The organism is Ideonella alba (genome assembly GCF_018069875.1).
Lineage (GTDB): Bacteria > Pseudomonadota > Gammaproteobacteria > Burkholderiales > Burkholderiaceae_C > Ideonella > Ideonella alba.
Genome location: NZ_JAGQDF010000006.1, coordinates 224,848 through 281,233, shown reverse-complemented (window position 1 = coordinate 281,233; position 56,386 = coordinate 224,848). Strand labels below are relative to the sequence as shown.

Here is a 56,386-nt window from a genome sequence, read left to right as displayed (position 1 = left end):
TCTGGCGTGGCCACGACGGCCGCCTGACCGGCTGGCTCAAGGCCCGCGTCGAGCGCCTGATGGCCCACGGCATCAACCTGTTCGCCTACCACCTGCCGCTGGATGCCCACCCCGAGTGGGGCAACAACGCCCAGCTGGGTCGTCAACTGGGGCTGCAGGGTGAGGCCCGCTTCGGCGACCAGGACCTGGGCTGGCTGGGCGCGGCGCCGGTGGCCACGCTGGACGCGCTGGCCGAGTGCGCCCACCAGGCGCTGGGCCGGGCACCGCTGGTGCTGCCGGGCGACGGCCGACCGCTGCAGCGCGTGGCCTGGTGCACTGGCGGCGCCCAGGGCTTCTTCGAGGCGGCGATCGCCGCCGGCGCCGATGCCTTCATCACCGGCGAGGTGTCCGAGCCCCAGGCTCACCTGGCGCGTGAGACCGGCGTGGCCTTCCTGGCCTGCGGCCACCACGCCACCGAGCGCTATGGCGCCCCGGCGCTGGGGGCCCACCTGGCCGCGCAGTTCGGACTGACGCACCGTTTCATTGACATCGACAACCCCGCCTGATGAGCCTGCCGCTGTTGCTGACCATGGGCGATCCCGTCGGGATCGGCCCCGAGATCATCGTGCGGGCCCATGCGGCCGGCGCCTTGGATGAGGTGCTTGTCGTCGGCGATCCGGCCGTGCTGGCGCGTGCCCAGGCGGTCTGCGGACTGCCGCCGGCGGCGGTGCCGGTGTGGCTGCCGCCGGGCGGGCTGGAGCCGTCGCTGGCCACGCTGCCCTGGGGCCGGGTGGACGCGCGCGCCGGCGCCGCCGCGGCGGCTTGCATCACGGCCGCCACCCGCGAGGTGCTGGCTGGCCGCGCCCGGGCGCTGGTGACCGCGCCGATCCACAAGGAAGCCCTGGCCGCTGCCGGCCTGGGTGTGCCTGGGCACACCGAGCTGCTGCAGTCACTGGCCAGCGCGCACGTGGGACGCGCGCTGCCGGTGCGCATGATGCTGGCCAATGACGAGCTGCGCGTGGTGCTGGTGACCATCCACATGGCGCTGCGGCGGGCGATCGAGACGCTGGACACCCCCGGCATCCTGGAGACGATCGTCATCACCCACGAGGCGCTGCAGCGCTTCGGCATCGCCGCGCCGCGCATCGCGGTGGCGGGGTTGAACCCGCATGCGGGCGAGGGCGGTCTGTTCGGCGACGAGGAGATCCGGCTGATCACGCCGGCGATAGAAGCGGCGTGTGCCCGCGGGATCGATGCCCGCGGTCCGTTCGCGCCCGACACGGTGTTCATGCGCGCCCGCGACAGCGCCGCCCGGCCCGGCGAATTCGATGCCGTGGTGGCGATGACACATGACCACGGGTTGATCCCGGTCAAATACCTGGGGGTCGAGCAGGGCGTCAACCTGACGCTGGGCCTGCCGCTGGTGCGCACCAGCCCCGACCATGGCACCGCCTTCGACATCGCCGGCCGCGGGCTGGCCGATCCGGCCAGCCTGCTGGCCGCCTTGCGCATGGCCCGGCGCCTGGCGCCGGGCTGATGCGCGGGGAATCAGCGCTTCAGCGAGTCGCGGATTTCGCGCAGCAGCTGGATGTCTTCCGGCGTGGGCGGCGGCTCGGCCGGGGCCGCCGCGGCCGGGGCCTCGGCCTTCTTCAGGCGGTTGATCTGCTTGATCATGATGAAGATGATGAAGGCCAGGATCATGAAGTTCAGCGCCACGGTGATGAAGCTGCCGTAGGCGAACACCGCGCCGGCCTTCTTGGCGTCGGCCAGGTTGGTGGCCGCGGCGCCCGAGAGCTGGATGAAGTAGTTGCTGAAGTCCAGACCGCCGAACAGCCAGCCGACGATGGGCATGATCAGGTCGCCGACCACCGAGTCGACGATCTTGCCGAAGGCGCCGCCGATGATGACGCCGACCGCCAGGTCGACGACATTGCCCTTCATGGCAAATTCCTTGAATTCCGAGACGAAGCTCATGGCTCTCACTCCTGTGCTGTTGTGTGCTGCGACGCCGTCCCGGAGCGGATTCCCCGTCGGCGCGGATGCAGTGTCTCCGCACGGGGCATGAAGTCAACAACTTGCGCCAGCCTGACGTGCGCAGTTGCGCGATGACAGTCGATGCTGTTGCAGGTCCGCTAAAATGCCTGGTTGACTGAAAACACTAATCTGCGGGATTCCCCCATCCCGCCCCCAGCAGCTTCCCACATTCCAAAGGACCTCCATGAGTGACAACGCTGTGGACCAAGGCAAGCGCACCTGGCTGATCGCCACCGGTGCCGCGGGTGCCGTGGGTGGCGTGGCAACCGCCGTGCCCTTCGTCAGTACCTTCACCCCGTCCGAGCGCGCCAAGGCCGCCGGTGCCGCCGTGGAGGCCGACATCAGCGCCCTCAAGCCGGGCGAGAAGATGACCGTGGAATGGCGCGGCAAGCCGGTCTGGATCGTGCGCCGCACGCCCGAGCAGCTCGAGGGCCTGAAGAAGCTGAACGACCAGCTCGCCGACCCCGACAACCAGCGCAAGGCCTACCCGATCCCCGAGTACGCCAAGAACGAGGCGCGCTCGATCAAGCCGGAGTACCTGGTGGTGGTGGGCATCTGCTCGCACCTGGGCTGCTCGCCCTCCGACAAGTTCCAGGCGGGTGCCCAGCCCTCGCTGCCCGCCGACTGGCCGGGCGGCTTCCTGTGCCCCTGCCACGGCTCGACCTTCGACATGGCCGGCCGCGTGTTCAAGAACAAGCCCGCCCCTGACAACCTCGAAGTCCCGCCGCACATGTATCTCAGCGATTCCAAGCTGCTGATCGGCGAAGACAAGAAGGCCTGATCCGGCGTCCCCCGAACACAAGAAAGGCAACCATGGCTGCTGAATTCAAAGTCGCGCCGGCGGACGCGTCCGTCGGCGAGAAGCTGATGACCTGGGTGGACAACCGGTTCCCGGCGTCCAAGATGTACAAGGAGCACATGTCGGAGTACTACGCTCCGAAGAACTTCAACTGGTGGTACATCTTCGGCTCGCTCGCCCTGATGGTGCTGGTGATCCAGATCGTCTCCGGCATCTTCCTGGTGATGCACTACAAGCCGGATGCGGCCGTGGCCTTCGCCTCGGTCGAGTACATCATGCGCGATGTGCCCTGGGGCTGGCTGATCCGCTACATCCACTCCACCGGGGCATCGGCGTTCTTCGTCGTCGTCTACCTGCACATGTTCCGTGGCCTGCTGTACGGCTCGTACCGCAAGCCGCGCGAGCTGGTCTGGATCTTCGGCTGCGCGATCTTCCTGGCGCTGATGGCCGAGGCCTTCATGGGCTACCTGCTGCCCTGGGGCCAGATGTCCTACTGGGGCGCTCAGGTCATCGTGAACCTGTTCGCCGCCGTGCCCTTCGTCGGTCCGGACCTGGCGCTGCTGATCCGCGGCGACTACGTGGTGAGCGACGCCACGCTGAACCGCTTCTTCAGCTTCCACGTCATCGCGGTGCCGCTGGTGCTGCTGGGCCTGGTGGTGGCGCACATCATCGCGCTGCACGAGGTGGGTTCGAACAACCCGGACGGCGTCGAGATCAAGGGCCCGAACGCCCCGAAGGACGCCAACGGCCACCCGCTGGACGGCATCCCCTTCCACCCGTACTACTCGGTGCACGACATCCTGGGCGTCTGCCTGTTCCTGATCGTCTTCACCGCGATCATCTTCTTCGCGCCTGAGCTGGGTGGCTACTTCCTGGAGTACAACAACTTCATCCCGGCCGACCCGCTGAAGACCCCGCCGCACATCGCGCCGGTCTGGTACTTCACGCCCTTCTATTCGATGCTGCGCGCCACGACCGACGTGATGGTCAACGTGCTGTGCGTGATCATCGGCCTGGGCGCGCTGGGTGCGGTGCTGAAGGGCAAGTTCGCCGGCACGGCCAAGATCGCCGTGATCGTCGGCGCGCTGGTGGCCATCGGCCTGCTCAAGACCTTCGACGCCAAGTTCTGGGGCGTGGTGGTGATGGGCGGCGCGGTCATCATCCTGTTCTTCCTGCCCTGGCTGGACCACAGCCCGGCCAAGTCGATCCGCTACCGTCCGACCTGGCACCGCCACCTGTACATCGTGTTCGTGATCTTCTTCGTCGTGCTGGCCTACCTGGGCATCCAGCCGCCGTCGGACATCGGCACGCTGATCGCCCAGGTCGGCACGCTCTTCTATTTCGGCTTCTTCCTGCTGATGCCCTGGTGGAGCCAGCTCGGCACCTTCAAGAAGGTCCCCGACCGCGTGACCTTCACGCCGCACTGAACCAGGCAGGAGCACACCACATCATGATCAAGAAACTCATCGCCGGCCTGGCTGCCGCGCTGTGCCTGGTCAGCGGCGCCACCGCCAACACCGGTGGCCCCGCCTGGGACAAGTTCCCCACCGAGAAGCTGCAGAGCACCGCCTCGCTGCAGAACGGTGCCAAGCTGTTCGTCAACTACTGCCTGAACTGCCACGCGGCAGCCTTCATGCGCTACAACCGGCTGACCGACATCGGTCTGACCGAGGAGCAGATCCGCACCAACCTGCTGTTCGCGGGCGACAAGGTCGGCGACCTGATGAAGGTCTCGATGGACCCGCGCCAGGCCAAGGACTGGTTCGGTGCCACGCCGCCCGACCTGACCCTGGTGGCGCGTTCGCGCGCCGGCTCGCAAGGCACCGGTGCCGACTACCTGTACACCTACCTGCGCGGCTTCTACCGTGACGAGACCCGCCCGACCGGCTGGAACAACACCGTCTTCGCCAACGTCGGCATGCCCCACGTGCTGTGGGAACTGCAGGGCGAGCAGGTGCTGGGCGCCGACCATGCGCTGACCCTGGCCAAGCCGGGCACCATGGACGCCAAGGCCTATGACAGCGCCATCGGCGACCTGGTGGCCTACCTGCAGTGGATGGGTGAGCCCGTGCAGTTCCAGCGCACCAAGCTGGGCATGGCGGTGCTGGCCTTCCTGCTGGTGCTGACTTTCTTCGCTTATCGCCTCAACGCCGCGTTCTGGAAGGACGTCAAGTAAAGTAGGCCCTGCCGGACCGGCCGCGCGCCGGTCCCCGCGCGCAGTGGGACCCTGATGCGGGCCCACTGCGTTTTTCCGTTTTCGGCCCTGCCGAACCGCTTTTCCGTTCCGATCAAGGAGCCCGCCACCATGATGGTGCTTTACTCCGGTACCACCTGCCCCTACTCGCACCGCTGCCGCTTCGTGCTGTTCGAGAAAGGCATGGACTTCGAGATCCGCGATGTCGACCTCTTCGCCAAGCCCGAGGACATCGCGCTGATGAACCCGTACAACGAGGTGCCCATCCTCGTCGAGCGCGACCTGATCCTGTACGAGTCGCACATCATCAACGAGTACATCGACGAGCGCTTCCCGCACCCGCAGCTGATGCCGGGCGACCCGGTGGCGCGTGCCCGCGTGCGCCTGTTCCTCTTCAACTTCGAGAAGGAACTGTTCGCCAACGTCAACATCCTGGAAGGCCGGGGCATCAAGGCCACCGACAAGCAGCTCGAGAAGGCCCGCGGCCAGATCCGCGACCGCCTCACCCAGCTCGCGCCGATCTTCCTGAAGAACAAGTACATGCTGGGCGACGACTTCAGCATGCTCGACGTGGCGATCGCCCCGCTGCTGTGGCGCCTGGACTACTACGGCATCGACCTGTCGAAGAACGCCGCGCCGCTGCTGAAGTACGCCGAGCGCATCTTCTCGCGCCCGGCCTACATCGAGGCGCTGACGCCCTCCGAGAAGGTGATGCGCAAGTAATCGCCCGGCCAGAGCCACGATGACCACGACGCCGCCGCCTGCCAGCCCGGACAACCAGGGCACCTCGACCCGGCCCTACCTGATCCGGGCCTTGCACGACTGGTGCACCGACAACGGCTTCACGCCCTACGTGGCGGTGTTTGTCGATGCCTCGGTGCAGGTGCCCGCCGAGTACGTGAAGAACAACGAGATCGTGCTCAACGTCGGCTTCGAGGCCACCAGCGGCCTGAAGCTGGGCAACGACTTCATCGAGTTCAAGGCCCGCTTCGGCGGCGTCGCGCGCGAGATCGTCGTGCCGGTGGACCACGTGGTGGCCATCTATGCCCGCGAGAATGGCCAGGGCATGGCCTTCCCGATGCCCACCGCCGAGGCGGCCGCCACCGAGCCCCAGACCCTGGTGACGCCACCCGCGGCGACGGCCCGGCCGGCCACCGGTCTGCGCCTGGCCAGTGTCGAGCCCAGCGCCGACGCCGACACACCGCCCGACCCCGAGCCCTCCGGCCCGGCCACGCCGGGCGCCGGACGGCCCGCGCTCAAACGCGTGAAGTAGGCGCCCGCGCGCAGTCGGGCGCCTCCTAGAATGCCCACCCGATCCGCCGGCTTAGCTCAGTTGGTAGAGCAACGGTCTTGTAAACCGTAGGTCATCCGTTCGATTCGGATAGCCGGCACCATCCTGGCGGGGCGTGGAATAATGCGTGCCCCGCGGCCGAAACGGCTCCGGGGCTCCCCGGCTCAGGGGCGCCCGGAGCGCACCTTGATCCGCAGGGGCAGCGGCGGGCGGCCGGCCTCGGCCAGCACCGCTTCCAGGTGGGGCAGGGCGTGGCGCATCTTGGCCGCCACGGCGGCATTGGGCACCAGCAGCGTCCAGCCCTCGTCATCGAGCGGCCCGGGCTGGACCCAGGGCCGCAAGGCCGGTGCCAGGGCGGGCAGGATCAGCGCATGCCGGCGCTGAGACTCGCGCAGCCGCTCCAGCAGTCGGCCCAGGGCCTGGTTGGCATCCAGCGCCTCGGCGATCGGCCGGGTGTGGGGCTGGTGCTTGCCGGGAAGGTTCATCGGCAAGGAGTGTAGTTCGATGCAGATCCTGATCACCGGCGAGGGCGCCTCCCGCACCCGCGCCTTCCAGCTCAGCCGGCTGCAGATCAGCTCGGCCGTGCTGGCCCTGCTGATGGCGCTGCTGCTGCTGTCGGGCACGATCTACCACTTCATCTTCCTGGCGGCGGCGCGCGAGGGCTGGCCGGTGGTCAGCCAGATCGTCAAGCTCGTGGTGCGCGACGAATTTGCGCAGCGCGACCGCTTCATGCGCGAGAACCTGGACGCCATGGCCTCCAAGGTGGGCGACATGCAGGCGCGCATGATCCGCCTCGAAGCCATGGGGGACCGCCTGACCAATCTGGCCGGCGTCAAGCCCGATGAGCTCAGGCTGCTGCAGCCGACCGCGCCGGCCGCCTCGGCCGCACTGATGCCGGCACCGACGCCGGCACCGCGCGGCGCCGGCGGCCCCTACCTGCCGCTGGATCACCCCAGCCTGGAGGTGCTGAACGAAGCCATGTCGCAGCTGGAGCAGCGCGTCGAGCTGCATGCCGATGTCTTCACGCTGACCGAGTCGCGCCTGTTCGAGAAGCGCCTGGCCTCGCTGATGCTGCCCAGCAGCCGCCCGATCGACGCGCCGATCGGCTCGGCCTTCGGTTTCCGCGCCGACCCCTTCACCGGCCGGCCGGCGCTGCACACCGGCCAGGACTTCCAGGCCGCCCCGGGCACGCCGATCTTTTCGGCCGCCGGCGGCGTGGTCACCTCCACCGCCTGGCATCCGCAGTACGGCCAGCTGCTGGAGATCGACCATGGCAACGGCCTGTCCACGCGTTACGCCCACACCTCGAAGATCCTGGTCAACACCGGTGACATCGTCAAGCGCGGCCAGCAGGTGGCGCTGGTGGGCAATTCCGGCCGCTCCACCGGCCCGCACCTGCATTTCGAGGTGCTGATCGACGGCGTGCCGCAGAACCCGTCGCGTTTCCTGGCCGCCGCCGGCCCCTGAACGCGGGGGCAGCCCGGCCATGCCCGGGTGATAACATGGAACGTTTGCGACGCGCCCCTTGAACCGTGGGTGCCGCGGCCCCATCTGCGGGCGTCGCCCCGACGATTCCTCAGGCCCCTCGCCGCATGTTGCCCAAGCTTCTCACCCAGATTTTCGGCAGTCGCAACGACCGCCTGCTCAAGCAGTACCGCCGCGTTGTCGAGAAGATCAACGCCCTGGAGGGCCAGTTCTCGGCGCTGGACGACGCGGCCCTGCAGGCCATGACGCCCCAGCTGCGCGAGCGCCTGGCCCAGGGCGCCACGCTGGACGACCTGCTGCCCGAGGCCTTCGCCACGGTGCGCGAGGCCGGCAAGCGCACGCTGAAGATGCGCCACTTCGATGTGCAGCTGCTGGGCGGCATGACGCTGCACAACGGCAAGATCGCCGAGATGCGCACCGGCGAGGGCAAGACGCTGATGGCCACGCTGCCGGTCTACCTCAATGCACTGGCCGGCAAGGGCGTGCACGTGGTGACGGTCAACGACTACCTGGCCAGCCGCGATGCCGAGTGGATGGGCCGGCTCTACAACTTCCTGGGCCTGACCGTGGGCGTCAACGTGCCCGGCATGGACCGTGCCCAGAAGCAGGCCGCCTATGGCGCCGACATCACCTACGGCACCAACAACGAGTTCGGCTTCGACTACCTGCGCGACAACATGGTCCACGAGACCGGCGACCGGGTGCAGCGCGGGCTGAACTTCGCGATCGTCGACGAGGTGGACTCCATCCTGATCGATGAGGCCCGCACGCCGCTGATCATCTCCGGCCAGGCCGAGGACCACACCGAGCTGTACGTGCGCATCAATGGCGTGGTGCCGCAGCTCAAGAAGCAGATCGGCGAGGCCGATCCGCGCACCGGCGAGGGCGTGATCGAGCCGGGCGACTTCACGGTCGACGAGAAGACCCACCAGGTCTTCCTGACCGAGGCCGGCCACGAGAACGCCGAGCGCATCCTGGCCCAGGCCGGGCTGCTGGCCGAGGGTGCCAGCCTCTACGACCCGGCCAACATCACGCTGATGCACCATGTGTACGCGGCGCTGCGGGCCCAGCACCTGTACCACCGTGACCAGCACTACGTGGTGCAGAACGGCGAGGTGGTGATCGTCGACGAATTCACCGGTCGCCTGATGACCGGCCGTCGCTGGTCCGACGGCCTGCACCAGGCGGTGGAGGCCAAGGAAGGCGTGGCCATCCAGAGCGAGAACCAGACGCTGGCCTCGATCACCTTCCAGAACTACTTCCGCATGTACGCCAAGCTCGGCGGCATGACCGGCACGGCCGACACCGAGGCCTACGAGTTCCAGGAGATCTACGGCCTGGAAACCGTGGTGATCCCGCCGAACCGGCCGACGATCCGCAAGGACGAGAACGACCTGGTCTACAAGACCGCGCGCGAGAAGTACAACGCCGTCATCGAGGACATCCGCGACTGCCACACCCGCGGCCAGCCGGTGCTGGTGGGCACCACCTCGATCGAGAATTCCGAGCTGATCTCGGGACTGCTCAACCAGGCCAAGCTGCCGCACCAGGTGCTCAACGCCAAGCAGCACGCCAAGGAGGCCGAGATCGTGGCCCAGGCGGGTCGCCCGGGCGTGATCACCATCGCCACCAACATGGCCGGTCGCGGCACCGACATCGTGCTGGGCGGCAACGTCGAGAAGCAGATCCAGTTCCTGGAGGCCGACGAGGCCGTGCCGGCGGACGAGAAGACCCGCCGCATCCAGCAGCTCAAGGACGAGTGGGCCGGCCTGCACGAGAAGGTCAAGGCCGAAGGCGGCCTGCGCATCATCGCCACCGAACGCCACGAGAGCCGCCGCATCGACAACCAGCTGCGCGGCCGCTCGGGCCGCCAGGGCGACCCGGGTGCCTCGCGCTTCTACCTGAGCCTGGACGATCCGCTGATGCGCATCTTCGCGGGCGACCGCGTGCGCTCGATCATGGACCGCCTGAAGATGCCCGAAGGCGAGGCCATCGAGGCTGGCATCGTCAGCCGCTCGATCGAGAGCGCGCAGCGCAAGGTCGAGGCGCGCAACTTCGACATCCGCAAGCAGCTGCTCGAGTACGACGACGTCTCCAACGACCAGCGCAAGGTCATCTACCAGCAGCGCAACGACATCCTCGAAGCGCCGTCGCTGGTGGCCCAGATCGCCAACCTGCGCTCGTCCACGATGACCGAGGTGGTGCGCACCTACGTGCCGCAGGAATCGGTCGAGGAACAGTGGGACCTGGCCGGCCTGGAGCAGGTGCTGAAGGACGAGTGGCAGCTCGAGGTGCCGCTGCGCCAATGGGTGGAGGGCAGCGACGCCGTCACCGACGAGGAGATCGTCGAGAAGGTGGTCGGCGCGGCCGACGCCGCCTTCCAGGCCAAGCTCGACCTGGTCGGTGACGAGCAGTTCACACCCTTCATGCGCATGGTGCTGCTGCAGTCGATCGACACCCATTGGCGCGAGCACCTGGCTGCGCTGGACTACTTGCGCCAGGGCATCCACCTGCGCGGCTATGCGCAGAAGAACCCGAAGCAGGAGTACAAGCGCGAGGCCTTCGAGCTGTTCTCGCAGCTGCTCGACGTGGTCAAGATGGAAGTCACGCGCGTGCTGATGACGGTGCGCGTGCAGACCCAGGAGCAGGTGGCCCAGGCCGCCGAGGCCATGGAAGAGCGCGCCGAGACCGTGCGCAACGTCACCTACACCCATCCCAACGAGGACGGCAGCGTCAGCGCCGAGGCCGATCCGGCCACGCTGGCCGCCGAGGTGCCGCGCGTCGGCCGCAACGACCCCTGCCCCTGCGGCAGCGGCAAGAAGTACAAGGCCTGCCACGGCCGCCTGGCCTGAGGCCGTGGCGCGCCGCATGAGGCGCGCCGCTCACTCAGTGCAGGGTCGCGGCTGAGCGGCCGCTGCCGGCCTCGTCGTCCGGCCGCGGGTGGTCGGGTCGCTGGGCCGGCTGCGATGAGGCATCCGGCAACTCGTAGCGGGTGGCCGGCCCCTTGCCGATCTGCACCAGCAGGCCGCGTCCCGCCAGCGCCACCAGGTGCTTGCTGGCGGTCGCCAGGCCCAGACCGCTGATCGCTGCGTAATGGCGCTTCTGCAGCGCGCCGTGCTGCGCCAGATGCGCCAGCACCTTGGCGCAGCGCGCTCGGTCCAGCAGGTCCGCGGCCTGGGCCTCCCAGTGCGCGCGCCGCAGCTCCTCCTGGCTCAGCGCCCGCTCGAACACATCGCGCAGACTGTCCAGCGCCTCATCCATGTCCTCGGGGCGGCCGTGGGTGTGTGCCAGCGCCAGCGCTGACTCGCGCTCGCGCACGGCGATCGCCAGGTAGGCGCGGGCGATCTGCAGCCGCGCGCGCACCTGCTCGACCGGTGGCAGGTCCGGCATGGCCAGCCGGCGCCGCTGCTGTCGCACCGCGTTCATCTCCTGGTAGTGGTCGGCAAACTCGTCGGGCAGCAGCCGGTCGGGCAGGTTGTCGGATCCCAGGGCATTGGACTTCAGCGCACCGACGGTCTCGGCCCAGCCCTGACGCTGGTCGAGCTGGCCCAGCCGCAGTGCGATGCCGGCATGGTGGTCGCCCAGGCGCTCGTCCTCGGGGTTCTGGTCGCGCGCGTAGCGGTGGAAGTAGGCCTCGGCCAGGTTGAAGTGGCAGACGCTCAGGCGGCCGCTGATGCCGCCGCGCTCGTAGACCTGCATCGCGGCGTCGTAGTGCTGGATCGCCAGGTCGTACTGGGCCTTGTAGAAGTGCGCGATGCCCACGTGCAGTTGCGCGCCGGCCAGCACCTCGGGCTCCAGTGTCGTGTCGCGGGCGGCGTCCAGCACGCGCTGGCCGTAGTGGATCGCCCGGCCGATGTCCCGGGCCTCGGCGTAGATCAGGCTCAGGTTGTTGCAGGTGGACAGCGCCGAGCGCTGGTCGCCCAGGCGCTCGTAGATGTTCAGCGCGCGCTGCTTGTGCGCCAGCGCCTTCTGCAATTGGCCGGCGCAGCGCCAGTACTCGCCCCAGACCTGCTCCACCTCGGCGCGGATCTCGTCGGGCAGCGGGTGGTCGCGGTCGAGCTCGTCCACCTGCTCCAGCAGGGGCAGCGACTTCGGGTCGCTGCAGCGCAGGTGGATCCAGGCCAGGTGCACCAGCGAGCGCACCAGCTCTTCGCGCGCGCGTTCGGTGTCGGGGTCGTCGGTGGGGCCACCGGCGGCCACCCGCAGATGGCGCAACGCGTCGTCGTAGCAGGCCAGGGTGCGGTCGTGGTCGCGGGCCATGTGGAAACGGCCCAGCGCCGCGAAGGCCCGACCGCACAGCAGCGCCAGCCCGGTGGCATCGGCGATGCGCAGGGCCTGCTGCAGGCAGTCGTTCTCGCGCAGCAGGTCGTGCCGGTGGCGCCACAGCGTCGCCATGTCCAGCGCCACCTCGAAGGCCACCCGCCGGTCGCGGCGGGGCAGCTCCCAGCTGTCGACCATCGCATCGGCCTCCTCGGTGGCGGCCAGGGCCAGCGAATGGCGGCGGAAGACCTGCAGCACCAGCGCCGGGTCGTCGGCGGACAGGCTGTGCCACAGCGCGTCGGTGGCGCGCGCCTCGGCCATCGCCTGCTCAGCCTGCGCCAGGTGCCAGGGCCGGCCGGGCGTTGGCGTGGCCACGGGCTGCTCGGACAGTGCGCGCCAGGCGGCCTGGCGCAGGCTCAGCAGCCACTCGCCGGGCGGCTCGCGCTGCAGCAGCGCGGCGCCCAGCTGCTGGCGGCCCTTGTCCATGTAGCGGTAGAGCGTGCTGGGCACCACCGACCACAGGCCGCACAGGTTGTCGACGGCGGTCTCGTTCTCACGGCGCCGGTAGTGCGACGGGAAGGCCGGTACCGCCAGAAAGCCGTGGTGGCTGGCCAGCGCCAGCAGCGGTCGCCAGCTGGTGCTCTGCAGCCAGGCCTGCGCCGGGATGTCGGCCAGGCCCGGCTGACGGTCGGGTCGCAGCTGCGACAGTGCCCAGACCAGCACGCAGCGCAGCGCGAACAGCCGTCGCTGCGTGGGCGGCACGGCATCGCCCAGTGTGCCCAGCACCGGCTGCAGCCAGCGCCGCTGCAGCCAGGCTGCCAGGCGGGGATGACGCGGCCCCAGACCTTCATGCAACTGGCCATTGCGGTGCGCCTGGAGGCCGGCATTCAGCAGCACGTCGAAGGCCCGGGACGAGAGCGTGCGCGTGGCGGGGGTCATGGCGATGGCGACGGGGCGAAGAGGAATCGTCCATCAATCGTACACGCTCGGCCGGGATCGGTGCTGCCGCCTGCGTGGCCTTGCAGGGCGGTCTCGCCTATGGTGCTGCAGGCAACGTGGCCGAGGTGCGTCCAGCATCCGCGGACATCGATTCAGGAGTACCCATGCCGTCTGACAACACCCCCCTCCCGGTGCAGGCCCAGGACCTGTGTCTGCTGGTCTACGCGCCTTTTGGCGACGACTACGCGCTCAGCCGCTATCCCGGCGACAACACCCGCTGGCGCGACCATCCGCTGTTGGCGTCGCTGTCGGAGGTCGCCGCCAGCGGCGTGCCGGTGCTGGCGATGCTGGACCTGCCCGGCGAGCCGACCCGGCTGCTGCAGATCGACCCCGCGGCACCGGCCGCGCTGCGCGAAGAGATCTGCTGGAAGCTGGACATGGCGGCGGCGCCGTCGCTGTCCGGCCTGCTACAGACCGCGCTGGCCCGCTACCCTGGCAAGCGCCTGGCGCTGTGCCTGGAAGGCCACGGCAGCGGCTACCTGCCCGCCATCGACAAGGCAGGCCTGATGCACCTGCACGAACTCGGGCGACTGGGTGACTGGCAGCGCGCCGGCCAGGAACAGGCCCCTTTCGACGCTTCCGGTCGGTCGGTGTACGAGCGCGGTGTGCCCACACTGCCGGGCGGCGGCCCGACCCTGCCGGGGGGCGGCCCGACCCTGCCGGGCGGTGGCCCCACCCTGCCAGGCGGTGGCCCCACCCTGCCGGGCGGTGGCCCCACCCTGCCGGGCGGTGGCCCCACCCTGCCGGGCGGTGGCCCCACCTTGCCGGGCGGTGGCCCCACCCTGCCGGGCGGCGGCCCGACCTTGCCGGGCGGCGGCCCGACCTTGCCGGGCGGTGGTCCGACCCTGCCGGGCGGTGGTCCGACCCTGCCGGGCGGTGGCCCCACCCTGCCGGGCGGCGGCCCGACCCTGCCGGGCGGTGGCCCCACCTTGCCGGTCAGCCATGCGTCCATGCCCACCTGGGTGCTGGGCCAGGCCCTGGCGGCCGGCTTGCAGGGCAGCGGGTCCCGGTTGGCCGTGCTGCACCTGGCCAACTGCTTCAACATGTCGGTCGAGGTGCTGCACACGGTGGCGCCCTACGCCGACGCGGCCAGCGGCTACTGCAGCACCAACTACTTCTCCGGTGCCGCCTCGTACCCGGCGGTGTTTCGCCGCCTGGCCCAGGCTGGTTCCACCGCTGCAGTGACCCTGGCCGGCTGGTTCGTCGAGGAAAACCATCGCCTGCTGTCCCAGCGGGGTCGCCATCCGCTGGTCGGCGGCGCGCTGGAGTTGCGCCGCATGGCCGACGTCACGCGGGGCGTCGAGCAGCTGTCCGACGCCCTGCTGCAGGAGCTGCGCACCACCCGCCACCCGCGGCGGTCCCGCCGCCGCATCGAGGCGGCCGTGGTCAAAGCCCAGCAGTACGACACCAGTGGCGACCTGCTGCTGGAAGGGCCGGACCAACTGACCGACCTGCACAGCCTGGCCCACTGCATGGCCCGCGACCTGGAAGACTGGCCCGAGGTCCACACCGCGGCGCTGGCGCTGTGCCGTGCACTGGAGGGCATCAAGCGGGTCGGCGACATCGACTCGCCGTGGATGGACGATCGCGGCGAGATCGTCTGGGATTTCACCGATCCGCACCTGGCGATGAACATCTTCCTGCCCGACCCCACCCGCAGCGGCCAGTGGGACTGGCGCACACCCTTCTACGTCGACATCAATCCCGGGCAGGGTCCGGCGCGTCTGCAGGTCGGGGTGGTGCCGTTCCTGCAGGAGACGAACTGGGTCGAGTTCGTCCGCGAATACCACGCGGACACGGTGTTCCGCGCGATCAGCGTGCCGGGCCTGTTCACCGTGCCCACGGCCCGCCATGGCGTGCGGCCGGTCCCGGCCGACCGGCTGGTGCCCGGGCAGCGGGCAGCCCGGCAGGCGCCGGTGCCCGGCCCGATCGCCCGCCGCGTGGCGACCATGCTGGAGAAGGACGACCCGGTGGACGACTGAGCAGCGCATCTGGGGGGTGGGCTCGATCGTCTATCGATCGTCCACGCCCCCGGGTCGGCAGGCCGTGGTCTGTGCGTCGTGATGTCACGCGAAGACCGGTGAAATGCCAACCATGCCGCGACGCCCACCGATGGGCAACGCGTCCAACCTGGAGAGCAACCATGGCCACCCTTCCCGACATGCTTCACGCCGAGATCCAACGCTGCCGCCGGGTTGCCGGCGATTGCGCCTCGCTGGGATCGACCGGTGCCTTTGCCAACGCCCTGCTGGAGCAGGCGCTGCGCGACGCCGAAGCGGCGCTGCGCCAGCGCGACTCCGCCGGCATCCAGCAGGCGCTGGAACGCCTGCGCCGCTACCGCGAGGTGCTGCCCGAGGCGCCCGCCCGCACGATCAGCGCTTCGACGCCGGTGCGTCGCGCCATGCCCCAGCGCACCCCGCTGACCCCGTACTGGGCAGCGCCGCGCGAGCAGTTCTTCACCTGGAAACGCGCCGCGTGATCGCCATGGCCCGCCAATCCACACTCACGATGACCGCGGTGCTCAGCCAGCGCGGTCTGGCCGACGTCCCGCCCCTGGGCCCGCTGCTGGGCGAGATGGCCGTCTGGGATCCCAGCGACGACCTGATGCGCGACCCCGCGCAGGCCTTCGAGGAGGCCGACCGCCAGGTCGTGCGCATCCTCAGCGGCATCAGCCTGCTCGGGCTGGTGCTGGTGGCGGTGGTGGCGATCGGGCAACTGGTGGCCTGACGGGCCGGCGTGGCGGATCGGAGGACGCCCAGGCGCCTCCCTACAATGCGCCTTCCCCGAAGCCACCCGCCCTGCGCCACCGCCATGCCCGTCCTGCTGACCGCTCCCCACCCCGCTGACCTCCACCCGGTGCCCGGCCTGCGCCTGGGCGTGGCCGAAGCCGGCGTGCGCAAGGCGAACCGCAAGGACCTGGTGGTGCTGGAGCTGGCCGAAGGCTCGGCCGTGGCCGGCGTCTTCACCCGGAACCGCTACTGCGCAGCGCCGGTGCAGGTCTGCCGTGAGCACCTGGCCAGCGGCTCGGCCATCCGCGCCGTGCTGATCAACACCGGCAATGCCAATGCCGGCACCGGCGCCGACGGCCTGGCGCGTGCCCGCCGCAGCTGCGACGCACTGGCCGCCCGCATGGGCCTGACGCCGCAGCAGGTGCTGCCGTTCTCCACCGGCGTGATCATGGAAACCCTGCCGGTCGAGCGCATCGAGGCCGGCCTGCCGGCCGCGCTGGCCGACCTGTCGGCGTCGAACTGGTCGCGTGCCGCCGAAGGCATCATGACCACCGACACCCTGCCCAAGGCCGCGTCGCGCCAGGTCCAGATCGGTGGCCGCACGGTCACCGTCACCGGCATCTCCAAGGGCGCGGGCATGATCCGCCCGAACATGGCGACGATGCTGGGCTTCATCGCCACCGATGCGGTGCTGGCCCCGTCGCTGCTGCAGCCCTTGGTCAAGCAGGCGGCGGATGCCTCGTTCAACCGCATCACGATCGACGGCGACACCTCCACCAACGACAGCTTCGTGCTGATCGCCACCCGCCAGGCGGGCCACGCCGAGATCACCGCGCTCGACAGCGCCGACGGCAAGATCCTGCGCGACGCGGTGTTCGCGGTGGCGCGCCAGCTGGCCCAGGCCATCGTGCGCGACGGCGAAGGCGCCACCAAGTTCATCACGGTGCAGATCGACGGCGGCCGCACCGAGGCCGAATGCCGCCTGGCGGCCTACGCGATCGCCCACTCGCCGCTGGTCAAGACCGCGTTCTTCGCCAGCGACCCCAACCTGGGCCGCATCCTGGCCGCGGTGGGCTACGCCGGCATTGACGACCTTGACCAGCAGCTCATCGAGATGCACCTGGACGACGTGCATGTCGTCACGCAGGGCGGCCGGCACCCAGCCTACCGCGAGGAAGACGGGCAGCGGGTGATGAAGCAGGCCGAGATCACGGTGCGCGTGCACCTGGGCCGTGGCGCAGCCAGCAGCACCGTCTGGACCTGCGACCTGTCGCACGACTACGTCAGCATCAACGCCGACTACCGCTCTTGAGCGCAGGCGTGCGGGCCGTGGCGGCGTGACGCCGCCCGGCTGGTGCCTCAGTTCGAGCCGAAGGGCCGCTGCTCCAGCTGGTGGCCTTCGATCTCACCGCGGTACTCCACCTTGCCGCGCAGACGGGCGCGCGGGTGGATGTCGAGCAGCGCGTCGTACAGGGCGTCGCCCAGCAGCGTGGCGGTGCCGGTGATCTCGAGCGACTTGCGCGCGATCACGGTGCCGCGCACCTTGCCCTCGATCAGCACATGATCGGCCTCGATCGTGGTGGACTCGATCACGCCGGTGGCACCCACATGCACCGTGCCACCACTCTGGAAGCTGATGTCGCCCTGCAGCAGGCCGTCCACCTTCAGACCCAGGTCCTGGCGCGAGCTGAACGAGCCTTCGAAGACGGCCCCTTCAGCGATCAGGCTGGAAATCGCATTGAGCTGCTCGACGGGCACAAGGCGCGCCGGAGCGCGGGTGGCATCTGGGCTGTTCACATCTACTCCTGAGCGTCGGCCGCGGAGGCCGCTTCTGCTGATCGCGATGGTAACCGACGGTGACGAGACTGCGGCTGGGCGGCCAGGGACTCGTCATCCAGGCGCAACTGCAGCGGTGCGCTGGCGGCCGGCGGCGCGACGGGCACGGCTGGCGCAGCGACCGATGCCGCCGGCATGGGCCTGACCGCAGGCGTGACCGCCGTCCGGGCGGGCGGGGCCGCGCCGTCCGCACCGGCCGCGCGCAGCCACCACCAGGCGGCCAGCGAGGCCAGCAGCAGCGGCGGCCCCAGGTAGACCAGCGCCTTGCCCAGCAGGAACACGCTCCAGCGCCAGGCCAGGCGGCGCCGGGCCACCCAGGTGTTGCGCCGCTGCGAACGTTGGAGCGCGGAGCGCAGCAGCTCCTGGCTGGTGGCGACCGTGGTCGCCTCAGCCCTGCTTCGGGACATCGGTGCGCACGCGCTCCAGCTGCGCGTTCAGGTCGGCGCCGTTGACCTGCAGGTGGGTGTAGCGGATGCGGCCGGAGACGCTGGCCGATTCGTGCAGCGTGACCCGGCCGCCCGAGGCATCGAGCAGGCCCACGGCCTGACCCATCACCGCGATGTTGGGTGCGCAGATGTCGCCGACCACGGTGCCGGTTTCGGTGATCGTCACATGGCCGTCGGGCGACTGTTCGAGCCGCAGGTCGCCCTGTACCTCGCCGGCCACGGTGATCGAACCGACGATGCGCGCCGCGCCGGTGAAGGACAGGCCCGAGGCCAGCGTGGAGTGGCGGGCCGACAGATCGGCACCAGGCAGTGCCTGCACCGCGGGCTGCAGCGTGGGCACACGGTCGACGTCGGGCATGGTCTGGCCCAGCGCGATCGCGGGGACCTCGGCAGCCGGCTGGCCGTTGTCGTCGGGGGAGGGCAGGGCAGTGGTGTCGTCCATGGCTCAGGCGGTGTCGTCGAGCACCGGCAGCGCGGACTCGCCGCGCAGGGTGCGAAAGGGCCCCTGCAGCGTCGCGCCATCATACATACGCAGGCGCGTGGCCAGCAGCGTGCCGGTGGACACGCCGCTGCTGGCCACGTAGACGGTGCCCTGGCACTCGATCACGGTGTCGGGGTCGGCATCCGGCACGTCGGCGCCGGCACGGCCCAGCAGGTACAGGTCGCCCAGCACGCGGAAGCGGCCGCGGATCACACCGCCCGGCCACACCACCAGACGCCCGACGATCTCGCCCTGGCCGCCCAGTTCGCCCTGCAGCATCAGGCCGCCGGCATAGCGCACCCGGCCATCGAGCACGCTGCCCTCGGCCAGGCGGTTCACGATGCCCAGGCGCACCGGGTCGATCACCAGCGTGTCGTGGTTGGCCGCGGGCAGATCGTCCTTCACTGTGGATTCCTTGATTGCGTCACGCTCAGACCCGCCACCACCAGGCGCAGGCGGCCACCAGGCCGGCACTCCAGACCAGCCAGGCCACCAGCAGCAGCCCGATGCGCCAGCGCGCCAGGCGCGGCAGCGACACGGGCCGCCCCACCAGCACCTCTCCCGGCTCGGCGGCCCAGGCGCTGCGCGCCGCCAGCAGCGTCAGCTCCAGCCCGGCGCGACTGCCTTCGACCAGCACACCGCGCGAGGGCTGGCGCACCAGCCCGGCACTGGAGCCCAGCGTCACCTGGCGCGTCGGGCCGACGATCTGCTCGGTGAAGTACTGGTCGATCGACTGCTCGTCGTGCATGGCCGTGGATTATCGCCTGCTAGCATCGCCCGGCCCCTGACGCCCGCACTTCCGGAGACCGCCCCCGTTGTACCGCCTGCGCCCCGACGACCTGTTGCGTGACCCCGCCTACCGGCGCCTGTGGGTGTCGGTGCTGTGCGGCTCGCTGGGCGGTCAGATCACGCTGCTGGCGCTGCCGCTGTCGGCCGCGGTGCTGCTGCACGCCAGCCCGACGCAGATGGGCTGGCTGACGGCGCTGGAGCTGCTGCCCTTCGTGCTGTTCTCGCTGCCCTCGGGCGTGTGGCTGGACCGCGTGCGCAAGCTGCCGGTGTATGTCGCGGGTGAGCTGTCGCTGGCCTTGGCGGTGGGCTCGGTGCCGCTGGCCTGGGCGATGGGCTGGCTGTCGATGAACTGGCTGTATGGCGTGGCCTTCGTCGTCGGCATGGTCAACGTCAGTGCCGGCACCGCCGCACAGATCGTGCTGACCCAGGTGGTGCCGCGCCAGCGCCTGGTCGAGGCCCACGCCAAGAACGCGCTGGCCAGCTCGGGCGCCGAGGTGGTCGGCCCCGGCCTGGCAGGCCTGCTGATCCGCGCGGTGGGCGCGCCGCTGGCGCTGCTGGCCGATGCCGTGCTGCTGACGTTCTCGGCCGGCGTGCTCAAGGGCCTGCGTGTCACCGAACACCGCGACGGCGATACCCGCCGCGGCTTCCTGCACGAGCTGCTCGAGGGCCTGCGCTTCGTGCGTTCGCAGACGCTGCTGGTGTCGCTGGCGGCCTGCGTGGCCACCTGGCAGATGTGCTACCACTCGGCGCTGGTGGTGCAGATCCTGCACGCCACGCGCACGCTGGGTCTGGACGAGCGCCAGGTGGGCCTGTGCTACATCGCGCTGGGCGTGGGCACGGTCACTGCCAGCCTGCGCGGTGACCGCCTGAGCCGGCGCATCGGGCCCGGCCCCAGCCTGGTCGTCGGCTTCGCCATCACGTCGATGGGCTGGGGTGCCGTGGCACTGGCGCCCACGGGCGTCTGGGGCGTGGCGGCCTTCGCCTGGATGCTGATGTGCTTCGGGGCCGGCGCGGTGATCCTGTTCATCAACTTCATCTCGCTGCGCCAGGCGGCCACGCCCGAGCCGCTGCTGGGGCGCATGACCAGCACCATGCGCTGGCTGATTCTGCTGCCCGCCGGACCCGGCGCGCTGTGGGGCGGCTGGCTGGGTGAGCATGTGGGTCTGCGCGCCTCGCTGGCCAGCGCAGCCATCGGCAGCGCGCTGCTGGCCCTGCTCGCCTGGCGGCTGCCGGCGATCCGCGGCGCCCGGCAACTGCCCACGCCGGCTCAGGCCACGTAGTCCAGCGCGAACAGCGTGCCGCGGCCGAGCGCGCCGCCGGCACCGGTGCAGCCCACCACGCTGCCGTCAGCGGCGATGCCGGGCGCGCCCTCGGGGCTGTAGCCGCAGGGGTCGTCCTCGCTGAAGCGGTGCATCACCGCATATTCGCCGTCGGGTGTGATGCGGTAGAGCGTGCCGCGCGGCATGGCCAGGTCGCCACCGCCATTGGTCAGGCCCCACAGCGAGCCGTCGGGGTGGCGGGCCAGGCCGCCGCTGGGGTAGGCGCCGTCCTCGCCGCCGGTGAAGGCATGCACCACCTGCAGCGCGCCGCGGCGAGGGTGGCAGCGCCAGACCTGGCCTTGGTGGCGCGCCCGGTCGGCGCTGAGCACGCCCCAGACCCAGCCATCGTCAGCCAGCACCAGTTCGCCCCGCGGCCCGCCGCTGGACCAGGTGTGCAGCACCTGCAGCGCGCCGCTGCGGACGTCCATGCGGTAGAGCGCGCCACCCCGTTCGAGCGGCTCGCTGGTGGTGCCCACGAGCGCGCCGCCGGGCACCGACAACGGGCCCGAGATCACCGCCCCCAGGCCCTCGGCGCGCGGCGAGGCGATCACCCGGGCGCGCCAGGGCTGCTCGATCGGCGTGCGGTAGATTGCGTTGTCCGCGCGGTCACGCCGCAGCCCGGCGATGCCGTACAGGTGGTCGCCCAGCACCGCCAGGCGCCCCTGGAACTGGCCCGGGCCCTGGGACCGGCCGGCGCCCGGCTCCCAGCTCTGCGGCCCATCGGCCGCGGTGTGGCGCAGCAGGGTGCCCAGGCGCTGGCGGCCGCCGAACATCGTGCAGGCCCACAGCGCGCCCTGGCCGTCGAAGGCCGGCTCACCCGACGGGCCGAAGCCATTCGTGTCGCTGTAGCGCATGGCCACCAGCTCGCTGTAGTCGCCGTCCAGAGCCAGCCGGTAGACCTGGCCCAGGCTGCCCGAGCCGCCATGCATGAAGCAGCCGTACAGCGCGCCATCGGGGCCAGTGACCGGCGCACCCTGCGGCGTCGAACCATCGCTCGCGCCGAGCACGTGCAGCACACGGGGGTCCATGCGGTCGGGCCGGGCCGCGCGGGCGGGCACGACCAGCGCGCTGGCGCTGCTCCAGGCGAGGAAGTCGCGACGGTGGATCGCAGTGGTCATGACGGGCTCCAGACGGGGCGGGATGAGGAGCCGCAGCGTGGGCCCATCAGCCCCTGAGTCCCATCCCTAGTGCCCTGTCCGCGCTAGGGGAGCGGGTTCAGCCGGCGTTCGCGTCGAAGCGGTCCACCGCGTCGGTGATCAGCCCGTCCACGCCGACGCTCAGGAGGCGCTGCGCCTGCGCCGGCTCGTTGACCGTGTAGCACAGCGCGCGCATCCCGGCGGCATGCAGCCGCTCGCACAGCGCGCCATCCATCAGGCGGAAGTTGGTGATCACCGCCACGCAGCCCAGCTGCTGCGCCACCGCCCACCAGCCCGGCCAGTCGGTGTCCACCAGCAGCGCCCGCGGCAGTTCGGGGGCGGCATCCCGCGCGCCAGCCAGCGCCTCGGGACGGAAGGAACTGAGCAGCGGCACGCGCGTGCGCCCGGCCCAGCGGTGCGCCACCTCGGCGGCCACCAGGCGGCCGGTGCGTTCCTCATCACCAGGCGTGGGCTTGATCTCCAGATCGAGGTCGAAGTCGTTGCGCTGCAGCCAGGTGGCGATGGCCGCCAGCGTGGCCGGCGGTTCGCCGGCGAAGGCGGCGCTGTGCCAGCCGCCCGCATCCAGCTGCGACAGCGCCGACCAGGGCAGATCCGCCGCACGGCCCTGGCCGTTGGTGGTGCGCTCCAGCGTGGCGTCGTGCAGCAGGAAGGCGACGTCGTCGCCCGAGAGCTTGACGTCGCACTCGAAGGCCCGGTAGCCGTGGCGCGCGCCTTCGCGGAAAGCGGCCAGCGTGTTCTCGGGCGCCAGCTTCCCGGCGCCGCGGTGGGCGATCCAGCGCGGCAGCGGCCAGTCGCCGGTCATGCGGCGTCCACCCGCTGGCGGCTGCCGGGGTCGAACCAGTGCAGGTGCGCGGCGTCGGCCGACACGCCGAGGGTCTGGCCCGCCTGCGGCGCCGGCAGCGTGCTGTCGATGCGAAGCGTGAAGCCCTGGCCCAGCACCTGGCCGTGCACCAGGCGCTCGGCGCCCAGCATTTCCACCGTCTGCACCTGCATCGGCCAGCCGGCCGGGTCGATCCGGGCATGCTCGGGGCGCAGCCCCAGCACCAGTGCACCGGCGCGCGGCGCGGCCGCCGGCAGCGCCACGGATTGGCCCTGGTGCGAGAAGGCTGTGCCGGCGGCTTCGCCGTCCAGCAGGTTCATCGGCGGCGAGCCGATGAAGCCGGCGACGAAGGTGCTGGCCGGGCGGCTGTAGACCGCCTCGGGCGTGCCGAACTGCTCCATTCGCCCGCCGTTCATCACGATCATGCGCTGCGCCAGCGTCATCGCCTCGACCTGGTCATGGGTGACGAACAGGCTGGTGATGCCCAGCTCGCGGTGCAGCTTCTGGATCTCCAGCCGGGTCTGGGCGCGCAGCTTGGCGTCGAGGTTGGACAGCGGCTCGTCGAACAGGAAGACCTGCGGCTGGCGCACGATCGCGCGGCCCATGGCCACACGCTGGCGCTGGCCGCCAGACAACTCGCGCGGCCGGCGCTCCAGCAGGTGGCCCAGCTCCAGGATACCGGCGGCCTTGCGCACCCGCTCGTCGATCTCGGCCTTGGGCCGGCCGGCGATCTTCAGGCCGTAGGCCATGTTGTCGTAGACGCTCATGTGCGGGTAGAGCGCGTAGTTCTGGAAGACCATCGCGATGTCGCGCTGCGAGGGCTCGAGCTGGTTGACCACCCGTGCGCCGATCGCGATCTCGCCGCCGGTGATCTCCTCCAGCCCGGCCACCATGCGCAGCAGCGTGCTCTTGCCGCAGCCCGAGGGACCGACGATGACGATGAACTCGCCGTCGGCGATCTCGGCGTCCAGCCCGTGGATCACCTTGTTGAGCTTGGCGCCATGGCCATAGGCCTTCTCGACGCGGCGCAGGGAAATGCTTGCCATGGCTTATTTCTCGGAGTCGACCAGGCCCTTGACGAACCATTTCTGCATGAAGATCACCACCAGCGCCGGCGGCAGCATCGCCAGCATCGCCGTGGCCATCACCACGTTCCACTCGGTGTAGGCCTCGCCGGCGATCAGGCGCTTGATGCCCATGACGATCGGGTACATGCCCTCGTCGGTGGTCACCAGCAGCGGCCACAGGTACTGGTTCCAGCCGTAGATGAACTGGATCACGAACAGCGCCGCGATGCTGGTGGTCGACAGTGGCAGCAGCACGTCCTTGAAGAAGCGCAGCGGGCCGGCGCCGTCGATGCGCGCGGCCTCCACCAGTTCGTCGGGCACGGTCAGGAAGAACTGGCGGAACAGGAAGGTGGCAGTGGCGCTGGCGATCAGCGGCACGGTCAGGCCGGCATAGCTGTTGAGCATGCCCAGCTGCGACACCACCTCATAGGTGGGCCCGATGCGCACCTCCACCGGCAGCATCAGCGTGACGAAGATCATCCAGAACACCAGCCCCCGCAGCGGGAAGCGGAAGTAGACGATGGCAAAGGCCGACAGCAGCGAGATCGCGATCTTGCCCAGCGCGATGACCAGCGCACTGACCAGGCTGATGCCCATCATCGGCAGCGCCGGCGGCACCGTGGAGCCGGCGCTGGTCTGGCCACCCAGCAGCGCCAGGCGGTAGGTCTCGAGCAGGTGGCTGCCGGGCCAGATCGACATCGGTCGGCCCTGGGCGATCTCCTCGGCGGTGTGGGTGGAGGCCACGAAGGTCAGCCACACCGGGAACACGATGACCAGCACGCCCAGCACCAGCACCAGGTGGGACAGCAGCGTGGCGACGGGGCGTCGTTCGATCATGTCAGTACCGCCCGGCCGTTCCGAAGGTACTGACAGCCCCCTCGGGGGGTAGCGAACGAAGTGAGCTTGGGGGCTTCATGTTGTCAATACTGAACCTTGCGCTCGACGAAACGGAACTGCAGCACCGTCAGCGCCACCACCACCACCATCAGCACCACCGACTGCGCGGCAGAGCCGCCCATGTCCAGCGCCTTGAAGCCGTCGTAGTAGACCTTGTAGACCAGGATGGACGTGTCCTTGCCCGGGCCACCGCTGGTGGCCGCATCGACGATCGCGAAGGTGTCGAAGAAGGCGTAGACGATGTTCATCACCAGCAGGAAGAAGGCGGTGGGCGACAGCAGCGGGAACTGCACCGTCCAGAAGCGCCGCCACGGGCCGGCGCCGTCGATTGCTGCGGCCTCGATCAATGACTTGGGGATCGCCTGCAGCCCGGCCAGGAAGAACAGGAAGTTGTACGAGATCTGCTTCCACACCGCGGCCACCACGATCAGCGTCAGCGCATGGCCGCTGTCGAGCAGGTGGTTCCACTCGATGCCTAGCCAGCCCAGACCGTGGCTGACCACGCCCAGGCCCGGCATGAACAGGAACATCCACAGCACGCCCGCCACCGCCGGTGCCACTGCATAGGGCCAGACCAGCAGCGTGCGGTAGAAGCGCGAGCCGCGCACCACGCGGTCGGCCATCACCGCCAGCAGCAGCGACACCGCCAATCCGGTGCCCGCCACCAGCGCGGAATACAGCGCGGTCAGCTTGAACGAGTCCAGATAGGCCGGATCGCTGAACAGGCGCTCGAAATTGGCCAGGCCGACAAACTCGGTGCTGGTGCCGAAGGCATCCTGCTGCAGCACGCTCTGCCACAAGGCCTGCGCGGCAGGCCAGAAAAAGAACACCAGCACGATCGCCATCTGCGGGGCGATCAGCAGCCAGGGCAGCCAGCGGCTGCGGAAGAGGACGCGTTTTTCCATCGCAGGGGCCGCCCCGGGCGGGGGCGGCCATTCAGGTCACTTCTGGGCCTTCTGGAAGCGCTCGAGCTGCTCGTTGCCGCGCGTGATGGCGGTGTCGATCGCCTCCTTGGCGCTCTTCTTGCCGGCCCACACGCCCTCGAGCTCCTCGTCGATGATGGTGCGGATCTGAACGAAGTTGCCCAGGCGCACGCCGCGCGACTTGTCGGTGGTCTTGCGGATCATCTGCGTGACCGAGACGTCGGTGCCCGGGTTCTCCTTGTAGAAGCCCGACTTGTCGGTCAGCTCGAACGAGGCCTTGGTCACCGGCAGGTAGCCGGTGCGCTGGTGGCTCTTGGCGGCCACCTCGGGCTGCGACAGGTAGGCGAAGAAGGCCGCCACGCCCTTGTATTCGGCCGGCTTCTTGCCCGACATCACCCACAGGCTGGCGCCGCCGATCACGGTGTTCTGCGGCGCGCCGGGCACATCCGGGTAGTAGGGCAGGGCGCCGATGCCGTAGTCGAACTTGCCGTTGCGCTTGACGTTGCCGTACAGCGCCGAGGAGCCGGTCATCATCGCGCATTCGCCCGAGACGAAGACCGCATCGGCCTTGTTGCCGCGGCCCTTGTAGACGAACAGGCCCTGCTGGGCCATGTTGGCCAGGTTCTCGATGTGGCGGACATGCAGCGGCGTGTTGAAGGCCAGCCGGGTGTCCAGGCCACCGAAGCCGTTGTTCTTGGTGGCGAACAGCGTGTTGTGCCAGGCCGAGAAGCTCTCCAGCTGGGTCCAGCTGATCCAGCTGGTGGTGTAGGGGCACTTGTGGCCGCTGGCCTTGAGCTTGGCGGCGGCCAGGGCCACCTCGGGCCAGGTGGTGGGCGGCTTGTTCGGGTCCAGGCCGGCGGCCTTGAGCGCGTCCTTGTTGTAGTGGAAGACGGGCGTGGAGCTGTTGAACGGGAAGCTCAGCATCTGGCCATTGGGCGCGGTGTAGTAGCCGGCCACCGCGGGCACGTAGGCGCCCGGGTCGAACTTCTGGCCGGCTTCCTTCATCACCTCGGCCACCGGCTTGATCGCGCCCTTGCTGGCCATCATCGTGGCGGTGCCCACCTCGAAGACCTGCAGGATGTGCGGCGCATTGCCGGCACGGAAGGCGGCGATCGCGGCGGTCATCGACTCGTCGTAGCTGCCCTTGAAGGTGGGGACGATTTTGTAGTCCTTCTGGCTGGCGTTGAAGTCCTTGGCCAGGTCGTTCACCCATTCGCCCAGGGCGCCGCCCATCGAGTGCCACCACTGGACCTCGACCTGTGCCTGCGCGGTGGTGCTCATCAGGCCGGCCACGGCCAGCAGGGCCAAACGTTGCTTCATCGGGATGTCTCCGGGAAAAAGGCGAAGGCGAGAGTCTGTCTCCCGCATGTGACAATCGCGTTGTCGCCGCTCAAGCGGTTCCTGGGCAAGCCGGAGAAACCCGGTTGCCGCTGACCGGGGGCGGCCGCGGTCCCTCTGAGCGGTGTGGTTTGCTGCACTGCGGTAGGATTCGCGCCCACGTTCCGCCGAGCCCACAGCCAGGCGCACCGTGCCCCGCCCGCCCGGCGCCCGGCCCGAGCACCTGCCCGACATGAACGCCCCGCACCCGATCGCTCCCCTGGCGCCCGTCGCCGACCGCCACGACAGCGCGCCCCGGCTGCGCGAGATTCCGTACAACTACACCTCGCTGTCCGACCGCGAGATCGTGCTGCGCCTGCTGGGCCCGCGCGCCTGGGAAGTCCTGAACCGCCTGCGCGAGGAACGCCGCACCGGCCGCTCCGCCCGCATGCTCTACGAGGTGCTGGGCGACATCTGGGTGGTGCAGCGCAACCCCTACCTGGAAGACGACCTGCTGGACAACCCGCGCCGGCGCGCGCTGCTGATCGACGCGCTGCGCCACCGCCTGGGCGAGGTCGAGAAGCGCCGCACGCCCGAGGCCGACCCGGCGCGCGACCAGGCCGTGGGCGAGCTGCTCGCCGCCGCCAGCGCGGCCGTGCAGCGTTTCGATGCGCGCTTCAATGAAGTGGCGGCGCTGCGCCAGCGCTGCCGCCGCCTGCTGGGCCGCCACACCGCCAAGGACAACGTCAAGTTCGACGGCCTGAGCCGCGTCTCGCACGTCACCGACGCCACCGACTGGCGCGTCGAATACCCCTTCGTCGTGCTGACCCCCGACACCGAAGCCGAGATGGCCCACCTGGTGGCCGCCTGTGTCGAGCTGGGCCTGACCATCGTGCCGCGCGGCGGCGGCACCGGCTACACCGGCGGCGCGGTGCCGCTGACCTGGAAGAGCGCGGTCATCAACACCGAGAAGCTCGAGCAGATGACCGAGGTCGAGCTGGTCGAGCTGCCGGGTCTGGCGCAGAAGGTGCCCACGATCTGGACCGGCGCCGGCGTGGTCACGCAGCGCGTGGCCGATGCGGCCGAGCGTGCCGGCTATGTCTTCGCGGTCGATCCCACCTCGGCCGAGGCCTCGTGCATCGGCGGCAACATCGCGATGAACGCCGGCGGCAAGAAGGCCGTGCTGTGGGGCACCGCGCTGGACAACCTGGCCAGCTGGCGCATGGTCACGCCCGAGGCCAAGTGGCTCGAGGTCACCCGCGTCGGCCACAACCTGGGCAAGATCCACGACGTCCCCACCGCCCGCTTCGAGCTGAAGTACTTCGACGCCAGCGGCAAGGTCCTGGAGCGCACCGAGACGCTGGACATCCCCGGCCGCGTGTTCCGCAAGGAAGGCCTGGGCAAGGACGTCACCGACAAGTTCCTCGCCGGCCTGCCCGGCGTGCAGAAGGAAGGCTGTGACGGCCTGATCACCAGCGCGCGCTGGGTGGTGCACCGCATGCCGGCGCACACCCGCACGGTGTGCCTGGAGTTCTTCGGCAACCCCAGGGACTGCGTGCCCTCGATCGTCGAGATCAAGGACTTCATGTTCGACGAGATGAAGCGCCCGGGCGGTGCCATCCTCGCCGGCCTGGAGCATCTGGACGACCGCTACCTGAAGGCGGTGGGCTACACCACCAAGAGCAAGCGCGGTGGCCTGCCGAAGATGGTGCTGGTGGGTGACATCGTCGGCGACGACGAGGATGCGGTGGCGCGCGCCACCTCGGAGGTCGTGCGCCTGGCCAACGGCCGCTCGGGCGAGGGCTTCGTGGCCGTCAGCGCCGAGTCACGCAAGAAGTTCTGGCTCGACCGCAAGCGCACCGCGGCCATCAGCCGCCACACCAACGCCTTCAAGGTCAACGAGGACGTGGTGATCCCGCTCGAGCGCATGGGCGAGTACACGCTGGGCATCGAGCGCATCAACATCGAGCTGTCGCTGCGCAACAAGGTGGCGCTGGCCGACCAGCTCGAAGCCTTCTTCACCGGCGGCGCGCTGCCGCTGGGCAAGACCGAGGACGCGTCCGAGCTGCCCGCCGCCGACCTGATCGAGGACCGTACCCAGCAGGCGCTGGCGCTGGTGCGCGACGTGCGCGCCCGCTGGCAGCACTGGATGAGCCGCCTGGACCAGGTGGATCCCAACGAGACCCGCAGCTGGTTCGACCAGCTGCAGGACGGCAGCCTGCGCGCCTCCTGGAAGCGCGAGTTGCTGCGCCCGCTGCAGACGCTGTTCTCGGGCGCCGTGTTCGCCCCGGTGATCGACGAATGCCGCCGCATCCACCAGCAGGTGCTGCGCGGCCGGGTGTGGGTGGCGCTGCACATGCATGCCGGCGACGGCAATGTGCACACCAACATCCCGGTCAACTCCGACAACTACGAGATGCTGCAGACCGCCCACGAGGCGGTGGGCCGGATCATGGTGCTGGCGCGCAGCCTGGGCGGCGTGATCAGCGGCGAGCACGGCATCGGCATCACCAAGCTCGAGTTCCTGTCCGACGACGAGATCGCCAGCTTTGCGGCCTACAAGGCCCAGGTCGACCCGGAAGGCCGCTTCAACAAGGGCAAGCTGCTGCGCGGCGAGGCCCGCACGCGCCTGGGCGAGGATGTCCACGCGGCCGACCTGACGCACGCCTACACGCCCAGCTTCGGCCTGATGGGGCACGAGTCGCTGATCATGCAGCAGAGCGACATCGGCGACATCGCCAACTCGGTCAAGGACTGCCTGCGCTGCGGCAAGTGCAAGCCGGTGTGCTCCACCCATGTGCCGCGCGCCAACCTGCTGTACAGCCCGCGCAACAAGATCCTCGCCACCTCGCTGCTGGTCGAAGCCTTCCTCTATGAGGAGCAGACCCGCCGCGGCGTGTCGATCGCCCACTGGGGCGAGTTCGAGGACGTGGCCGACCACTGCACGGTCTGCCACAAGTGCCTCAGCCCCTGCCCGGTGAAGATCGACTTCGGTGATGTCTCGATGGCCATGCGCAACCTGCTGCGCAAGATGGGCCACAAGACCTGGCGCCCCGGCAACGCGGCGGCCATGCTGATGCTCAACGCCACCAGCCCCGAGACCATCAAGCTGGCACGCAGCGCGATGGTGGGCGTGGGCATGAAGGCCCAGCGCCTGGCGCACGATGTGCTGAAGCTGGCCGCCCGCAAGCAGACCGCGGCCCCGCCGGCCACGGTGGGCGCGGCGCCGCTGAAGGAACAGGTCATCCACTTCATCAACAAGAAGATGCCCGGCGGCCTGCCCAAGAAGACCGCCCGCGCGCTGCTGGATGTGGAAGACAAGAACTACGTGCCGATCATCCGCGACCCGCAAGCCACCACTGCGGACAGCGAGGCCGTCTTCTACTTCCCCGGCTGCGGCTCCGAGCGCCTGTTCAGCCAGGTGGGTCTGGCCACCCAGGCCATGCTGTGGCAGGCCGGCGTGCAGACCGTGCTGCCGCCCGGCTACTTGTGCTGCGGCTACCCGCAGCGCGGCTCGGGTCAGTTCGACGTGGCCGAGAAGATGATCACCGACAACCGGGTGCTGTTCCACCGCGTGGCCAACACGCTGAACTACCTGGACATCAAGACCGTGGTGGTCTCCTGCGGCACCTGCTATGACCAACTGCAGGGCTACAAGTTCGAGGAGATCTTCCCCGGCTGCCGCATCGTCGACATCCACGAGTTCCTGCTCGAGAAGGGCATCACCCTCGATGGCTCGAAGGGCGGTTTCCTCTACCACGAGCCCTGCCACAGCCCGATGAAGCAGCAGGACTCGCTGAAGACCGTGCGCGCGCTGGTCGGGCCCGCGGTGGTCAAGAGCGAGCGCTGCTGCGGTGAGTCCGGCACGCTGGGCGTGAGCCGTCCTGACATCGCCACCCAGGTGCGCTTCCGCAAGGAAGAAGAGATCCGCAAGGCCGAGGCGGCGCTGCGCGCCACCGGCAGCGTCGGCGCGCAGGACAACCTGAAGATCCTCACCAGCTGCCCCAGCTGCCTGCAGGGTCTGTCGCGCTATGGCGATGACCTGGCCAACGGCCTGCTGGAAGCCGACTACGTGGTGGTCGAGATGGCCCGCCAGCTGCTGGGCCCGACCTGGCTGGAAGACTATGTCGCCCGCGCCAACGCCGGCGGCATCGAGCGCGTGCTGGTGTGATGGCCTGCGAGCTGTGCACCCACCTGGAGACACCGGCCTGGTCGGTGGTGGCCTCCACGCCGCGTCTGCGCGTGGTGCGGGTGCAGGACGCGCCGGATTTTCCGGCCTTCTACCGCGTCATCTGGAACGCCCACGTGGCCGAGTTCAGCGACCTGTCGGCTGCCGACCGCAGCCACGCGATGGATACCGTGGTGACCGTGGAGCGCGCATTGCGCGAGCAGCTGTCGCCCACCAAGATCAACCTGGCGGCGCTGGGCAACCTGGTGCCGCACCTGCACTGGCATGTGATCGCGCGCTTCGAGCGCGACAGCCACTTCCCGCAGCCGATTTGGGGCGCGCGCCAGCGAGACAGCGACATGGACGCGCTGGCCCGCATTGGCCTGGCCCTGCCGGCCGTCGATGAGCGCATCGCCGCGGCCCTGGCCGCACCGTGACGGAGATTTCCCCCATGTCCGCTTCCCCGCTGCCCACCGCCCTGACCCTGCACCAGGCCTCGCGCGTGCTGGAGATCGCCTTCAGTGATGGCGCGCAGTTCCGCATCCCCTTCGAGCTGATGCGGGTGTACTCGCCCTCGGCCGAGGTCATGGGCCACGGCCCCGGCCAGGAGACGCTGCAGACCGGCAAGCGCCAGGTCGGCATCATCGCCATCGAGCCGGTTGGCCACTACGCGGTGCAGCCCAGCTTCGACGACGGCCACGACAGCGGCATCTTCACCTGGGAGTACCTGTACCGCCTGGGCGCCGAGCAGGCGGACCTGTGGTCGCGCTACGAGCAGCGCCTGCAGGAAGCCGGCGTGGACCGCGACGCGCCGATGCCGCCCAAGGCCGGCAGCGCCTGCAGCTCGCACTGATCCAGGAGCGCACCATGTCGCAGACCCATTTCGGTTTCCAGACTGTCGACGAGACCGCCAAGGCCAGCAAGGTCAAGGGCGTCTTCGATTCGGTGGCCTCCAAGTACGACATCATGAACGACCTGATGTCGATGGGCCTGCACCGCGCCTGGAAGGCCTACACGGTGGCGGTGGCCAACCTGAAGGACGGCGACCGGGTGCTCGACATCGCCGGCGGCACCGGCGACCTCTCGCGCGCCTTTGCGCGCAAAGTGGGCGAGCGAGGCATGGTGGTCCACACCGACATCAACGAGGCGATGCTGCGCACCGGCCGCGACCGGCTGCTCGACGAAGGCCTGGCGCTGCCCACCAACCTGTGTGACGCCGAGCAACTGCCCTACCCGGAAGCCAGCTTCGACCTGGTCAGCGTGGCCTTCGGCCTGCGCAACATGACCCACAAGGACATCGCGCTGGCCGAGATGTGCCGCGTGCTGCGCCCGGGCGGGCGGCTGCTGGTGCTGGAGTTCTCGAAGGTGGCGGCGCCGCTGCAAAAGCCCTACGACTGGTACTCGTTCAGCATCCTGCCGCGCATCGGCAGCCTGGTGGCCGGCGATGCCGACAGCTACCGCTACCTGGCCGAGTCGATCCGCATGCACCCCGACCAGGCCACGCTGAAGGCGATGATGAAGACCGCCGGCTTCGGCCATGTGGATGTGCACAACATGACCGGCGGCGTGGTGGCGCTGCACGTGGGCATCAAGTGTTGAACTAGAGCCCCCAGGCTCGCCGCGCTGCGGCTTTGCCACCCCCCGAGGGGGCTGCGCGGGCCTTGGGGCGGCCCGGCGGCCCGCGCTGTCGGCCCCCAGGCTAGCCGCTGCGCGGCGTCGCGCCTGGCAGGCCGCGGGCAGCCTGACGGCTACCCCGCTCGTCAGGCGTGCTGCGTCCACAGGACGCACCACGTCCGGACTCGCCCCCCCGAGGGGGCTGCGCGGGCCTTGGGGCGGCCCGGCGGCCCGCGCTGTCGGCCCCCAGGCTCGCCGCGCTGCGGCTTCGCCACCCCCCAGGGGGGCTCCCGGGCCTTGGGAGCGGCCCGGCGGCCCGGGCTGAGGCCCCCAGGCTAGCCGCTGCGCGGCGTCGCGCCTGGCAGGCCGCGGGCAGCCGGGCGGCTGCCCCGCTCGTCAGGCGTGCTGCGTCCACAGGACGCACCACGTCCGGACTCGCCCCCCAAGGGGGCTGCGCGGGCCTTGGGCGGACCGCCTACCCGCGCGCTCAGGTGTCGGTCAGAAGACGTAGCTGACGCCGATGCTCAGCTGCGGGATCGCCTTGGTCTTTTCCACCTTGTCGCGCAGCTGCGCGGTTTCCTTGGCCACGTCGGCTTGGGCCAGCGGCGAGGCCAGCTGGCCGCGCGGGGTCACGGTGACGCTGGCGGTGCCGATCATCGCGCCCAGGTCGGCGTTGAAGCGCCAGCCGCTGTCGCCCAGGCGATGGCCCCAGCCGATGCCCAGGTAGGGTGTGGTGCTGGGAAAGCGCATTGCCACGGCCAGGCCGTCGGCCGCGGTCAGGGTGTAGGTGCCGTCGCCCACCTGCACGGTGCGGCCGGCGCCTGAGGCATCCAGGTCCAGCTTGTAGTCATTGCTGGTCAGGCCGGCGGTGATGCGAAAGCCCGAGTCCATCGGGAACCAGTCGCCGAACACGGCGAAGCGGCCGGACTTCAGCTTGCCCTGGTAGGCAATGCCTTCCTGGGTGCTGTTGCGGCTGCGGTTGCCGGCGCTGGCCAGGTCGGCGCGCAGGGTGATCTGGTTGTTGATCGGCTGGGCCACGCCCAGCATCAGGCCGGGCGCGCCGATCGCGGTGTAGACCTCGGCAGCCTGGGCAGCGCTGGCAGCGCACAGGGCGGCGGCCACGGTCAACAGGGGCAGGATGGAACGGGACATGAAGACTCCTGGACAAAAGCGCGGCCCGGCCCGGTTGCTGCCGGGGCCGTCGGGGACATGGGTGGGCGCGCCGCCTGCCCGGCGCGCCGCCACTGTCGCCCAACCGCTGCGCCGGCGTCAATATCAAGTCGTAACCGATGTGGCCTGGGCGTAACGACTCAGGGGCATACTGCGGGTTTGTCCTTGTTCGAAGCGCCCCATGCCACGCGTCCTGCTCACCGGTGCCACCGGCTACATCGGCTCTCACACCTGGCTGGCCCTGTGGTCGGCCGGCTTCGAGGTGGTGGGCCTGGATGACTTCTCCAACAGCTCCCCCGAGGTGCTGCGCCGCCTGGCCGAGCTGGGCGGGCAGGCGCCGGTCTTCGTGCAGGCCAGCGTCACCGATGGCGCCGCGCTGGACCGGGTGTTCGCCGAGCACGCGATCGACGCGGTGGTGCATTTCGCCGCCTTCAAGGCGGTGGGCGAGTCGGCGGCCGAGCCGCTGAAGTACTACGCCAACAACCTCGGCGGTCTGGTCAGCACCTGCCAGGCGATGGCCCGGGCCGGTGTCAAGACCTTCGTCTTCAGCTCCAGCGCCACGGTCTACGGCACGCCGCAGTTCCTGCCCTACACCGAAGCGCACCCGCTGGACGCGATGAATGTGTACGGCCGCACCAAGCTGATGGGCGAGCAGATCCTGCGCGACCTGGAGACCGCCGACCCGTCCTGGCATATCGCCTGGCTGCGCTACTTCAACCCGGTGGGGGCGCACGAGAGCGGGCGCATCGGCGAGGACCCGCGCGGCGTGCCCAACAACCTGATGCCCTATGTGCAGCAGGTGGCGGTGGGCCGACGGCCGTTCCTGTCGGTCTTCGGCGGCGACTACGACACGCCGGACGGCACCGGTGTGCGCGACTACCTGCACGTGATGGACCTGGCCGAGGGCCATGTGGCCGCGCTGCGCTACCTGCTGGGCGAGCAGCGCTCCGTCACCGTCAACCTGGGCACCGGCGTGGGCTACAGCGTGCTCGACCTGGTGCGCGCGTTCGGCCAGGCCGCCGGCCGGCCCATCCCGTACCAGATCGTCGATCGCCGGCCCGGTGATCTGCCCAGCTACTACGCCGACGCCACGCGGGCGCGCGAGCTGCTGGGCTGGCAGGCCACGCGCAGCCTCGAGCAGATGTGCGCCGACGCCTGGCGCTGGCAGAGCGGCAACCCGGACGGCTACGCCAGCGCGGGGGCTTGACGCAGCGCGTGGGGCCGGCTCGGGGGCCCTCCTACAATCGCGCCCCATGGCCAACCCGCTGACCGATCTCGTCCTGCCTGCCGCGGCCGCCCGCTTTGTGCTGCTGGCCAACCATGTGCTCACGGCGGCGCCCGTCGCCACCGACCGCCTCAAGGTCCGCCACGGCCGCACGCTGCGCGTGGAGGTCGATGGCTGGCGCATCCCGCTGCCGCCGCCGCCGCCGATGACGCTGCGCATCACCCCGGCCGGCCTGCTCGAGGCCGTGGCCGCGGACGAGCCTGGCGCCGACCAACCCGACCTGCGCCTGCGCGTGGATGCGTCGCAGCCGCTGAGTGCAGCGCGCAGCCTGGCCAGCGGCCAGGTGCCCGAGGTGCATGTGGAGGGCGACGCGGCACTGGCCGCCGACATCACCTGGATCCTGGCCAACGTGCGCTGGGACATCGCGGCCGATCTGGAGCGCGTGGTCGGCGGCCCCTTGGGCGACACCGTCGCGCGGGCCGGCGAGCAGGTGCTGGCCGCCGCCCGGGGCCTGGTGCAGGGTGTCGCCGGCGCGGTGCGCAAACCCTGATGCGCAAGCTGCTGCGGCTCTCCCGCATCATCCTGACCTTCTGGCGCCTGGGCGTCGTCGAGCTGGCACTGCAGACCCTGACCCGCCGGCCCGCCGGCTGGGCGCTGGCGCTGGTGCGGCCGGCGGCCGAGGTCGCCGCCCAGCCCCGCGGCGTGCGCCTGCGCCTGGCGCTGGAGGCGCTGGGCCCGATCTTCATCAAGTTCGGCCAGGTGCTCTCCACCCGGCCCGACCTGGTGCCGCCCGACATCGCTACCGAACTGGCCCATCTGCAGGACCGCGTGCCGCCCTTCCCGGCGGCGCAGTCGCAGGCGCTGATCGAGCAGGCGCTGGGCCGTCCGGTGGCGGAGCTGTTCGCGCAGTTCGAGCCCGAGCCGGTGGCCAGCGCCTCGATCGCCCAGGTGCACTTCGCCAGCCTGCCCGACGGCCGCGAGGTCGCGGTCAAGGTGCTGCGCCCGGGCATGCTGGCGGTGATCGAGGACGACCTGGCGCTGCTGCATGTGCTGGCGGGCTGGGTCGAGCGGCTGTCGGTGGATGGCCGCCGCCTGCGCCCGCGCGATGTGGTGGCCGAGTTCGACACCTACCTGCACGACGAGCTTGACCTGGTGCGCGAGGCGGCCAACGCCGCCCAGCTGCGCCGCAACATGGCCGACCTGCCGCTGATCATCGTGCCGGAGATGCACTGGGACCTGTGCACTGCCAGCGTGATCGTGATGGAGCGGATGAAGGGCATCCCGATCAGCCAGGTCGACCGCCTGCGCGAGGCGGGCGTGGACATCAAGAAGCTGGCGCGCGACGGCGTGACCATCTTCTTCACCCAGGTCTTCCGCGACGGCTTCTTCCACGCCGACATGCACCCGGGCAACATCCAGGTCAGCGTCGACCCGGCCACCTTCGGCCGCTACATCGCGCTGGATTTCGGCATCATCGGCACGCTCACCGAGGTCGACAAGAACTACCTGGCGCAGAACTTCATCGCCTTCTTCCGCCGCGACTACAAGCGCGTGGCCGAACTGCACGTGGAGAGCGGCTGGGTGCCGGCCAGCACCCGCGTCGAGCAGCTGGAAGCGGCGGTGCGCGCCACCTGCGAGCCGCAGTTCGACCGCCCGCTGAAAGACATTTCGCTGGGCCAGGTGCTGCTGCGCCTGTTCCAGACCTCGCGCCGCTTCAATGTCGAGATCCAGCCCCAGCTGGTGCTGCTGCAGAAGACGCTGCTCAATGTCGAAGGCCTGGGCCGCGAACTGGACCCCGACCTCGACCTGTGGGACACCGCCAAGCCTTTCCTGGAGCGCTGGATGGACGAGCAGGTGGGCTGGCGCGCGCTGGTGCGCCGCCTGAAGGACGAGGCGCCGCAGTACGCCCGCCTGCTGCCCGACCTGCCGCGCCTGGTGCACCACGCGCTGGAGCGCCCGCCGCGCGACGACCGCGATCTGCTGCGTGCGCTGCTGCGCGAGCAGCGCCGCACCAACCGCCTGGTGACCATGCTGCTGGTGGCCGCCGGCGGCTTCCTGCTGGGCATGGTGGTGGCCCGGCTGGTCACCCAGGTCTTCGGCCACGGCGGGCTCTGAGCGTCCGCCCTTGCAGGTACGCGCCCGAGGGCGGGCCCCCGAGCGCGGCGGCAGGCCAGGCGGTGAGCGCCGTTGCCAGACGCTCGCCCGCCAGGCCCGCGGGGAGCTTCACTCGAAGCTGATCGGGCCGATGTTCAGGCCGTTCGCGTAGTTGCCATTGCCGTCGGTGGCCGCGGTGAACTGCATGTTGCTGCCCAGCACCTGCACGTGGGCCGAGGCCGTGCCACCCGCCAGCGCGGCGCTGGCGCTGGCATAGCCGCAGGGCGTGGTCAGGGCGAAGCTGCTGATCGGCACGGTGTAGTTCTGCACGCCCGGAGCCGTCACCGCGACCGAGCTGGTCAGAACGGCGGCGCAGCCGCTGATCGACGGGCCCACCAGCAGCAGCGCCAGGTTCGGGTGGTGGTTCATCAGCTCATCGTTGCCCCACACGGCGATCCGCATGTTCGTGTAGCCGCCCACCTTGACCGTGCCATTGGCCGGCGCATTGACGAAGGCGCCGAAGCCCCAGGGCTTCTGGTTCACGTTGATGCCGTAGCCGAAGTAGAAGCTCGGCGTGGCGTCACCCGGGGCGACGCCGTTCCACCAGTACTGGCTCGGCACCGTGGTGTCGATGTAGTTGCCGGCGGTGCCGCCCTGCGTGGAGGTCCAGGTCACCGGGTCGACCTGCGAATAGTTGGCGGCGTAGACCAGCGGCGCCTGAGGACCGCTGCCCTTCTTGGTGGTGTAGACCAGGTCGTCGAAGTAGGTGGTGGTGTCCGCGGCCGGCGGCGCGGTGACCGAGAACTGCGGGAACAGGCTGATCTTGTTGTAGGTCTTGGCCGGGTTGTAGGCGGGCGTGCCGGGCGCCGGCTGGCCCAGGTCGAAGGTCAGCGTTTCCCAGGCGCCACCGACCGTGGTCGTGGCATCGGTCTCGACCGAGGTGGTCGGGTCCAGCGAGTTCTCGACCTTCAGGCGGATCGTCTGGCCGGCTGCCGCGGCATAGACGCGCACGGTGATGATCTTGCTCTTGTCCAGCCCGATCGGCTTGACCGACTTGTCGGTGGCGTTGGTGTACACCGTGGCGCCTGCCCAGGGCTGGCCGGACGGGCCCTTGACGAACTTGGCCACGTTGTTCGGGCGGTTCGCCTTGACCGGGTCCTTGACCATGCCGGCCGACACCAGACCTTCAAACGGGTCGTACAGGGTGCTGGCACTGAAGCTCAGGCAGGTCGTGCCACGGGCGCAGGTCGCTTCGGTGGCGGCCACGGCGGAGGTGACGAAGCCCGTGCCCAGGCACAGGGCCACGGAGAGGGCCAGCGTTGACAGAGGGAAGGTCTTGAGAGAGGCGGTCATGGTCGGAAGCTCCTTGCGGACGGGTGAGGGAGTGGGGTCGTTGCCATCGCGGCGGTATCGCGTCTGAAATCGCTTTCAGATGGGCTCAGTCTTGTGGTGGGCAGGATGGCAAGGGTCCTGCCGGGCTGGCTTGCGTGTCGTGGAAGGTCGGCGCCTCAGTCGGTGGCGCGCAGGTGCGGCCTGGGCAGGCGGGGCGGGTGGGCCTGGGGCCGCTTGTGGCGGATCAGGCCGGTGTTGAGGAAGGTCATCGGGCCGATGTTCAGGCCGTTCGCGTAGTTGCCATTGCCGTCGGCGGGCGTGCTGTACTGGACGTTGTCGCCGAGCACCTGGATGTGGATCTCGGCCACGCCGCCGATCAGGGCCGCCGTCGGCGTGGTGAAGGCGCAGGGCGTCTGCAGCACCAGGCTGGACATCGGCACGGTGTAGGCGCGCGGCCCGGTGCCGGTGACCTGGAAGCTGCCCTGCAGCACCGCGGCGCAGCCATTGATCGTCTTGCCGACCATCAGCACCGTCAGCGTGGGCAGGGTGCGCATCAACTCGTCGTTGCCCCAGACCTCGATCTTGAAGCTGCCGTACTGCGCCACGCGCGCCGCGCCATTGGTGGGCGCCTTCACGGCGGCGGCAAAGCCCCAGGGCTTGCTGGCCACATTGATGCCATACCCGAAGTAGTAGTTGGCCGGCGTGGTGTCCGATCCCGGGGCCGAGCCGCCCCACCAGTACTGGGTGGTGACGCTGCTGTCGATGTAGGTGATCGCGTCGCCGCCTTCGGCCGAGATCCAGGCATTGCCGGACGCTGAATAGCTGCTGGCGAACTTGCCGCCGACCAGGTCGATCAGGTCGACACCGCAGCTGTCACCACCGCCACCACCGGTGTCGGCGGCGTACTTCAGTTCGTCGAAGTAGGTGGTGGTGTTCGCGGCCGGCGGGGCGCTGACCGAGAACTGCGGGAACAGGCTGACCTTGTTGTAGGCCTTGCAGGGGTCGTAGGTGCCCGCCACCGGTGCCGAGAAGTCGAAGGTCAGCGTCTCCCAGACGCCTGCCTGGGTGGTCAGGGCTTCGGCCTCGAGCGAGGTGAGCGAGTCGGCCGCATTCTCGATCTTCATGCGGATGGTCTGGCCGGCCGCCTCGGCATAGACCCGCAGCGTGACCAGCTTGCTGGTCGACAGCCCCACCGCAGCCACCGAGTTGTCGGTGGCCGCGGTGTAGACGGTGGCACCGGCCCAGGGCTGGCCGCTCGGGCCCTTGACGAACTTGGCCACCTTGTTCAGCGCATTGACCGGATCGGCCGATTGCTCTGCCGTGACCAGTCCCTCGAAGGGCAGGTAGCCGACGTTGGCACCGGCGAAATCCAGGCAGGGCGCACTGGTGCAGGTGCCGGTGTCGCCCGAGGTCACGCGGGTGTCGAAGCTCTGGCTGGCGCTGGCTGCCGCGGTGTTGGCGTTGCCGCTGAGGTCGCTGAAGCGGCCGGCGGCCACGCTGACGCTCATCACGCCGCTGGCGTTGGTGGGGGGTGTCACGGCCAGCCGCGCGGTGGTGGCGTCAACACGTTGCAGCGTGCCCGCGGTGCCGCCGGTCACGGCGATGTCGCCCGCCGTGAAGCTGCTGCCCACGTCCTCGCTGAAGGTGAAGGTGAAGGTGACCACGCCGCTGGCCGGGTCGGTCAGGACGTTGTCGGTGATCAGCAGCGTCGGCGGCGTCACATCGGCCGTGGTGAGGTAGTCCTGGTGGGCGGAGGCACCCACGGTGTTGGCGTGGCCCGCCAGGTCGATCACCGAGCCCGGTGCCACGCTGACCGACAGCCTGCCGGTGCCATTGGCCGGCGGCAGCATGCGCAGCGTGGCCACGCTGCCGCTGACACGGGTGAAGGCGCCGACGCTGCCGCCCGAGGTGCTGATGTCCGCCGCCGTGAAGGACGAGCCGATGTCCTTGCTGAAGTGGAAGGTGAAGGTGACCGGCCCATCGGCCACGTCTGCGGCCACGTCGTCGGTGATCGACACGGTGGGCGGCAGGTCGGTGTCGTAGTCCTGGCTGTGCGTGATGCTGGTCGTGTTCAGGTTGTTCGCGGCATCGAAGAACTTGCCCGCCCCGATCGTGATGACGATCGAGCCGACGGTGTCGGGCAGGGGCGTCACCACCAGGGTGGCCGAGCTGTTGCTGGTCACCGTGAACGCGCCCTTGGTGCCGCCGGTGAGGCTGACGCCCGCGGTGTTGAACGAGGTTCCCACCGGCTCGCTGAAGGTGAAGGTGAAGGTCACGTCGCCAGAGGCCTTCACGCCGTCGGCCACATCGTCGGTGATCGTCAGCGTGGGGGGCGTGGTGTCGGTGGAGGTGCCGCCGCCGGTGGGCTCGGACACGGTGACCGGCGGCGGGGTGGCGCTGCCGCCGCCGCAAGCGGCCAGCACCAGGCAGGCGGCCAGCAGGCTGGCAGCCAGGGAGAATCGGTTCGCAAAGGCGTTCATGCGGGTCGGGCCTTTCGGTCAGCCGTAGCCGCCTCCGTGAGGCGGCCGCTGGGGCGTCGGGTCGGGATCTGGGCCGTCGGATCGGGAAGGGATGAGATGGTTGAAAGCGCTTTCAGACAAGCTTAGGGTCGAGCGTTGGCCTTGACAAGGCGCCGGCCTTGTCGCTTTCCCTAGGGTCTGCGGCCAAACCGCCCGATCAACGGGTTTGTCCTAGCGCGGGTCTCCCCGGGTGACCCGGGTGACGGCGGGGCGCAGGGGTCGCGCCGGCATCGACGCCGCACCGCAACCGGGCCGCCGCTGCCGCGATAATCGCCCCCGGCCGCGTTGGGGCGGCCGCTTCCTGCCAGACCCTCAAGTTCGCGCCATGAACACCACGCTGATCGTCTTCGTCGTGCTCTACCTGCTGGGCACGCTCGGCCTGGGCCTGTGGGCCGGCACGCGCATCAAGAACACCAGCGACTTCGCGATTGCCGGCCGCAGCCTGCCGCTGATCATGGTGATCACCACCACCTTCGCCACCTGGTTCGGCGCCGAGACGGTGATGGGCATCCCGGCACGCTTCGTCCAGGGCGGCCTGGGCGCCATCGTGGAAGACCCGTTCGGCGCCGGCACCTGCCTGATCCTGGTGGGCGCCTTCTTTGCGGCCAAGCTGTACCGGCTGAACCTGCTGACCATCGGCGACTTCTACCGCGAGCGCTACGGCAAGGGCGTCGAGGTCTTCTGCTCGCTGGCCATCATCCTGAGCTACCTGGGCTGGGTGGCGGCGCAGATCACCGCGCTGGGCCTGGTCTTCTCGGTGCTGACCGACGGTGCGATGAGCGAGACCGCCGGCATGATCGTCGGCACGCTGGCGGTGCTGATCTATGTGGTGGTGGGCGGCTTCCTGGCGGTGGCCTGGACCGACTTCATCCAGATGATCGTGCTGGTGGTGGGCCTGTCGGTGATCGCCATCTTCTCGGCCGACCTGGCCGGCGGCGCCGACAAGGTGCTGGCCGTGGCCACCGACAAGGACCTGTGGAAGTTCTTCCCCGAACCCAGCTTCACCGAGATCGCGATGTTCCTGGGCGCCGCACTGACCATGATGCTGGGCAGCATCCCGCAGCAGGACGTGTTCCAGCGCGTGATGTCGGCCAAGGACGCGCAGACCGCGCGCCGCGGCGCGATGATCGGCGGCTTTGCCTACATCCTGTTCGCCTTCGTGCCCATGTTCATCGTGATGAGCGCGGTGGTGGTGCTGGGCCAGCAGGCCCTGGACCTGGCCGAGAACGACTACCAGCGCCTGCTGCCCACCTTCGTGCTGGGCCAGATGCCGCTGATCATGCAGATCCTGTTCTTCGGCGCGCTGCTGTCGGCCATCAAGAGCACCTCCTCGGCCACGCTGCTGGCACCCTCCACCAGCTTCGTCGAGAACATCGTCAAGAACCTGCGCGGCCCGATGAAGGACCGCGAACAGCTGCTGGCGATGCGCTGGACCATCGTCATCTTCGCCGCGCTGGTGCTGGCCTATGCGATCGCGATGAAGGGCACGCCGATCTACGACCTCGTCTCGGCCGCCTACCAGGTGACGCTGGTCGGCGCCTTCGTGCCGCTGGTGATGGGCCTGTACTGGCAGCGCGCCACCACCCAGGGCGCGATCTTTTCGCTGGGCGCCGGCGTCGGTGTGTGGATCGTCTTCTTCCCGCAGGTCAGCGACTTCGGCCAGGCCTTCCCGGGCCAGCTGGCCGGCCTGATCGCCGCCTTCGTGGGCATGATCGCCGGCTCGCTGGCGCCGCAGTGGCTGAAGAACCGCCACGTGCACAAACAGCACGTCGAAGGCCTGCCCGACGCGCCGGGGGCTTGAAGCCGGGCGCCATCGTCCCCACCTTCGCCCTCTCGGGCGACCTCCCCGCCGGCCTGGGCAACCAGCGACGGGGCGGTCAATTTATAATCAACGGTTTTGTGTGAGGGACAGGTCATGCCGATCTACGCCTATCGCTGCGGCGCGTGCGGCCACACCAAGGACGTGCTGCAGAAGATGTCCGATGCCCCGCTGACGGTCTGCCCCGCCTGCGGTGCCGAGCAGTTTTCCAAGCAACTGACTGCCGCCGGCTTCCAGCTCAAGGGCTCGGGCTGGTACGCCACCGACTTCAAGGGCGGTGGCGCCGCCGCTGCATCCACCGCCGCTGCCGCGCCGGCCGCCGCTCCTGCGGCTGACAGCAGCGCGCCTGCCGCACCGTCGGGCGGCACGCCCTGCGGCGGCTCCTGCGCCTGCCATTGACCCGGGACACCCCCTGACGTGAAAAAGTACCTGCTCGCCGGCCTGCTGACCTGGCTGCCCCTGGCCATCACCGTCTGGGTGCTGCTGTGGGTGCTGGGCATGATGGACGGCATGTTCGCCGGCGTGCTGTCGGTGGCGCAGGTGCTGCTGCCGCACAGCGCCTACGACTTCCTTGACGCGCTGCGCCGGATCAAGGGCCTGGGCGTGGTGGTGATGGTCGTGCTGCTGGTGCTGACCGGCGTGTTCGTCACCAACATCTTCGGCCAGTGGTGGGTGCGGCAATGGGATGCGCTGCTCAACCGCATCCCCATCGTCAAGTCGATCTACAGCTCGGTCAAGCAGGTCTCGGACACGCTGTTCTCCAGCAACGGCAACGCCTTTCGCGAGGCGGTGCTGATCGAGTACCCGCGTGCCGGCGCCTGGACGATCGCCTTCGTCACCGGCACGCCCGGTGGCGACGTGGCCGACCAGTTGCCGGGCGAGCACGTGGGCGTCTACGTGCCCACCACGCCCAACCCCACCTCGGGCTTCTTCCTGATGCTGCCGCGCACCGCGCTGCGGCCGCTGCAGATGAGCGTGGACGAGGCGCTCAAGTACATCATCTCGATGGGCGTGGTCGCGCCCCCGGCCGAGGCCCCGCAGCCCCGGCCGGAGGAGGCTGACCCCAACCGGGCGGGCTGAATGCCTGGCCCGGCATTCAGTCCTGAGGGCTGACCGCTCCACCCCCGAGGCACGACAACACCTCTGCGGCGCCCGCGCGGCACCGCCACCTCACCAGTTTCCGTACGGAGAAGCATCCCATGCGTACCACCTACTGTGGCCTGGTCAGCGAAGCGCTGATGGACCAGACCGTGACCCTGATGGGCTGGGCCCATCGCCGCCGCGACCATGGCGGCGTGATCTTCATCGACCTGCGCGACCGCGAAGGCCTGGTGCAGATCGTCTGCGACCCCGACCGCCCCGAGATGTTCAAGACCGCCGAGGGCGTGCGCGGCGAGTTCTGCCTGAAGGTCGTCGGCAAGGTCCGGGCCCGCCCGGCCGGCACCGAGAACGCCAACCTCGTTTCCGGCAAGGTCGAGGTGCTGTGCCATGAGCTGGAAGTGCTCAACGCCAGCGTCACGCCGCCGTTCCAGCTCGACGACGACAACCTCAGCGAGACCGTGCGCCTGACGCACCGCGTGCTGGACCTGCGCCGCCCGGCGATGCAGAAGAACCTGATGCTGCGCTACCGCGTGGCGATGGAAGTGCGCAAGTTCCTCGACGCCAACGGCTTCGTCGACATCGAGACCCCGATGCTGACCAAGTCCACGCCCGAGGGCGCGCGCGACTACCTGGTGCCCAGCCGCGTGCACGACGGCCAGTTCTTCGCGCTGCCGCAGAGCCCGCAGCTGTTCAAGCAGCTGCTGATGGTGGCCGGCTTCGACCGCTACTACCAGATCACCAAGTGCTTCCGCGACGAGGACCTGCGCGCCGACCGCCAGCCCGAGTTCACGCAGATCGATATCGAGACCTCCTTCCTCACCGAGGAAGAGATCCGCGCGATGTTCGAGGGCATGATCCGCACGGTGTTCAAGAACGCCATTGGCGTGGACCTGCCGGTCTACCCGGTGATGAGCTACGCCGACGCGATGTTCAAGTACGGCTCGGACAAGCCTGACCTGCGCGTCAAGCTGCAGTTCACCGAGCTGACCGAGGTGATGAAGGACGTCGACTTCAAGGTCTTCTCCACCCCCGCCACCACCCCGGGTGGTCGCGTGGTGGCGCTGCGCGTGCCTGGCGGCGGCGAGATGAGCCGCGGCGAGATCGACGGCTACACCGAGTTCGTCAAGATCTACGGCGCCAAGGGCCTGGCCTGGGTCAAGGTCAATGATGTGGCCAAGGGCCGCGAGGGCCTGCAGTCGCCGATCGTCAAGAACCTGCACGATGCCGCGATCGCCGAGATCCTGGCGCGCACCGGCGCCTGCAATGGCGACCTGATCTTCTTCGGCGCCGACAAGGCCAAGGTGGTCAACGACGCGATCGGCGCGCTGCGCATCAAGATCGGCCACTCCGAGTTCGGCAAGTCGCATGGCCTGTTCGACGACGTCTGGGCGCCGCTGTGGGTGGTCGACTTCCCGATGTTCGAGCACGACGAGGAGGAGGACCGCTGGAACGCGGTGCACCACCCGTTCACCAGCCCCAAGGACGGCCACGAGAACCTGATGGACACCGACCCCGGTGCCTGCATTGCCAAGGCCTATGACATGGTGCTCAACGGCTGGGAACTGGGCGGCGGCTCGATCCGTATCCACCGCGCCGAGGTGCAGTCCAAGGTCTTCGATGCGCTGAAGATCACGCCCGAGGACGCCAAGGTCAAGTTCGGCTTCCTGCTGGATGCGCTGCAGTACGGTGCGCCGCCGCACGGCGGCCTGGCCTTCGGCCTGGACCGCCTGGTCACGCTGATGACCAAGGCCGAGTCGATCCGCGACGTCATCGCCTTCCCGAAGACCCAGCGCGCCCAGTGCCTGCTGACCGGCGCGCCCAGCCTGGTCGACGAGAAGCAGCTGCGCGAACTGCACATCCGCCTGCGCAACCCGCAAGCGGCCGCCTGAGCGCACGGAGCGCGCTGAGCGCCATTCAGGGGCCCTGCGGGGCCCCTGTCCATTTCTGCCGTATGCTGGGTACCCATGGCAGTATCTGAGCACATCGCACGGGCCGGCCGCTGGGTGGCGGCCAGCCGCCCCGGCTTCCTCAGCGTCACGCTGGTGGCCGTGACCACCGGCATCGCCCAGGCCCAGGCCTGCGGCTGCGGCTGGGACCCGCTGGGTGCGGTGGCCACCGTGCTGCTGGCGCTGCTCACCCATGCGGCGGTCAACCTGTGGAATGACTATGGCGACGCGGTGGGCGGCTCGGACGCCGTCAACACCGGTCGCATCGGCCCCTTCACCGGCGGCTCGCGCTTCATCCAGGACGGTGTGTTCAGCGCGGCGCAGGTCCGGACGGCGGCGATCAACCTGGCCATCGTCGTCATCGGCGGCGGGCTGCTGCTGACCGCGCGCGCCGGCCCCGGTCTGCTGCTGGTGGGGCTGGCGGGCGCGCTGCTGGGCTGGGCCTACTCCAGCCCGCGCGTGGCGCTGATGTCGCGCGGCCTGGGCGAGTTGTCGGTGGCCGCCGGCTGGTGGCTGATCGTGGTGGGCGCCGACTATGTGCAGCGCCACGCCTTCAGCGCCATCGCCATGGTCAGCGGCGTCAGCCTGGCGCTGCTGGTGATGAACGTGCTGTGGGTGGCGCAGTACCCGGATGCCGCCGCGGACGCCACGGTGGGCAAACGCACCCTGGTCGTGCGCTGGGGGCCGCGGCCGGCGGCCTGGGCGCACCTGGGCAGCGTGCTGCTGGCCCACGGCTGGCTGCTTGCCTGGTGGCGGGCCGACGTGCTGCCGATGACCGCGTGGTGGGCGCTGGGCTCGCTGGCGCTGTCGCTGCCCAGCGCGGTGCTGGTGATCGCCCGGGCCGACCGACCCGCCGTGCTGAAGCCGGCCATCGTGCTGGCGATTGCCGCGGCAGTGAGCCACGGCGCGCTGTTGACCGCCGCGTTCGTGGCGATCGCGCGCCTGCGCTGAGCAGCCGCAGCGCAGCCGAGGCCGTCAGTCGAAGCGGTAGGACGCGACCACGAACGCGCGCGGCCGGCGGTCCGCGGTGTCGGCCGTCGGCGCGCCGCCGCGCACCCGCTGCGACAGCGTGGCCTCCACGCTGGCGTGCTGGTGCAGCCAGCGCAGACCCAGTCCGGCACCGGCCAGCGAACGGCGCGCCTGGCTGTCGACCGACCAGGGCTGCTGGTTGGTGCGCATGCGCCCGCCATCGGCCAGCGCGAACATCGTGACCGCGCCCAGGTCCCAGCGCAGCTCCATCTGACCCAGCCAGCCGGCATCGCCACTGGCTTCGCCCAGCGGGTAGGCGCGCACGCCCAGGAAGCCGCCCAGGCCGAGCTTTTCGGAGGCGTCGAGGTTCTTGGCCGCCGCCTGGGCCGAGAACCGGCCGTACAGGCTGAAGGGCCCGCCCAGGCGCTGGATGCGGGCGATGTCGAGGTTCCACTTCTGGAAGTCGCCCGCACTGCGGGCCGTGACGGCATCGGTCACGGTCGAGGCGGCGTCCAGCGACAGGCTGCCTAGCGTCAGGCTGGTCGAGCCGTAGGTGACGCCGCCGCCCAGCCAGTCGTCGCGGTGGTCGAACTGCAGCCCCAGCAGGGCCAGGCGGCTGCGCTTGTCGCGCTGCAGGCTGCCGCCACCGAAGTCGTCATGCAGGCGCTTCTCCTGCAGGCCCAGCGACACGCTCAGGTTGCTGCGCTGGGTCCGCTGGACCGCCTGGCTCAGCCGCAGGCCCAGCACATCGGCGCGCCCCTGGGCGTCCAGGGCCGAGAAGCCGCCGCTCAGCTGGTAGCTGGTGCGCGCCAGCGACAGGCCGCCACGCAGGCCCCGTCCATCGAGCGGGCTCTCGTACTCGGCCGAGCCCAGCCACATGCGCTTGTCGGTGGCCAGCGCGGTCAGTGCCACGCGGTCGCCGAAACGCCACGGGCTGTTGATCGACACCGATGCGCGGGCGCGGTACTCGCCCGTGGCGCGGCTGCCGGCGTTGTCCAGGCCGACCTCGCCGCTCCAGTGGTTGCGGCGTGCCACCTCCACCACCAGGTCGCCTTCACCGCGGCCCTGGCCCGGGCGCAGCGTGGGCTGGACCCGGAAGCCCGGCTGGTCGTTGAGCAGCAGCATCGCGCGTTCCAGCGCGGCGGTGTGGATGGCATCACCCGGCGCGAGGTGGGCGTCCAGGAAGGGCTGCGCGCCCGGCACCAGTGGATCGTCGCCCACGGGTGTGATCCGGCCGTACACGCCCTCGATGACCTGCAGCCTCAGCTCACCACTGGCCAGGCTTTGCGGCGGCAGCACGGTCTGGGTGAAGGGGTAGCCGCGATCGCGGTAGAGCTGGGTCACCGCCTGCGCCAGGGCCTGCAGCCCGGCCAGATCGAACAGGCGGTCTTCCAGGGGCCCCAACGCCGCCAGCAGGCTAGGCGCGTCAATCAGCGTGTTGCCGCTGACCGTGATCGATCGCAGCGCGGTGCGCAGGCCGCTGCCGCTGGGGGCGGCCACCGCCGGGGCAGATGCCGGTGCAGGCAGCACCGGGTCGCTGAGCTGCGGCTGAGGGGGCACGGGCTGCTGCAACTGCATGCCGGCGCCGGTCTGCGCCAGAGCGGCGGGAACCAGCAGGGCCGAGGCGAGCGCCAGCGCCAGGCGGGTGGGAACGGGAGCGAGGGTCATCGTGGGAAATTGGATCGCGTGGCGGTGCCGCAGCATCACCGGAACAACAGGGGAATCAGAGGTGATCAGCGTGCCGGCGCGCGGTCTGGCGCGTCGACGTTGATGCCGCCATCGACCACGAAGACATCCAGCGGACCATTGGCGCTGGACACGGCCACGCCGGCCAGACCGGCGCGCGCGGCACGTGGGCCGACGGCAGCCGGCGCTGCCGGGCCCGCACCGGCCGGTGCGGCAGCCACGCCGCTGGTCGGCGCTGCGGGCGCGTTGTCTGCAGTCGGCGCCGAGCTCATCGGCACGTAGTTCAGGCTGCCCAGCGTGGGCTCGCTGGCCTGGCTGCCCAGGGCCGGCAGCGCGTTGTCCGGGAAGTTCGGGACGGGTGCGGTGCGCGGCAGGAAGGCGTCTGCGTTGCTGGCCGGCGCGGTCACGCTCAGCGCGTCCAGGTTGCCGGGCGCCTGCACGAAGACGTAGTCGCCGTAGCGTGCGCTCAGGCCGCTGCCGACCACGGCGTAGGAGCCTGGCGCGCTGCTGGCGTCGGCCGTGCTGGTGAAGACCAGGGTTCCGGTGGTGGCGCTGGCCAGCGTGTCGTTGCCGACGAAGCCGGTGACGCTGCCGCCGAGCACCGGATTGGCGCTGCCCTGGGTGCGCGACGCCGGCTGGGCCGCCAACGTCAGCGTTGCCGGGGTGATGAGCAACTGGCCACCGACATAGTGGATGTCGTAGTTCGCCGAGCTCAGGCCCTGCGGCAGGATCACACTGCTGCCGGCATGCAGCGCACCCTGGGCGCTGCCGCCGTAGCTCAGCGTGCCGGCCAGCACGCTGGCCGACTCGCCGTTGACGAAGCCGCTGAACTGCACGCCCTGGCCGCCGTGGAAGGCCTGGCCGTCGTAGACCTTGGCCACATCCGCCGCCGTCACGGTCAACGAGGCCGGCGTGATCGTGCCGATCGAGCCGCTGGCGCTGGTGGGCAGCACGTAGTTCGACAGATCGGTGCCGCCGCTGGCCACGAAATCCGAGGCCTGCAGCGTGGTGCTCACCAGCTTGCCGGTGCCGGCCTGCGCATTGGCGTACTCGCCCGCGCTGCGTGTCACGGTGGCGCCATCGCTGCCCACGAAGCCGCTCAGCACGAAATTGCCCGGCACGAGGGTGGCGCGGGTCGTGCCGTCGTAGACCTTGCTGGTCTGGCCAGACAGCGCCGCGGTGATCGCCACCAGGGCGGCGCGGTCCACGGTCAGACTGCCGTTGGCAAAGACGATGGTGTAGTTGGCGGCGGTCAGTCCCTGGGGCGTGATGGTGTAGGTGCCGGCGTTGCTGGCGCCCTGGGCGCTGCCACCGTAGCTGAGCGTACCGCCCAGAACGCCGGCCGACTCGCCATTGACGAAGCCGCTGTAGCTGACGCCGTTGCCGCCGCTGTAGGCCTGGCCGTCGAAGGTCTTGCGGGCGTCATGGGCGGTGACCGTCAGCGTGGCCGGCGTGATGCTCAGCGCCTGGGTGTTGCCCGCGGACTGGACGAACACATAGTTGCCGTGGTTCGCCGTCAGGCCGCTGCCGCTGATGCCGTAACTGCCGACGCCACTGCCGGTGCTGGCGGTGGTGCTGAAGGCGGCCGTGCCGGTGGTGGCGCTGGCCAGGGTCTCGCCATTGACGAAGCCCGTGACGCTGCCACCCAGCGCCGGGTTGACCGCGCCGTAGGTGCGCGAGGCCGCGTTGGCGGTGTAGGTCAGCGTGGCCGGGTTCACGATGAGTGTGCCGCTGGCGAAGCTGATGTTGTAGTCCGACGAACTCAGGCCCGCGGGGGTGATCAGGTAGCTGCCGGCGTTGCGGGCGCCTTGCGCGCTGCCGCTGTAGCCGAGCGTGCCGCCCAGCACGCTGTCCGACTCGCCGTTGACGAAGCCCGAGTAGCTGACGCCGTTGCCGCCACTGTAGGCCAGGCCGTTGTAGGTCTTGCTGTCCCCGTTGGCGGTGATGGTCAGCGCCGCCGGCGTGACCGCCAGGGCGCTGCTGTTGCCGGCGGCCTGGGCGAAGGTGTAGTTGCCGTGGTTGGCACTCAGCCCCGAGCCGTTGACCGCGTAGCTGCCCACATGGCTGGCGCTGGTGGCCGCGGTGCTGAAGCTGGCGGTGCCGGTGGTGGCGCTGGCCAGGGTCTCGCCGTTGACGAAACCGGTGACGGTGCCGCCCAGCGCCGGGTTGGCCGCACCGTAGGTGCGTGTGGCGCTGCTGGCGGTGTAGGTCAGCGTGGCGGGCGTGATGCTCAGTGCGCTGGCATTGCCGGCGTCCTGCACGAAGACATAGTTGCCGTTGTTCGCCGTCAGGCCGGCGCCGGTGATGCCGTAGCTGCCGACATGGCTGCTGCCGGTGGCGGTGGTGCTGAAGGCGGCGGTGCCGGTGGTGGCGCTGGCCAGGGTCTCGCCATTGACGAAGCCGGTGACGCTGCCGCTCAGGCTGGGGTTGGCAGCGCCGTAGGTGCGCGAGGCAGCGCTGGCGGTGTAGGTCAGCGTGGCCGGATCGACGCTCAGCGTGCCATTGGCAAAGCTGATGTCGTAATTCGACGAGGTCAGCCCGGCCGGCGTGATCGCGTAGCTGCCGGCGTTCGTCGCACCTTGCGCGCTGCCGCCATAGCTGAGCGTGCCGCCCAGCACGCTCGCGGTCTCGCCGTTGACAAAACCCGAATAGCTGACGCCGTTGCCACCACTGTAGGCCAGGCCGTTGTAGGTCTTGCTGGCATTGGCCGCGGTGATGGTCAGCGGCGCAGGCGTGATGTCGGCGGTGGTGCTGATGTTGCCCGAGGCATTCACGGTGTAGTTGCCGGCATCGGCCCCGGTCAGCGACACGCCGCTGACGTTCACGGTGATGCCCTGGCCAACGTTGGCGCTGGTGAAGCCGCCGGTGGCCGATACCGTCACCGCGTCACCGTTGACGATGTCGCTGCTGGTGACATGGGCCGCCGTGGTGCCGTCGTACACCTTGTTGCCCGCCGAGAAACTGTTGATCGGCCGCGCGGTGATGGTGTAGGTGCCCTGATTGAAATAGGCCACCGCGTAGGTGCCCGACTGGTACGTGGTGGGGTTGGTGCCCGAACTGGTCAGCGAGGTGTAGCTGCCGACGTTCTTGCTGGAGGTGGAGAAGCTCAGCGGGCCCAGGTCGGTGTAGGCAAAGCCGACCGGGCCGCCCAGTGCGCTCAGCCCCAGGCCGCTGGCATCGGTGGTGCCGTCATAGGTGCGGGTGGCGCTGCCGGTGAAGATGTAGATCGGGTACATCGCCATGCTCACCGCGTTGTAGCCGGCCGAGGTGTAGCTCTGGTTGCCGCCCGGGATGACCATGGTTCCGCAGTTGGGGTAGCCGGGGTGGCACGGCGGGCTCTGCGTGAAGGTGGCCGCCTGGTTGGAGCCGTTCAGGCGGAACAGGAAGTGCGCCACGCTGGGCGCCCAGAACTGGATGCGCGCCTGGCTGCCATTGCTGGTCAGGCCCAGCGAGCCCAGCGCGTTGAGGTCGTTGGTCGCATCGACGAAGATGCCGCCGCCTGCGGTGCTGGTCTTGAAGGTGGTGGTGGTGCCCGACGAGGCTTCCAGGCCGAAGGCGAAGACCTTGGCGTCACCGGTGCTGCGCGCCCCGATGAAGAGGTTGCCGCCGCTGGTGTCCACCGTGGCCCCAGACAGCACGTACACGCCGCCGTTGACGCCGGTGTAGGCGCCGCCTGCGGTACCGGCCGAGCGGCCGTTGATGGTGATGTCGCCACCGCCCGAGCTGATCGACACGTTGCTGCCGATCTTCACCGCCGCCGTGCTGGCGCTGCTGTTGAGCGCATAGCCGATGCCGTAGGCCTGGCTGCTGGTCACGCTGCCGCCGGCACCGCCGATCAGGATGCGGCCGCCGTTGCTGCTGAGGTTGGCGTTGATGGACACACCGCCCAGCGTGCTGGCCGCATTGTTGGCCGAGCTGAGCGTGATGCCCAGCGCGCCGGCGCTTGCGCTGATGGCGCTGTTGACGATGATGTTGCGGTCGGCGCGCAGCGTCAGCGTGGCGTTGCCGCCGGCGCTCTTGGTGATCGCACTGCTGACCGTGATGTCGCCACTGCCGCTGGCCGTGGCGCCGTAGCTGCTGTTGTTGGTCTGGGTGGTGACGGTGACACTGGTGCCGCTGTTCAGCGCCGAGGCGATGTTGCCGGCGGCCGTGGCGTTGATCGTGTAGTCGTACGGGTCGATCAGCCACTGACCGCCCGCGCCATCGCGCGCCCCGGCCGTGACCTGCAGCCCCGCCTGGGTGTTGACCTGGGCCGCCGAGGTCTCGACGAAGCCCCCTTGGCCGCCGGTCGGCGCGCTGGCGTCCAGCCGGCCCCCCGCGTTCAGCGTGCCGTGGCCCATGTCGCCCAGCAGCACGATCTCGCCGCGCTCGCCGGTGGACAGCGTCTGCGCCTGGATCACGCCCTGCTGGTTGATCACCGAGCTGCTCAGTGCGTCGGCCGCCCGGGCGGTCAGCAGCACCGTACCGCCATCGGCGCGGATCGCCCCGCCGTTGGCCACCAGGCCGTCCAGCGCACCGCGGTCGATCTGCAGGCGCACCGGGCCGCCCACGTCCAGGGTCATGTCCTGGCCCGAGCCCAGCACCACATGGCCGCGGTCCGCGCGGATCTGGCCTTCGTTGACCACCCGCGCGGCCAGCAGCGCCACCGTGCCGCCCGGCGCCTGGATCTGGCCCTGGTTCTGCACCGTGGCCGTGCTGCTGCCGCTCAGGCGGTAGCGTCCGGCCAGGAAATCGGCATCGCCCAGGTTCAGCGTCGAGGCCACCAGCCCACCGGTGTCGACCCGCGCCGTGGGGCTGAACAGCACGCCATTGGGGTTGAGCAGGAACACCTGGCCGTTGGCCTGCAGCGCGCCCTGGATGGTCGACACCTCGGCGCCCAGCACCCGGTTCAGCGCCACCGAGGAGGCGCCCGGCTGGATGAAGCGCACCGTGCTGCCTGGCGCGATGCTGAAGCTGTCCCAGGAGGTGACCAGCCGCTGGCTGGACTGCTGCACTGTCAGCAGATGCCCGCTCTGGCTGAGCGTCGCGCTGCCGGAGGTCACCCGACCGCCCGTGGGCAGATCGGCCGCCCACACGGCGCCCGCACCCAGCAGCGACGCCGAGGCCAGCAGGCTGCGCAGCACCCGCCCCGCCCGCCCGGACCGCGATTTCCCCCGCCCGGCCGTGCATTCCGCCACGGCCACCCAGGCCTGCAGACGGTCGGACCAGATCAGACGGAAACTGTGGTTCAGCGAGGAAGGGGTCATGGCAAGGCTCAGGGGGATCACACCCACGGCGCCGCCTGTGCGCCGCAGGACCTGAGGGATGTATCGGCGCGTGTGGCCTGCTGTTGAGCGGGAAATGCCCAGCGGCCTCGCGCCATGAGGGCCGCCCGGTGTGCGGCACCTCATGCGCATACGTGCCATGGCGGCCCGAAGGAGAGCAATCACTCACATCTGAGTGTGGATCTGTCGCCGCGGGGCCCGTTCGTCGGCCCCGACTGCAGCTGGTCAGCGGCCTGTGCGGGTGGTCGCCGTGCGCTTGATGGCGCCGGGCTGGCTACCGACGATGTCAGCCTTCCCAATCCGCCCAGGGGTTCCCGATGCCCGCTCTTCGCCCGTCTCTGTGCAGCCTCGTCCTCACCGGCATGGTGATGACCGCCCAGGCCGCTCGCGCCGCCGACGACAGTCCGGTCGAGTCAGCACTTCATCGCACGATCGCCGCGCTCGACAGCGCCGCCTTCGATGCCTTCAACCGCTGCCAGGAACCGGGCCAGCTGGCACGCTACGCCAGCTTCTTCGATCCGGCGGTGGAGTTCTACCACGACCTCGGCGGCGTCACCTGGACCCGCGACGCGATGATCGCGCAGACCGCGGCCAATGTCTGCGGCAAGTTCCAGCGCGAGCTGGTGCCGGGCACGCTGAAGGTCTGGCCGATCAAGGACTACGGTGCACTGGCGCGTGGCGAGCACGCGTTCTGCCACTACAAGCCCGGCGGCGGCACGCACCCGTGCGAGGGCCGTGCCGAGTTCACCATCCTGTGGCGTCTGCAGGACCAGCGCTGGACGATCACCCGCGCCTTCAGCTACGCGCACTGAGTGGGGCGCGAGCGGCGCGATGGCCGGGTGCGCCGCGGCGTCACCGCCGGCCCTTGGCGGCCTTCTCGTACTTCTTCCAGTACCCGAAGGCCTCTTCGTGCACCTCCAGGTCCACCTCGGCCACGCGCGCCTGCAGGCGCTCCTGCACATCGCTGACCGCCTGGTTGTAGACCACCGGGCCGATCTCCTCGAGGAAGAAACCGAGCAGGCCGCTGGCGGCGATGTTGCCGATCGGCTCGTCCATGTGTTCGCGGAAGTAGCGCTCGATCGAGGCGATGGCCTGAGCGCGGACGTCCTTGGGCAGGTCGATGGGCATGAGCACCTCAGTCGTGGCGGCGGGCGCGCAGCGTGCTGCGCACCAGCCAGATGCCGCCCACCGTGGCGCTGACGAAACCCAGCAGGCCGAAGGCGGGCAGGCCGAAGAGCTGTGGCCCGCCGCCCACCGTCATCACGATCGACGAGCCGATGATCAGTGCGGCGATCACCAGCGACACCGCCAGCCGGCTGGCGGCGCGGTCGAGCTGGTCGCCCACATGCTGCAGGTGGACCACGTCGATCGCCACGTTGAGCTGGCCGCGGCGGGCGCTGCGCAGCAGGTGCGAGATGTCGTGCGGCAGCTGCTCGGCCATCTGCAGCACCCGCTGCAGCGAGCTCCAGCCGCGCAGCGCCAGCGCGCGCGGCTGGTAGCGCGCACGCACCACCTGGCGCAGCAGCGGCAGCGCCTCGGTGGCCATGTGGAAGGCGGGGTCGAGTGCGCGGCCCATGCCCTCCAGCGAGATGAAGGCCTTGATCAGCAGGGCCAGGTCCGAGGGCAGGGCCAGGTGGTGTTCACGCAGGATGGCGGTGGTGTCGGCCAGCATCTGGCCCAGGTTCAGCTGGGCCAGCGGGGTGCCGTGGTACTGGTCGACGAAGCCCTCGATCTCGGCCTCGAGCTGGCCCAGGTGGGCGCCGGCCAGGCCGCCGCCCTGGGCCTCGGCCCAGTCCAGCAGCACGTCGGCCACCTGGCGCGGCTGGCGCTGCACCAGGCCCAGCAGCAACTGCAGCAGTTCCTCGCGCCGGCGCTGGCTCAGGCGGCCCACCATGCCGAAGTCGATGAAGGCGATGCGGTTGCCCGGCAGGTAGAAGACGTTGCCGGGGTGCGGGTCGGCGTGGAAGAAGCCGTCCTCGACGATCATCTTCATCACCGCCTGGGCACCGCGGCGCGCCAGCAGCTGGCGGTCGAAGCCCTCGGCGTCCAGCCGGTCCAGCGCCTGCCCAGGCACGCCGCCCACGTAGTGCTGGACGTTGATGCGCTCCTTGGTGAAGTCCCACACCACCGGCGGGATGGCCACGAAGTCCAGCGGCTTGAGGTTGCCCGCGATGCGCTCGGCGTTGCGGCACTCGGCGGCCAGGTCCAGCTCGCGCCGCAGCGAGCGGCCGAATTCGTGCACCAGGCCGCGCGGGCGGTAGGGCGCCAGCGCGGGCAGGCGGTTCTCGGCGATCGCGGCCAGGCGCTCCAGCAGCCGCAGGTCGGCATCGATCACGTCGCCGATGCCGGGGCGGCGCACCTTGACCACCACCTCGGTGCCATCGTGCAGGCGGGCACGGTGCACCTGGGCGATCGAGGCCGCAGCCAGCGGCTCGGGGTCGAAGTGGGCGAAGACGTCTTCGGGCTCGCCGCCCAGGTCCTCGCGCAGCTGGCTGCGCAGGGCCTCCAGCGGCAGCGCGGGGACCCGGCTGTGCAGGTGCTCCAGCTCGGCGATGTACTCGGGCCCCAGCAGGTCGGCCCGGCCGGCCAGGATCTGGCCCAGCTTGACAAAGGTGGGGCCCAGCTCTTCCAGCGCCATGCGCAGCTGCACCGGGCGC

General features: G+C 70.0%; 48 protein-coding genes and 1 tRNA gene (2 of these 49 running past the window's edge). 28 read left to right on the top strand and 21 right to left on the bottom strand.

From position 1 onward, the window contains the following. Positions 1–545, top strand: partial view of a Nif3-like dinuclear metal center hexameric protein gene (locus tag KAK07_RS12855; RefSeq protein WP_210861164.1) — the 3' portion only. Its footprint begins 202 nt before the window's first position; 545 of the gene's 747 nt are visible here — the last part of the coding sequence; its start codon lies beyond the left edge, outside the window; its stop codon occupies positions 543–545. After that, complete coding sequence (gene pdxA / locus KAK07_RS12850; protein ID WP_210861155.1) at positions 545–1,516, top strand: 4-hydroxythreonine-4-phosphate dehydrogenase PdxA; 972 nt, start codon at positions 545–547, stop codon at positions 1,514–1,516. The genes KAK07_RS12855 and pdxA overlap by 1 nt, the downstream gene beginning before the upstream one ends. Positions 1,517–1,527: 11 nt before the next feature. Here pdxA and mscL read toward each other — a convergent pair whose 3' ends face one another. Further along, positions 1,528–1,953, bottom strand: a complete 426-nt coding sequence (mscL, locus tag KAK07_RS12845) for a large conductance mechanosensitive channel protein MscL (protein ID WP_210861152.1) — start codon at positions 1,951–1,953, stop codon at positions 1,528–1,530. A 244-nt stretch (positions 1,954–2,197) separates the two neighbouring features. Here mscL and petA point away from each other — a divergent pair, with 244 nt between their 5' ends. From petA to KAK07_RS12815, 6 genes are all read left to right on the top strand, one after another. Continuing rightward, positions 2,198–2,794: a ubiquinol-cytochrome c reductase iron-sulfur subunit gene (gene petA, locus KAK07_RS12840; RefSeq protein ID WP_210854060.1), complete on the top strand. Its 597-nt coding sequence runs from the start codon at positions 2,198–2,200 to the stop codon at positions 2,792–2,794. A gap of 32 nt (positions 2,795–2,826) precedes the next feature. After that, on the top strand, positions 2,827–4,239 hold the full coding sequence (locus tag KAK07_RS12835; RefSeq protein ID WP_210854059.1) for a cytochrome b: 1,413 nt from the start codon (positions 2,827–2,829) through the stop codon (positions 4,237–4,239). 26 nt (positions 4,240–4,265) lie between these two features. Further along, entirely contained in the window at positions 4,266–4,988 is a 723-nt protein-coding gene (locus KAK07_RS12830) for a cytochrome c1 (RefSeq protein ID WP_210854228.1), read from the top strand. A 129-nt stretch (positions 4,989–5,117) separates the two neighbouring features. Further along, on the top strand, positions 5,118–5,729 hold the full coding sequence (locus KAK07_RS12825; RefSeq protein ID WP_210799687.1) for a glutathione S-transferase N-terminal domain-containing protein: 612 nt from the start codon (positions 5,118–5,120) through the stop codon (positions 5,727–5,729). Positions 5,730–5,748: 19 nt separating this feature from the next. Continuing rightward, the gene (locus KAK07_RS12820; protein WP_210861151.1) at positions 5,749–6,279 is read left to right on the top strand and encodes a ClpXP protease specificity-enhancing factor; all 531 of its coding nucleotides are present in this window, start codon (positions 5,749–5,751) and stop codon (positions 6,277–6,279) included. A gap of 45 nt (positions 6,280–6,324) precedes the next feature. Continuing rightward, a tRNA-Thr gene (locus tag KAK07_RS12815) sits at positions 6,325–6,400 on the top strand. Positions 6,401–6,461: 61 nt separating this feature from the next. Here KAK07_RS12815 and KAK07_RS12810 read toward each other — a convergent pair. Next, a complete protein-coding gene (locus KAK07_RS12810; protein ID WP_210861148.1) occupies positions 6,462–6,782 on the bottom strand; it encodes a hypothetical protein in 321 nt (106 codons plus the stop codon). A 19-nt stretch (positions 6,783–6,801) separates the two neighbouring features. Here KAK07_RS12810 and KAK07_RS12805 point away from each other — a divergent pair, with 19 nt between their 5' ends. Both KAK07_RS12805 and secA read left to right on the top strand, forming a co-directional pair. Next, a complete protein-coding gene (locus KAK07_RS12805; RefSeq protein ID WP_210861146.1) occupies positions 6,802–7,764 on the top strand; it encodes a M23 family metallopeptidase in 963 nt (320 codons plus the stop codon). Between the two features lie 125 nt (positions 7,765–7,889). Then, a complete protein-coding gene (gene secA, locus KAK07_RS12800; RefSeq protein WP_210861144.1) occupies positions 7,890–10,634 on the top strand; it encodes a preprotein translocase subunit SecA in 2,745 nt (914 codons plus the stop codon). A gap of 34 nt (positions 10,635–10,668) precedes the next feature. Here secA and KAK07_RS12795 read toward each other — a convergent pair whose 3' ends face one another. After that, complete coding sequence (locus KAK07_RS12795) at positions 10,669–12,981, bottom strand: tetratricopeptide repeat protein (protein ID WP_210861143.1); 2,313 nt, start codon at positions 12,979–12,981, stop codon at positions 10,669–10,671. A gap of 164 nt (positions 12,982–13,145) precedes the next feature. On the opposite strand from KAK07_RS12795, the gene KAK07_RS12790 reads away from it, so the two are divergent. From KAK07_RS12790 to argJ, 4 genes are all read left to right on the top strand, one after another. Continuing rightward, positions 13,146–15,023, top strand: coding sequence for a hypothetical protein (locus KAK07_RS12790; RefSeq protein ID WP_210861141.1), 1,878 nt, complete (start codon positions 13,146–13,148; stop codon positions 15,021–15,023). 161 nt (positions 15,024–15,184) lie between these two features. Beyond that, positions 15,185–15,520 carry a hypothetical protein gene (locus tag KAK07_RS12785; RefSeq protein WP_210861139.1) on the top strand — a complete coding sequence of 112 codons (336 nt, stop codon included), beginning with the start codon at positions 15,185–15,187 and terminating at the stop codon, positions 15,518–15,520. A 5-nt stretch (positions 15,521–15,525) separates the two neighbouring features. Beyond that, the gene (locus KAK07_RS12780; protein ID WP_210854052.1) at positions 15,526–15,768 is read left to right on the top strand and encodes a hypothetical protein; all 243 of its coding nucleotides are present in this window, start codon (positions 15,526–15,528) and stop codon (positions 15,766–15,768) included. A gap of 84 nt (positions 15,769–15,852) precedes the next feature. Next, on the top strand, positions 15,853–17,082 hold the full coding sequence (argJ, locus tag KAK07_RS12775; RefSeq protein WP_210861137.1) for a bifunctional glutamate N-acetyltransferase/amino-acid acetyltransferase ArgJ: 1,230 nt from the start codon (positions 15,853–15,855) through the stop codon (positions 17,080–17,082). Positions 17,083–17,129: 47 nt separating this feature from the next. Here argJ and KAK07_RS12770 read toward each other — a convergent pair whose 3' ends face one another. From KAK07_RS12770 to KAK07_RS12750, 5 genes are read right to left on the bottom strand one after another with little or no spacing between them, the layout of a single operon-like run. Beyond that, positions 17,130–17,567 carry a bactofilin family protein gene (locus tag KAK07_RS12770; protein ID WP_210854050.1) on the bottom strand — a complete coding sequence of 146 codons (438 nt, stop codon included), beginning with the start codon at positions 17,565–17,567 and terminating at the stop codon, positions 17,130–17,132. 2 nt (positions 17,568–17,569) lie between these two features. Continuing rightward, complete coding sequence (locus tag KAK07_RS12765) at positions 17,570–18,013, bottom strand: hypothetical protein (protein ID WP_210861136.1); 444 nt, start codon at positions 18,011–18,013, stop codon at positions 17,570–17,572. Continuing rightward, positions 17,994–18,494 (bottom strand): bactofilin family protein, encoded by a 501-nt coding sequence (locus KAK07_RS12760; RefSeq protein ID WP_210861134.1) that lies wholly within the window; start codon positions 18,492–18,494, stop codon positions 17,994–17,996. The genes KAK07_RS12765 and KAK07_RS12760 overlap by 20 nt, the downstream gene beginning before the upstream one ends. Positions 18,495–18,497: 3 nt before the next feature. Then, a complete protein-coding gene (locus KAK07_RS12755) occupies positions 18,498–18,938 on the bottom strand; it encodes a bactofilin family protein (protein ID WP_310738563.1) in 441 nt (146 codons plus the stop codon). Between the two features lie 25 nt (positions 18,939–18,963). After that, complete coding sequence (locus tag KAK07_RS12750) at positions 18,964–19,281, bottom strand: hypothetical protein (protein WP_210861126.1); 318 nt, start codon at positions 19,279–19,281, stop codon at positions 18,964–18,966. A 67-nt stretch (positions 19,282–19,348) separates the two neighbouring features. On the opposite strand from KAK07_RS12750, the gene KAK07_RS12745 reads away from it, so the two are divergent. Further along, positions 19,349–20,602 (top strand): MFS transporter, encoded by a 1,254-nt coding sequence (locus KAK07_RS12745; protein ID WP_210861124.1) that lies wholly within the window; start codon positions 19,349–19,351, stop codon positions 20,600–20,602. Here KAK07_RS12745 and KAK07_RS12740 read toward each other — a convergent pair. The 6 genes from KAK07_RS12740 to ugpB all read right to left on the bottom strand — a co-directional run bounded on the left by KAK07_RS12740 (position 20,590) and on the right by ugpB (position 26,825). Beyond that, complete coding sequence (locus KAK07_RS12740; RefSeq protein ID WP_210861123.1) at positions 20,590–21,759, bottom strand: choice-of-anchor tandem repeat GloVer-containing protein; 1,170 nt, start codon at positions 21,757–21,759, stop codon at positions 20,590–20,592. The genes KAK07_RS12745 and KAK07_RS12740 overlap by 13 nt on opposite strands. Positions 21,760–21,856: 97 nt before the next feature. Next, the gene (ugpQ, locus tag KAK07_RS12735; protein ID WP_210854044.1) at positions 21,857–22,600 is read right to left on the bottom strand and encodes a glycerophosphodiester phosphodiesterase; all 744 of its coding nucleotides are present in this window, start codon (positions 22,598–22,600) and stop codon (positions 21,857–21,859) included. After that, complete coding sequence (locus KAK07_RS12730; RefSeq protein WP_210861120.1) at positions 22,597–23,664, bottom strand: sn-glycerol-3-phosphate import ATP-binding protein UgpC; 1,068 nt, start codon at positions 23,662–23,664, stop codon at positions 22,597–22,599. The genes ugpQ and KAK07_RS12730 overlap by 4 nt, the downstream gene beginning before the upstream one ends. A 3-nt stretch (positions 23,665–23,667) precedes the next feature. Further along, positions 23,668–24,522: a sn-glycerol-3-phosphate ABC transporter permease UgpE gene (gene ugpE / locus KAK07_RS12725; RefSeq protein WP_210854042.1), complete on the bottom strand. Its 855-nt coding sequence runs from the start codon at positions 24,520–24,522 to the stop codon at positions 23,668–23,670. An 83-nt stretch (positions 24,523–24,605) separates the two neighbouring features. Next, on the bottom strand, positions 24,606–25,487 hold the full coding sequence (gene ugpA, locus KAK07_RS12720; RefSeq protein WP_210854041.1) for a sn-glycerol-3-phosphate ABC transporter permease UgpA: 882 nt from the start codon (positions 25,485–25,487) through the stop codon (positions 24,606–24,608). A gap of 36 nt (positions 25,488–25,523) precedes the next feature. Further along, on the bottom strand, positions 25,524–26,825 hold the full coding sequence (gene ugpB / locus KAK07_RS12715) for a sn-glycerol-3-phosphate ABC transporter substrate-binding protein UgpB (protein ID WP_210861119.1): 1,302 nt from the start codon (positions 26,823–26,825) through the stop codon (positions 25,524–25,526). Between the two features lie 250 nt (positions 26,826–27,075). Between ugpB and KAK07_RS12710 the strand changes: the two genes are divergently transcribed. From KAK07_RS12710 to ubiE, 4 genes are read left to right on the top strand one after another with little or no spacing between them, the layout of a single operon-like run. Continuing rightward, positions 27,076–30,993 carry a DUF3683 domain-containing protein gene (locus KAK07_RS12710; RefSeq protein ID WP_210861234.1) on the top strand — a complete coding sequence of 1,306 codons (3,918 nt, stop codon included), beginning with the start codon at positions 27,076–27,078 and terminating at the stop codon, positions 30,991–30,993. Continuing rightward, a complete protein-coding gene (locus KAK07_RS12705) occupies positions 30,993–31,427 on the top strand; it encodes an HIT family protein (protein ID WP_210861117.1) in 435 nt (144 codons plus the stop codon). Before KAK07_RS12710 ends, KAK07_RS12705 begins: the two co-directional genes overlap by 1 nt. Positions 31,428–31,441: 14 nt before the next feature. Then, the gene (locus KAK07_RS12700; RefSeq protein WP_210861115.1) at positions 31,442–31,843 is read left to right on the top strand and encodes a gamma-butyrobetaine hydroxylase family protein; all 402 of its coding nucleotides are present in this window, start codon (positions 31,442–31,444) and stop codon (positions 31,841–31,843) included. Positions 31,844–31,857: 14 nt separating this feature from the next. Beyond that, a complete protein-coding gene (gene ubiE / locus KAK07_RS12695) occupies positions 31,858–32,589 on the top strand; it encodes a bifunctional demethylmenaquinone methyltransferase/2-methoxy-6-polyprenyl-1,4-benzoquinol methylase UbiE (protein ID WP_210861114.1) in 732 nt (243 codons plus the stop codon). 513 nt (positions 32,590–33,102) lie between these two features. Here ubiE and KAK07_RS12690 read toward each other — a convergent pair. After that, entirely contained in the window at positions 33,103–33,756 is a 654-nt protein-coding gene (locus KAK07_RS12690) for a hypothetical protein (protein WP_210861112.1), read from the bottom strand. A 199-nt stretch (positions 33,757–33,955) separates the two neighbouring features. Between KAK07_RS12690 and galE the strand changes: the two genes are divergently transcribed. From galE to ubiB, 3 genes are read left to right on the top strand one after another with little or no spacing between them, the layout of a single operon-like run. Continuing rightward, positions 33,956–34,981 carry a UDP-glucose 4-epimerase GalE gene (gene galE / locus KAK07_RS12685; RefSeq protein WP_210861110.1) on the top strand — a complete coding sequence of 342 codons (1,026 nt, stop codon included), beginning with the start codon at positions 33,956–33,958 and terminating at the stop codon, positions 34,979–34,981. A gap of 46 nt (positions 34,982–35,027) precedes the next feature. After that, entirely contained in the window at positions 35,028–35,549 is a 522-nt protein-coding gene (locus tag KAK07_RS12680) for a hypothetical protein (RefSeq protein WP_210861108.1), read from the top strand. Between the two features lie 8 nt (positions 35,550–35,557). Then, entirely contained in the window at positions 35,558–37,114 is a 1,557-nt protein-coding gene (ubiB, locus tag KAK07_RS12675; RefSeq protein WP_375140984.1) for a ubiquinone biosynthesis regulatory protein kinase UbiB, read from the top strand. 108 nt (positions 37,115–37,222) lie between these two features. Here ubiB and KAK07_RS12670 read toward each other — a convergent pair whose 3' ends face one another. Together KAK07_RS12670 and KAK07_RS12665 are read right to left on the bottom strand one after the other, a co-directional pair. Beyond that, positions 37,223–38,446 (bottom strand): hypothetical protein, encoded by a 1,224-nt coding sequence (locus KAK07_RS12670; protein WP_210861107.1) that lies wholly within the window; start codon positions 38,444–38,446, stop codon positions 37,223–37,225. A 155-nt stretch (positions 38,447–38,601) separates the two neighbouring features. Beyond that, positions 38,602–40,905 (bottom strand): Ig-like domain-containing protein, encoded by a 2,304-nt coding sequence (locus tag KAK07_RS12665; protein ID WP_210861105.1) that lies wholly within the window; start codon positions 40,903–40,905, stop codon positions 38,602–38,604. Between the two features lie 364 nt (positions 40,906–41,269). Here KAK07_RS12665 and KAK07_RS12660 point away from each other — a divergent pair, with 364 nt between their 5' ends. From KAK07_RS12660 to KAK07_RS12640, 5 genes are all read left to right on the top strand, one after another. After that, positions 41,270–42,745 (top strand): high affinity choline transporter 1, encoded by a 1,476-nt coding sequence (locus KAK07_RS12660; protein ID WP_210854715.1) that lies wholly within the window; start codon positions 41,270–41,272, stop codon positions 42,743–42,745. Positions 42,746–42,859: 114 nt separating this feature from the next. Then, entirely contained in the window at positions 42,860–43,162 is a 303-nt protein-coding gene (locus KAK07_RS12655) for an FmdB family zinc ribbon protein (RefSeq protein ID WP_210854714.1), read from the top strand. Between the two features lie 18 nt (positions 43,163–43,180). Then, positions 43,181–43,843, top strand: a complete 663-nt coding sequence (locus tag KAK07_RS12650) for a DUF502 domain-containing protein (protein WP_210854713.1) — start codon at positions 43,181–43,183, stop codon at positions 43,841–43,843. Between the two features lie 119 nt (positions 43,844–43,962). Next, positions 43,963–45,753, top strand: coding sequence for an aspartate--tRNA ligase (aspS, locus tag KAK07_RS12645; RefSeq protein ID WP_210854712.1), 1,791 nt, complete (start codon positions 43,963–43,965; stop codon positions 45,751–45,753). 75 nt (positions 45,754–45,828) lie between these two features. Beyond that, the gene (locus KAK07_RS12640; RefSeq protein WP_210861103.1) at positions 45,829–46,761 is read left to right on the top strand and encodes a prenyltransferase; all 933 of its coding nucleotides are present in this window, start codon (positions 45,829–45,831) and stop codon (positions 46,759–46,761) included. Positions 46,762–46,785: 24 nt separating this feature from the next. On the opposite strand, the gene KAK07_RS12635 is transcribed toward KAK07_RS12640, so the two are convergent. Together KAK07_RS12635 and KAK07_RS12630 are read right to left on the bottom strand one after the other, a co-directional pair. Next, positions 46,786–48,447, bottom strand: coding sequence for a ShlB/FhaC/HecB family hemolysin secretion/activation protein (locus tag KAK07_RS12635; protein ID WP_210861101.1), 1,662 nt, complete (start codon positions 48,445–48,447; stop codon positions 46,786–46,788). A 65-nt stretch (positions 48,448–48,512) separates the two neighbouring features. Continuing rightward, positions 48,513–53,711, bottom strand: a complete 5,199-nt coding sequence (locus tag KAK07_RS12630) for an MBG domain-containing protein (RefSeq protein WP_210861099.1) — start codon at positions 53,709–53,711, stop codon at positions 48,513–48,515. 335 nt (positions 53,712–54,046) lie between these two features. On the opposite strand from KAK07_RS12630, the gene KAK07_RS12625 reads away from it, so the two are divergent. Beyond that, a complete protein-coding gene (locus KAK07_RS12625) occupies positions 54,047–54,541 on the top strand; it encodes a nuclear transport factor 2 family protein (protein ID WP_247664348.1) in 495 nt (164 codons plus the stop codon). A 40-nt stretch (positions 54,542–54,581) separates the two neighbouring features. On the opposite strand, the gene KAK07_RS12620 is transcribed toward KAK07_RS12625, so the two are convergent. Then, positions 54,582–54,857, bottom strand: coding sequence for a DUF2164 domain-containing protein (locus tag KAK07_RS12620; protein ID WP_210861097.1), 276 nt, complete (start codon positions 54,855–54,857; stop codon positions 54,582–54,584). A 7-nt stretch (positions 54,858–54,864) separates the two neighbouring features. Next, positions 54,865–56,386, bottom strand: the 3' portion of a protein-coding gene (locus KAK07_RS12615; RefSeq protein ID WP_210854707.1) for an ABC1 kinase family protein. Its footprint extends 176 nt past the window's final position; only the last 1,522 of its 1,698 coding nucleotides appear in the window; its start codon lies off the right edge, out of view; it ends in the stop codon at positions 54,865–54,867.

What these genes read in the sequence shown, in the direction of transcription:
- KAK07_RS12620 (WP_210861097.1), bottom strand. Translation starts at nt 54,857, where the DNA reads ATGCCCATCGACCTGCCCAAGGACGTCCGCGCTCAGGCCATCGCCTCG.
- KAK07_RS12825 (WP_210799687.1), top strand. Translation starts at nt 5,118, where the DNA reads ATGATGGTGCTTTACTCCGGTACCACCTGCCCCTACTCGCACCGCTGC.
- KAK07_RS12625 (WP_247664348.1), top strand. Translation starts at nt 54,047, where the DNA reads ATGCCCGCTCTTCGCCCGTCTCTGTGCAGCCTCGTCCTCACCGGCATG.
- KAK07_RS12765 (WP_210861136.1), bottom strand. Translation starts at nt 18,013, where the DNA reads ATGTCCCGAAGCAGGGCTGAGGCGACCACGGTCGCCACCAGCCAGGAG.
- KAK07_RS12760 (WP_210861134.1), bottom strand. Translation starts at nt 18,494, where the DNA reads ATGGACGACACCACTGCCCTGCCCTCCCCCGACGACAACGGCCAGCCG.
- argJ (WP_210861137.1), top strand. Translation starts at nt 15,853, where the DNA reads ATGCCCGTCCTGCTGACCGCTCCCCACCCCGCTGACCTCCACCCGGTG.
- KAK07_RS12635 (WP_210861101.1), bottom strand. Translation starts at nt 48,447, where the DNA reads ATGACCCTCGCTCCCGTTCCCACCCGCCTGGCGCTGGCGCTCGCCTCG.
- KAK07_RS12780 (WP_210854052.1), top strand. Translation starts at nt 15,526, where the DNA reads ATGGCCCGCCAATCCACACTCACGATGACCGCGGTGCTCAGCCAGCGC.
- ugpQ (WP_210854044.1), bottom strand. Translation starts at nt 22,600, where the DNA reads ATGACCGGCGACTGGCCGCTGCCGCGCTGGATCGCCCACCGCGGCGCC.
- KAK07_RS12820 (WP_210861151.1), top strand. Translation starts at nt 5,749, where the DNA reads ATGACCACGACGCCGCCGCCTGCCAGCCCGGACAACCAGGGCACCTCG.
- secA (WP_210861144.1), top strand. Translation starts at nt 7,890, where the DNA reads ATGTTGCCCAAGCTTCTCACCCAGATTTTCGGCAGTCGCAACGACCGC.
- KAK07_RS12790 (WP_210861141.1), top strand. Translation starts at nt 13,146, where the DNA reads ATGCCGTCTGACAACACCCCCCTCCCGGTGCAGGCCCAGGACCTGTGT.
- KAK07_RS12730 (WP_210861120.1), bottom strand. Translation starts at nt 23,664, where the DNA reads ATGGCAAGCATTTCCCTGCGCCGCGTCGAGAAGGCCTATGGCCATGGC.
- ugpB (WP_210861119.1), bottom strand. Translation starts at nt 26,825, where the DNA reads ATGAAGCAACGTTTGGCCCTGCTGGCCGTGGCCGGCCTGATGAGCACC.
- KAK07_RS12705 (WP_210861117.1), top strand. Translation starts at nt 30,993, where the DNA reads ATGGCCTGCGAGCTGTGCACCCACCTGGAGACACCGGCCTGGTCGGTG.
- KAK07_RS12740 (WP_210861123.1), bottom strand. Translation starts at nt 21,759, where the DNA reads ATGACCACTGCGATCCACCGTCGCGACTTCCTCGCCTGGAGCAGCGCC.
- KAK07_RS12700 (WP_210861115.1), top strand. Translation starts at nt 31,442, where the DNA reads ATGTCCGCTTCCCCGCTGCCCACCGCCCTGACCCTGCACCAGGCCTCG.
- petA (WP_210854060.1), top strand. Translation starts at nt 2,198, where the DNA reads ATGAGTGACAACGCTGTGGACCAAGGCAAGCGCACCTGGCTGATCGCC.
- galE (WP_210861110.1), top strand. Translation starts at nt 33,956, where the DNA reads ATGCCACGCGTCCTGCTCACCGGTGCCACCGGCTACATCGGCTCTCAC.
- KAK07_RS12750 (WP_210861126.1), bottom strand. Translation starts at nt 19,281, where the DNA reads ATGCACGACGAGCAGTCGATCGACCAGTACTTCACCGAGCAGATCGTC.
- KAK07_RS12810 (WP_210861148.1), bottom strand. Translation starts at nt 6,782, where the DNA reads ATGAACCTTCCCGGCAAGCACCAGCCCCACACCCGGCCGATCGCCGAG.
- KAK07_RS12710 (WP_210861234.1), top strand. Translation starts at nt 27,076, where the DNA reads ATGAACGCCCCGCACCCGATCGCTCCCCTGGCGCCCGTCGCCGACCGC.
- mscL (WP_210861152.1), bottom strand. Translation starts at nt 1,953, where the DNA reads ATGAGCTTCGTCTCGGAATTCAAGGAATTTGCCATGAAGGGCAATGTC.
- aspS (WP_210854712.1), top strand. Translation starts at nt 43,963, where the DNA reads ATGCGTACCACCTACTGTGGCCTGGTCAGCGAAGCGCTGATGGACCAG.
- KAK07_RS12690 (WP_210861112.1), bottom strand. Translation starts at nt 33,756, where the DNA reads ATGTCCCGTTCCATCCTGCCCCTGTTGACCGTGGCCGCCGCCCTGTGC.
- ugpA (WP_210854041.1), bottom strand. Translation starts at nt 25,487, where the DNA reads ATGGAAAAACGCGTCCTCTTCCGCAGCCGCTGGCTGCCCTGGCTGCTG.
- KAK07_RS12805 (WP_210861146.1), top strand. Translation starts at nt 6,802, where the DNA reads ATGCAGATCCTGATCACCGGCGAGGGCGCCTCCCGCACCCGCGCCTTC.
- pdxA (WP_210861155.1), top strand. Translation starts at nt 545, where the DNA reads ATGAGCCTGCCGCTGTTGCTGACCATGGGCGATCCCGTCGGGATCGGC.
- KAK07_RS12680 (WP_210861108.1), top strand. Translation starts at nt 35,028, where the DNA reads ATGGCCAACCCGCTGACCGATCTCGTCCTGCCTGCCGCGGCCGCCCGC.
- KAK07_RS12640 (WP_210861103.1), top strand. Translation starts at nt 45,829, where the DNA reads ATGGCAGTATCTGAGCACATCGCACGGGCCGGCCGCTGGGTGGCGGCC.
- ugpE (WP_210854042.1), bottom strand. Translation starts at nt 24,522, where the DNA reads ATGATCGAACGACGCCCCGTCGCCACGCTGCTGTCCCACCTGGTGCTG.
- KAK07_RS12660 (WP_210854715.1), top strand. Translation starts at nt 41,270, where the DNA reads ATGAACACCACGCTGATCGTCTTCGTCGTGCTCTACCTGCTGGGCACG.
- KAK07_RS12670 (WP_210861107.1), bottom strand. Translation starts at nt 38,446, where the DNA reads ATGACCGCCTCTCTCAAGACCTTCCCTCTGTCAACGCTGGCCCTCTCC.
- KAK07_RS12665 (WP_210861105.1), bottom strand. Translation starts at nt 40,905, where the DNA reads ATGAACGCCTTTGCGAACCGATTCTCCCTGGCTGCCAGCCTGCTGGCC.
- KAK07_RS12795 (WP_210861143.1), bottom strand. Translation starts at nt 12,981, where the DNA reads ATGACCCCCGCCACGCGCACGCTCTCGTCCCGGGCCTTCGACGTGCTG.
- KAK07_RS12655 (WP_210854714.1), top strand. Translation starts at nt 42,860, where the DNA reads ATGCCGATCTACGCCTATCGCTGCGGCGCGTGCGGCCACACCAAGGAC.
- KAK07_RS12785 (WP_210861139.1), top strand. Translation starts at nt 15,185, where the DNA reads ATGGCCACCCTTCCCGACATGCTTCACGCCGAGATCCAACGCTGCCGC.
- KAK07_RS12835 (WP_210854059.1), top strand. Translation starts at nt 2,827, where the DNA reads ATGGCTGCTGAATTCAAAGTCGCGCCGGCGGACGCGTCCGTCGGCGAG.
- ubiE (WP_210861114.1), top strand. Translation starts at nt 31,858, where the DNA reads ATGTCGCAGACCCATTTCGGTTTCCAGACTGTCGACGAGACCGCCAAG.
- KAK07_RS12630 (WP_210861099.1), bottom strand. Translation starts at nt 53,711, where the DNA reads ATGACCCCTTCCTCGCTGAACCACAGTTTCCGTCTGATCTGGTCCGAC.